Origin of the sequence: Streptomyces sp. NPDC002896 (genome assembly GCF_040295225.1) — a bacterium.
In the GTDB taxonomy this organism is placed as follows: Bacteria; Actinomycetota; Actinomycetes; order Streptomycetales; family Streptomycetaceae; genus Streptomyces.
Map to the genome: position 1 here is coordinate 1 of NZ_JBEOVA010000004.1, position 57,671 is coordinate 57,671.

The window sequence follows — 57,671 nt, forward strand, 5'->3', positions numbered from 1 at the left end:
TGCAGTGGAGTTGGGAACAGATCTCCTTCGGAACGGCCATACCCTGACAACGAGCCCGCACCTGTAAAGCAGCACCTTGATTCTTTACGGCTTCACTACGCCCGCAACCTGCTCTCCCAGGTGCCGAAATCGGCCCAGCCCTGGGTGGCCACCCTGCTGCGGACCGTCTTCGAGCAGCCCGACGCCGACGCCGTCCAGGCCCAGATGCGGCACGTGCTGGACGCGTTGGAGGCGAAGTTCCCGAAGGCCGCCGAGCACCTCGATACCGCCCAGCACGAGCTGCTGGCGTTCACCTCGTTCCCGCGTGAGATCTGGCGGCAGATCTGGTCGAATAACCCGCAAGAACGCCTCAACAAGGAGATCCGCCGCCGCACCGACGTGGTCGGCATCTTCCCCGACCGCACCGCCCTGATCCGCCTGGTCGGCGCGGTCCTAGCTGAGCAAAACGACGAATGGACCGAGGCCCGCCGCTACATGGGCCGCGAACTCCTCGCCAAGGCCCGCCTCCACCCAATCGAGTCAGAAACCGAGGAGACCGTCCTGCCCACCGAACTCACCGCATAGCCTCAAAACGAGATCACCGAGTGGCCGTCGATACACCACTCCCGTGGACGTGACCGTACGGGTCGCTGCGTGGAGTGAGCACAGCGCCCACACCCGGCTGCGGGGTATACCCTTACCGCACTGCGAGCGGATCCCTCTCCGGCCCGTGCATCACACCTGGCGCCCAACGAACCGGTGCATCCGCTGGAAACAGCGTCACTCGCACCCCGAAATCCAACAAGATTTCCTTACGGGCCTGTACGTCTGGGGCCTTGTGCCAGCGGTCCGCGACGGTCTCTCCGGTCGGCCGTTGAACCATCCCCGCAGGCCGATGCGGCTCAAGCTCGAGGGCAGCCAGCTCCTGCCCCATCGCCGCGTACTGCTTGCGAAACCACTCAGCATCGTCCGAGGAATCGTAGAGACCAGCCTGTCGATCCGCGCGGAGTCGCTCTCGGCTCGCCTGCAGCTCGGCGATGCGTTCGGGCACTCCGTTCCCCGGGTCATAGACCGTCTCGACGATCAGGCCGTCCCCGAATGTCTCCAGGAACCATGCCTCCACCATCGCGTCCCAGAGGTGAGCGCGGATGAGCGGTGCGGGTCGGCAGCCTCGCGCACTCGGCCATCCCTTGTTGCGGGCGGTGCACACATACCGGGGCGGCTCAAGCGCCGAGGTCTGCGTGAACAGGCGATTGTGACAGTTCCCGCACAGGGCCACCTCTGTGAGCAAATACGGCCGGTTCGACCTGCGGGTGGGCATCTGGCGAGACAAAGTCGCTCGCTTCAGGGCCTCGTGGGTTCGCCGGTCCCACAGCCCCTCGCACAAGCGCACAGGGTTTCCCCGCTGGTCGATCACTGGTTTGCCGTTGTGCATCAGGTATCCCAAGGCCGCTTCGGACAAGAGGATGTCGCGGAGGCTGGCTGGGTACCACGGACGACCACGCGCCGGCTTGCCGTACATCACAGCGAGGTGGTCGGCCGGCGACAGCTCGCCTTCCCGGTTCAGGCGGGCGGCCTCGCTGCTCGGAGTGACGTTCTCGGGGTCGGCCAGTATCCGGCGCGCAACGTTCCGAATCACGGTTGAGGCATGCGGGTGCAGCTCAACATGGTCGACCTTGCCACCCATGACGACGCGGACGTGCTGGAACCCGTACGAGGGTTTCCCCTTCGGCCGGCCCGCAGCCCGCATCTTGACGGTGGCGTTGCGGTTCCGGCGCTGGATCGCCCGCAGCCCCATCTGCGCACCCCAGGCCTCCATCGTGAAGCGGTTCTCATCGGCTTGATCATCCAGATCCCACGGGCCTTCATGACCATACGTGACGAGGAGCTTCTTCTCGTCCCGCATCTTGTAGCCGGTGTTCAGGCAGTCGACGACGTTGCGGCCGAGCCGGTCGACGGCGGCCGCGACAAGTCCGTCGTACGGGCCACGCTCGTCGCGGAGCCACGGACCGAGCTTCGGTCGGGTCATAGGATCCGTGGCGCCCGAGACCTCCCAGTCGTCGGCCCAGCCGATGATGTGACCGCCAACTGACGCGGCAGCGGTGAGGACGTCCTCCCGCTGGCGCTCCGGGGAGGACGTAGCCGCCTTCATCCGGGACAGCCTTCGCACTCCCAGTAGACACTGTCCACATCCGTCGTAGGGTCGCTCGATCTCGTCCAAGGTGGTACCGCGCAATGCCTTCTCCTGTTCCGCGCGCAGCGTAAGGAGAATTGGCGGCCACCCCCAGGACGATCTTGATCAACCCAGGAAGCTCAACCGTACGTGACGGTTGGTATTAGAGATGTTGGTGTCGACCAGGCACACGGACTGCCACGTGCCGAGTTCCAGGCTCCCGCCGATCACGGGAAACGTGGCGTGGGGCGGGACGAGGGCGGGCAACACATGATCCCGGCCGTGACCGGCGCTGCCGTGCCGGTGCTGCCAGCGGTCGTCCGCGGGCAGCAGGGTGTGCAGCGCGGCAAGCAGGTCGTCGTCGCTCCCGGCGCCGGTCTCGATCACCGCGATGCCGGCGGTTGCATGCGGTACGAACACGTTGAGCAGGCCGTCGCGGCCACCCGCGGCCTCCCTCAGGAAGGCCTCGCAGTCGCGGGTGAGGTCGATGACGGTCTCCTGGGAACCGGTGGCGACGTTCAGGACACGCGTGGTGAAGGCATCGGACATGTCTCCATCCTCGCTCAATGACCCGGCGTCGGCGCACGCCGAGGGGTGTGTGCGTGCAGGACACGACTCGCCAACTCGCGGCCATCAAGGCTGAGTTCTCGGCGCCGAGCCCTCGGGAAGATCCCGGACTCCCCCGGAGTTGGTAGAAACGTGAACGACAGCGAGGCGCGTGGCGCGGCACAGCAGGTGGACGTGGTCGTCATAGGCGCTGGGCAGGCGGGTCTGTCCAGCGCCTATCACCTGCGCCGAACCGGGTTCGACCCGGACCGGGACTTCGTCGTCCTCGATCAATCACCGCGTCCGGGCGGCGCCTGGCAGTTCCGTTGGCCGACCCTCACGTACGGCAAGGTGCACGGAATGCACGCGCTGCCGGGCATGGAACTGACCAGCGCCGATTCCTCGCGCCCCTCGTCGGAGGTCATCGGCGCTTACTTCGACAGCTATGAGCGGACCTTTGATCTCCGGGTGCGGCGCCCCGTGGACGTACGCGCGGTCCGCGAAGGGGAAGGCGGGCGGCTGCTTGTCGAGACATCGGCGGGGAACTGGTCGACGCGGGCGCTGATCAACGCGACCGGCACCTGGGACCGGCCGTTCTGGCCTCGCTACCCCGGGCAGGAGACCTTCCGCGGGCGACAGCTGCACACCGCGCAGTACCGCGGTCCGCAGGAGTTCACCGGGCTGCGGGTGATCGTGGTCGGCGGTGGGGCGTCGGGCACTCAGCACCTGATGGAGATCGCGCCTCATGCGGCGGCCACCAGCTGGGTCACTCGCCGTCCCCCGGTCTTCCGCGAGGAACCCTTCGACGAGAACGTCGGGAGGGCGGCCGTCGCCCTTGTCGAGGAACGGGTACGGCAGGGGCTTCCGCCCCGGAGTGTCGTCTCGGTGACCGGCCTGCCTCTGAACGATGCGATCCGGCAGGCACGCGCGGACGGCGTCCTGGACCGGCTGCCGATGTTCGACCGGATCACCCCGGACGGCGTGGAGTGGGACGACGGACGCCGCGTCGACGCCGACGTCATTCTGTGGGCGACCGGATTCCGTGCCGCGATCGACCATCTGGCACCCCTGCGGCTCCGCGGGCCCGGTGGCGGTATCCGTATGGAGGGCACCCGCGTGGCCGCCGACCCGCGCCTCCACCTCGTGGGATACGGACCTTCGGCCAGCACCGTCGGCGCCAACAGGGCCGGTCGAGCCGCGGTACGGGACATCAGACAGCTGCTGGTACGGGAACCGGTCGACGTCGCGGCCTGAAGCCTGACGCTGGGACGCTCGCGGGCGGAGTCATGGCCATGGGAGCCGGTCATGGCCCGGGCAGTCGGTCCCAGTCCCGTCGGTCCCGGTCCGGCCCGGATCGCGGGCCAGGGACCGGGATCCCGGGGGCCCTCGCTCAGCTGTTCTGCTCCGAGCCCCGGCGCTGGTGGAGTCGGTTGAACTCCTCGACGTTCTTCTGCTGTTCCTCGAAGTTCGCGGTGAAGCGGGTGTCGCCCGGCTTGACCGTCACGAAGTACAGCCAGTCCCCCGCCGGCGGGCTGATCGCCGCCAGCATCGCTTCCTCACCGGGGTTGGCGATCGGCGTGGGAGGAAGCCCCATACGCATATAGGTGTTGTAGGGGCTGTCGATCTGGGTGTCGTTCTCGCTGGTCCGCAGCGTGCTGCGGTTCATCGCGTAGTTGATGGTGGAGTCCATCTGCAGCGGCATGCCGCTGTTCAGGCGATTGTAGATGACCCGGGCCACTTTGCCCATGTCGTCCTTGGTCCCGGCCTCTGCCTGGACGATGCTGGCGATGGTGATGGTCTGGTAGAGGCTCATCGGGTTGCGCTGCGGCCCGGCGGTCAGCTGGTCACCGTTGTACTTCTCGTTGGCCGTCTTGACCATGTACGACAGCACGGACTCCGGAGTCGACTTGCTGTTCAGGGGATACGTGGCGGGGAAGAGGTACCCCTCCGGGTTTCCCCTTGCGTCGGGGGGAAGCTTCAGTTTGGCCTTGGGAATCGACTTCTTGGTGGTCCCTGCGGGCACGCCGAGGGCTTTGTCGATGGCGGCGTACACCTGGCTGGTGCGCCACCCCTCGGGGATCGTCAGAGACGCGGCCCGGTTTTTGCCGATGTCCGCGCGCAGGAGCGGAACCGCCACGGCGGCGGCCACCACGCAGGCTCCGGTCGCAATGAGGACGATCCGGCCCCGGCGCGTCAGTCGGGTCCTTCTCCGTCGCGGAGTGTTGATCTGCATGCGGGCACGCTAACCCGCAATTTGCAACAAACCCGGCATATCTTCATCTCGTCGGCTCCAGTTGGGCGTCTCGGCGGACGAGGGCGGCGTAACGGCCGTCCCGCGCGAGCAGCTCGTCATGTGTGCCGCTCTCCGCCACCCGCCCCGAGTCGAGCACGACGATCTGGTCGGCGAACCGGATCGTGGAAAGCCGGTGCGCGATGGTGATGGTGGTCCGGTCGGCGGACAGAGCGTCGATGGCCTCCTGCACGGCATGCTCGGTCCGGGTGTCCAGCGCGCTGGTGGCCTCGTCGAGGATCAGCACGGGTGGGTCTCGCAGGATGGTACGGGCGATGGCCAGTCGCTGCTTCTCCCCGCCGGAGAAGCGGTGGCCGCGTTCGCCGACGACTGTGTCGTACCCGTCGGGCAGCGAGGCGATGTGGTCGTGGATCTGGGCGGCCTTGGCTGCCGCGTACAGCTCCTCGTCCGTGGCGTCGGGCTTGGCGAACCGCAGGTTCTCGGCGACCGACGCATGGAAGAGATACGTCTCCTGCGAGACGACGCCGACGGCGCGCGCGAGCGTGTCGAAGTCCAGGTCGCGCACGTCGACGCCGTCGAGGGTCACGCGGCCGCCCGTGACGTCGTACAGCCGGGGCACCAGATAGCTGAGGGTGCTCTTGCCCGCACCGGTCTGGCCCACGACGGCCAGGCTGCCACCAGCGGGGACCGTCACGTCGATCCCGTCGAGGACCGGCCCGCTCTTGTCGTCGTAGCGGAACTCGACGTTCTCGAAGCGGATTTCACCGACGGCCTTGTCGAGGTGGACCGGGCACTCGGGCTCGGTGATGTCGACCGGCAGGTCGAGGTACTCGAAGATGCGCTGGAAGAGCGCGAGCGAGGTCTGTATCTGGACGCCGGTGGACAGCAGGCTCACCGTGGGGCGGAACATGCCCTGCTGGAGCGAGACGAAGGCGACGAGAGTGCCGATCGAGACGGACGGGCCGCCGAACTGGGAGGCGATGCCCGCGGCCCAGTAGATGACGGCCGGCATGGCGGCCATGACGATCGTGATGACGGCCATGCGCCACCGCCCCGCCATGTTGGACTTCACCTCGAGGCCGACCAGTTGCTCGGACTCGTCGGCGAAGGACCTGGTGAGGGAGTCAGCGCGGCCCATGGTGCGGCCGAGGAGGATGCCGCTGACGGAGAGCGACTCGGTCACGGTGGCGGCCATCGCGGCCATCTGCTTCTGTCGTTTGGTGGCGATCTTCTTGCGCTCGCGGCCGACTCGCCGGCTGATCCACACGAAGACCGGCAGCAGGAGCAGCGACACGACGGTGAGCCGCCAGTCGAGGGCGAGCATCGCGACGATGCTCGCGACGACGCTGGTGAGATTGGAGACGAGCGAGGTCGCGGTGGAGGTGACCGTCGCCTGCATGCCGCCGATGTCGTTGGCGATGCGCGACTGGACCTCGCCGGTCCGGGTTCTGGTGAAGAAGGCGAGGGACATGCGCTGCAGCCGGCCGTAGACAGCCGTGCGCAGGTCGTGCATGACGCGCTGGCCGACCGTGGTCGAGATGAGGGTCTGCAGCACGCCGAAGACGCTGGTGACGACGGCGCTGAGGATCATGCCGAGCGCGAGCAGGCTCAGCAGGCCCGTCCGGCCCTGCGGGATCGCGGTGTCGAGGATCTCCTTCAGCAGGAAGGGCGTGGCGACCGTGACCAGCGATGATGCGCAGACGAGCAGCCCGACGACGGCGAGGCGGCCGCGGTAGGGCCGGAAGAGCCGGAGGATGCGGCGCACCTCGCGCGGCTGGTCCGGATCGGGCGTCGGGGGTGTCCAGGTGGGTTCGTCGGGATGCATGGGCTCCTACGAGTGTGCGGCGACGGCGCCGGCCGGGCAGGCCGACGGCAACGAACGAAGGGAGCATAGCTCATTGTTACCTATACTCACAATGAACGAGGTCCTGATATCGTTCCTGGTATGAGCACCCCCGACGCCGACGGCCTGCTCGCCGAGCAGCTTCTGCGGCTGACCCGCCGTGTGCACCGCATCCAGAAGCGCCATCTGGAGCAGTGCGGGCTGGGTATCACGCCTGCCCAGTCCCGGTTGCTGCGCACCCTTGTGCACTACAGTTCCCCGCCCCGCATGGCCGACCTGGCCGAGCGCCTGGAGGTGGTGCCGCGCGCCGTGACGACGCTGGTGGACGGTCTGGAGGCGAGTGGACAGGTGCGCCGCGTCCCGGATCCCACCAACCGGCGGGTGATACGGATCGAGCTCACGGACGCGGGCCGCCGGGCGCTGCGGGAGCTGCGCAACGCGCGGCGGGCCGCCGCCGAGGACATCCTGGCTCCGCTGACGGGTGAACAGCGGGAGATGCTCGCCGGTCTGCTGTCCGCGCTGGTCGACGGGGTGCCTCGCGCGGAGGCGCGCGGCTGCTGATCCGGGCTGTTCCCGGCACCGCCGTCATCCGGCGGTGACGACGACGGCGGTGCCGACGATGTGCTCGCTGTGCGCGAGGAGGCACCCGTGTGCGGCGGGGCACGACGAAGGGCCCGGCACGCGGCCGGGCCCTCGACTGGTTCACGGATCGCCTCGACCCGACTAAAGCTTCTCGGCTTGCCTCAGCGGGTCCTCAACCCGCCTTCGGCGCAGCCTCCTTGGCTGTGGCCTCGACGGACGGCGGACCATCCTGCCCGGGAACGGCGGTTGCCGCGTCACCCTCCACGACGGTCACCGCTTCCGTAGCCGCGTCCTCCGCCACGACCGGCGAGGCGACCTTGCCTGCCCTGTCCGCGTCGTCCGCCGCCTCCGGCGCGGAACCGAGCTCACCGTCCAGTACCTTCTTGGCCCGCTCCTGGTCGAGAGCCCCTTCCCACCGGGATACCGCGAAGACAGCCACGCAGTTGCCGAGCAGGTTGGTCACGACGCGCATCGAGTCCATGATGCGGTCCACGCCCAGCAGCAGGGCGACGGCGCCGGCGGGGATGGCCCCCAGCGAGGAGGCGGTCGCGGACAGGGCGAGGAAGGCCGACCCAGGGATGCCCGCCATGCCCTTGCTGGTCAGCATCAGCACGAGGATCACGGTGATCTGCTGGCTGAGGCTGAGGTCCACACCCACGGCCTGGGCGATGAACAGCGTGCCGATGGACAGATAGAGCGAGGCACCGTCGAGGTTGAAGGAGTACCCCGTGGGCAGCACCAGGCCCACGGCGTCGTCGCGGGCGCCGGCCTTGCGGAGCTTCTGCATCACGCGCGGCATGACGGACTCGGTGGAGGCGGTGCCGAGCGCGAGGAGCATCTCCTCACGGATGTAGCGCAGGAACTTCCAGAGGCTGAGCCCGGTGACCATTCGGAGGGCGACGGAGAGGAGCGCGATGAAGAGCGCCGCGGCCGCGTAGCACAGAATGATCAGCTTGGCGTACGTCTTCATCACGCCGAGCCCGTACTGGCCGACCAGGACTGCCATCGCCCCGAACACGGCGAGCGGGGCCAGCCGCATGATGAAGCCGACGACCGCGAAGATGATCTCCTGGGCCTGCTCGATGGCGGGCAGGACCTGCGGCACCTTGGTGTGCCCGAGGTGCAGCAGCGCCGCACCCACCAGGCAGGCCAGCAAGAGGACTTGGAGCAGGGCGTTCTCCGCGAAGGCGCCGATGAAACTCGTGGGAAGCGCGTTCAGGACGAACTCGGTCGTCGAGGGCAGTGAACCGCCGCCGGTCTTCGCGTCGACCGCCGAGGTGTCGAGCGTGGACGGGTCGACGTTCATCCCGGAGCCGGGCTGGACGACGTTGGCGGCGAGGAGCCCGATGAGCAGGGCGAGCGTGCTCGCGACCTCGAACCAGATCAGGGCCTTGAGCCCGATCCGGCCGAACGCCTTCAGGTCACCGGCCTTGGCGATGCCGACGACGACCACGCAGAACACGAGCGGCGAGATCACCGTCTTGATGAGCCGGGTGAAACCGTCGCCGAGCGGCTGGAGATCCGTGGCCACGTCGGGCCACAGCTTTCCGACGACGATTCCGAGCACGAGTGCGCAGGCGACCTGCGCAAACAGTGAGGTTCGCAAGATGCGTGCGACGCGTCGCGGCGGGGACGGTACGGACGGCGACACGGGAGCTCCTATCGATTTCTGGGATGCGGAAACTTGCTTCCGCGGCGCGTCACTATTCCGGAGCGCGCGCCTCCGTAAGGAACCTCCGTGTCACATCGGTGTAAATCCTGGCAGCACCTCCGATTTGATGCTGTGTCAGCAAAGTTGCGGCACTACAACTGAGCCCCGGGCTTCTGGACGAAGCCCGGGGCGTAGTAAGAGAGAGAGAACGGTTCGGCAGACGCCGGAGTTATACCTTCAGGTCCGCCTTGTCGCCCATCACGATGACCGGGTGCTGATCCGGGTCCAGCGTGCGCAGCAGGTACCTCATGCCCGACTTGGACAGGCTGACGCAGGCCGACGTACCGCTGCCGTGGTCCATGTGCAGCCAGATGCTGCCGCCCTTCGACTGGCCCTCGGGCCGCGTCGGGTCGTTGGGCGAGGTGCCTTTGACGCGGTTGTAGTCGATGGCTATCACGTAGTCGAAGTCGTGCCAGTGCGACTTGGCCCAGTAGTGCGGGGCCTGGAAGGACGCCGACTCGGTGTAGGGGAGCTTCGCGCCGGGGTCGGGCAGGACGCCGCCCGCGTCGGTCAGCGAGAAGACCCCGACCGGGCTGCGCTTGTCGCCCTCGTGGTGGTCGGTGGTCCAGCCCTTCTTGCCGTTGTGCGCGTCCCAGCTCCGGGTCCTGTCCCAGGTGGTGCCGTGCTTCGTGTAGAGAACGACGGTCGAGTCCGCCGAGTCCTTGCCCTCCCCGTAAACGGCGACGACCTGGCGGGTCTTCGCGGGTATCTGCGACTGCAGCGTGTCACCCACATCGGGGATGCGCTTCAGGTCCACGGCGCGCGCGTCGGCGTGCTGCGCTGGTCCAGGGGTCGCGCTCTCCTTCTGCGCGCTCCCTGCGTCCCCTGAGCCGCCGCATGCCGTGAGGGACATGAGAAGGACACCGCAGGCCGCTCCCGCAACCGCCGCTCGTACCGCACCAGCTCCACGCATGGGCTCCATGGTCGCATCACGTATCGCACGGTCGTGCCCCGCCCCAGTGTCCCGGCTCGTATGCAGGCCGATTCTTTGCCCTGCGGCGAAAAACCGTTTGCCTCGTGGCACGGCCGGGCGCGAACCTTTCACGGTTTGCTCCCGCCCTCTACGGCACCCCCCATCCGTTTTTCCGAACCCTTCACCCCCCTTGCGAGCCCTGGGACGTCATGCAGATTCAAGACCTTCCGTTTTCCGACCCGGGTGTACCTGACGCGCGTTCGGGCCCCCGGTTCCTGCTGTGGCTCGGCCGGAACCAGATCGGCGGGCAGCTGAAGTCGCTGGCATGGGGCCTGCTGCACTTCCTGGCCATCGCCGGACTGCCGTACACCGTCGGCTACGCCGTGCAGGCCGTGGTCGACCGCTCCGGAACCCGGCTGGCGCTGGCGGGAGCGGTGATCGGGGCCTGCGGCATCGGCATCGCGCTGGGCGACACCATGCTGCACAGGACCGCTGTCACCAACTGGATCACCGCGGCCGCACGCGTCCAGCAACTGTTGGCCCGTAAGGCCGCACAGCTGGGATCCGCGCTCACCCGCCGGGTCGCCGCCGGCGAGGTCGTCGCCGTCTCCACGGGCGACGTCGAGAAGATCGGCTGGTTCGTCGAGGCGCTGTCGCGGTTCGCAGCGGCCGCCCTGACTGTCGTCGCCGTCTGCGTCGGACTCGTCGTGTACCAGCCGGCGCTCGGCGTCGTCGTCGCGGTCGGCATGCCCGTACTGGCGCTCGCCGTACTGCCGCTGCTGCCGCGTGCCACGCGACGCGCCGACTTCCAGCGCGAGAAGGCCGGCCGCGCCACCGAGCTGGCTTCGGACACCGTCGCGGGTCTGCGGGTGCTGCGCGGCATCGGTGGCGAGGAGCTCTTCCTGGACCGCTACCGCAGCGCCTCGCAGGAGGTGCGTCACGCAGCCGTCCGCAACGCCCGCATGTGGTCGCTCATCTCGGCCATTCAGGTGCTTCTACCGGGGCTGCTGCTCATCGTGGTCGTCTGGCACGGCGTCGGGCTGGCCCGCGAGGGCCGTATCACCGTCGGGGAGCTCGTCACCGTGTACAGCGCGGTCGGCCTACTGACCTACCCCCTGCGACACTTCGAGGAGATCGCGATGGCGTACTCCTTCTCGCGTCCGTCCGCCAAGCGTGCGGCGCGCGTGCTGTCCCTGGAGCGCGTGACGCCGGAGAGCGGGTCGCGTGAGGCCGAGGTCCCGTCCGGCGACCTGTACGACCCGGCGACCGGGCTGCTCGCGTCCGCCGGCCGGCTCACCGCCGTGGTGTGCGGCGACCCGGACGCGGCGGGCCGCCTCGCGCAGCGGCTCGGCGGGCACGCTCCGGTCGACACCGAGCTGCCGCCGGTGCTGCTCGGCGGGGTGCCCCTGGACGAGCTGCCGCTGGACGCAGCCCGTACGGCGGTGCTCGTGCAGGACAAGGATCCGGTGCTGCTGTCCGGCACTCTGCGCGAGCTGCTCGACGTACCGGCGTCCGGGGCCGTCAGCGCCGAGGCCGCGCTGGCCGCCGCACAGTGCACGGACGTTCTGGACGCGCTCATCCAGGGCGCACTGGACGCGGCCGACCCGATGGACGCCCGGATCACCGAGCGCGGACGCTCCCTCTCGGGCGGACAGCGCCAGCGGCTCGCCCTGGCCCGGTCCCTGATCACCGACCCCGAGGCCCTGGTCCTGGACGAACCGACCTCCGCGGTGGACTCGCACACCGAGGCGCGCGTCGCGGACGGCATCCGGAAGCTGCGCGAGGGCCGCACCACGGTCGTCTTCACCTCGTCCCCGCTGCTCCTGGACCGTGCCGACCGGGTCGTGCTGGTCCATGAGGGCGAGGTCGCCGCCGTCGGGGTGCATCGGGAGCTGCTCGTCAGCGAGCCCCGGTACCGGGCGGTGGTGACCCGGGAGACCGATGCCGACGCCGATGAGCGGGAGTGGGCGGACGGACGGGACGCTGCCGGGCAGGCGCAGGGACACCCGCAGGTGGAACAGGAGCCGGCGCGGCTGGACGCGCTGCACGAAATGGACGAGCTGCAAGAGATCGAGGAGACCGCATGATCGGCTTGGCGCCACCGGCGTACGATCCGGCGGCCCCGACGACGGCGAACACCCTGCCGGTCGGTGCCCCCGCGACCGTACGCACCTATGTGGGCGAGCTGCTGCGACGGCACCGCCGGGCCTTCGTGCTGCTCGTCACCGTCAACGCGGTCGCCGTGATCGCGTCGATGGCGGGCCCGTATCTGCTCGGCTCGCTCGTCGAGGACGTGACCGAAGGAGCGCGCGAGCTTCACCTGGAGCGCACCGCCGTGCTCTTCGCCCTCGCACTGGCCGTGAACGCGGTGTTCGTGCGGGAAGTGCGGCTGCGCGGGGCGATGCTCGGCGAACGGATGCTGGCCGGTCTGCGTGAGGACTTCCTCGTGCGGTCCGTGGGCCTGCCGCCGGGGGTGCTCGAGCGCGCCGGCACCGGCGATCTGCTCTCGCGCATCACGACGGACATCGACCGGCTCGCGAACGCGATGCGCGAGGCCGTGCCCCAGCTGGCGATCGGCGTGGTCTGGGCCGCTCTGCTGCTCGGCGGTCTCGCCGTGACCGCGCCGCCGCTCGCCCCCGCCGTGCTGCTCGCGGTGCCGCTGCTGGTGGTCGGCTGCCGCTGGTACTTCAAGCGGGCGCCGTCGGCGTACCGCTCGGAGGCCGCCGGATACGCCGCCGTGGCCGCGGCGCTCACCGAGACCGTCGACGCGGGGAACACCGTGGAGGCGCACCGGCTGGGCGCGCGCCGCATCGCGCTGTCGGACCAGCGGGTCAAGGAGTGGACGGCCTGGGAGCGGTACACGCTGTACCTGCGGTCGGTCCTCTTCCCCGTCGTCAGCATCACCCACGTGACGGTGCTCGCCTCGGTGCTCATGGTCGGCGGTGTCTTCGTCCTCCAGGGGTGGATCAGCGTGGGGCAGCTGACGACGGGCGCACTCATCGCGCAGATGCTGGTCGACCCGGTGGGCCTGATCCTGCGCTGGTACGACGAGCTGCAGGTGGCCCAGGTGTCGCTTGCCCGGCTCGTCGGCGTGCGCGACATCGAACCGGAGGCGGGCGACCCGTCCGTGGCGCCGGAGGGCCGCGACGTGCGCGCCGACCAGGTGCACTTCGGTTACCGCGAGGGCGTCGACGTGCTGCGCGAGGTGTCGCTCGCGGTCGAACCAGGCACACGCATCGCGCTGGTCGGGCCGTCCGGCGCCGGCAAGTCGACACTCGGCCGACTGCTCGCCGGGATCTACGGACCGCGCAGGGGCCGGGTCACACTGGGTGGCGCGGAACTGTCGCGGATGCCGGCCGAGGAGGTGCGCTCGCATGTGGCCCTGGTCAACCAGGAGCACCATGTGTTCGTCGGGTCGCTGCGGGACAACCTGCTGCTGGCCCGCACGGACGCGCAGGACGCGGAGCTGTGGGCAGCGCTGGGCGCGGTCGACGCGGACGGCTGGGCGCGTGCGCTCGACGACGGCCTGGACACCGAGGTCGGCTCGGGCGGTGTCGCGCTCACGCCGGCGCAGGCGCAGCAGATCGCGCTCGCCCGGCTGGTCCTGGCCGATCCCCACACGCTGGTCCTTGACGAGGCCACGTCGCTCCTCGACCCGCGGGCGGCCCGCCACCTGGAGCGGTCGCTGGCCCGCGTCCTCGACGGCCGCACTGTGGTGGCCATCGCGCACCGGCTGCACACCGCGCATGACGCGGATGTGATCGCGGTGGTCGAGAGCGGACAGATCAGCGAGCTCGGCAGCCACGACGAGCTGGTAGCGGCGGACGGGGCGTACGCGGCGCTGTGGCGGTCCTGGCACGGGTAACCGTCAGACGAACGAGACCGCGGCCCGGCCGGTCGGGCTGCGGTCTCGTTCGGATGACTGAGGTTTACGTCGAGCTGACTCAGATGACGTTCAGCGCGGCCGCGCAGCCCACTCCGCCGAGCACCATGAACGCCGGCATGAGCACCCTCAGCTCGACCCAGCTGCCCGCGCGGAACCGCATCGGTCCGGGCGGGCCCACCGGGTACCAGCGCTTGCGGCCTATGGGTATCGGCCACAGGATCGGGCAGCCGGAAACCGTCAGGGCGTCCCCGATGTCGTGCACCAGCGCGCCCAGCACGATCGGCAGGCCCAGCCACAGGTACTCCTGGCCCGGCGCGGTGAACAGCCAGTCCGCGCCGTTGCCCGGCTTGTCCAGGACTCCGGCGAGGATCCAGGCGCTGGTCGCCGCGAGCAGCCATACCAGCACATCGGCGCTCGAACCCCGGGTGGCCCGCCACAGCAGGCCCTCGATGGCCAGCACCAGGTGCACGAAGAGGATCACGAGGACCGCCCAGCGGCCTCCCGTGATCGCCAGGGCCGAGGTGCCTCCGCCTATCAGCACCGCCCACAGCCAGGTGTGCGTCAGCGTGCGGTGCCCGCCGGAGCGACGGGGGTCGCCCGGCTTCCGCGTCCCCTTGTAGACGGCGTACGACAGCTTGTCGACGATCTCGCACAACCACCGCGAGAGGGGGCCGAAGGCCCGCGAAATGGTGGCCGCCTTGTGATCCAGATCGGGCGCGAGCGCGGCGCCCGCGCAGATCAGCGCTCCGGCGAGCAGGACCGGCCAGGGCATCGTGTGCCCCGCGGCGGCCGCCGCGGCGCCCACCCCCAGCCAGGCCGCAGCCCCTGACAGTGAATGTGCCGGTCCCATCATGGCTGCATCCCGCCCCGTTCCTCTTGCCCGCGCGGTGAGTTGTCCGCGCACGCTGACGCATTGTTGGCGCCACAGCGTAGCGTTTGCGATCTTCGTACGAGCGACCGATTCCCGCATCGAGCGGGAAGGCAGGCAAGATGGGGGCGTGACCCTCATCGATCAGCTGCCGCAGACCGCCGACCCCGACGCCCTCTACGAAGCCTTCGAGTCGTGGGCCGGGGAACGCGGCCTCACGCTCTATCCGCACCAGGAAGAGGCGCTGATCGAGGTCGTCTCGGGTGCGAACGTGATCGTGTCCACGCCGACCGGATCCGGCAAGAGCATGATCGCCGCGGGCGCCCACTTCGCGGCTCTCGCGCGCGACGAGGTCACCTTCTACACGGCCCCGATCAAGGCCCTGGTCTCGGAGAAGTTCTTCGAGCTCTGCAAGCTCTTCGGCACGGAGAACGTGGGCATGCTGACCGGCGACGCCTCCGTCAACGCCGACGCGCCTGTGATCTGCTGCACGGCCGAGGTGCTCGCGTCCATAGCGCTGCGCGACGGCAAGGACGCGGACGTCGGCCAGGTCGTGATGGACGAGTTCCACTTCTACGCGGAGGGCGATCGCGGCTGGGCCTGGCAGATCCCCATCCTCGAACTCCCCCAGGCGCAGTTCATCCTGATGTCGGCGACGCTCGGCGACGTCTCGATGTTCGAGAAGGACCTCACGCGCCGCACCGGCCGCCCGACGTCGGTCGTCCGCTCGGCGACCCGTCCCGTCCCGCTCTCGTACGAGTACCGGCTGACGCCCCTCACGGAGACGCTGACCGAGCTGCTCGAGACCAAGCAGGCTCCCGTCTACATCGTGCACTTCACGCAGGCCCAGGCCGTGGAGCGGGCGCAGGCGCTGATGAGCATCAACATGTGCACGCGTGAGGAGAAGGACCAGATCGCCGAGTTGATCGGCAACTTCCGCTTCACCACCAAGTTCGGCCGGAACCTGTCCCGTTATGTACGGCACGGGATCGGCGTGCACCACGCGGGCATGCTGCCGAAATACCGGCGCCTTGTGGAGAAGCTGGCGCAGGCAGGTCTGCTGAAGGTCATCTGCGGTACGGACACGCTCGGCGTCGGCGTCAACGTCCCCATTCGCACCGTGCTGTTCACCGCCCTCACCAAGTACGACGGCAGTCGCGTGCGGGTGCTGCGTGCCCGGGAGTTCCACCAGATCGCCGGGCGTGCCGGGCGGGCCGGCTTCGACACCGCGGGCTTCGTCGTGGCCCAGGCGCCCGAGCACGTCATCGACAACGAGAAGGCCCTGGCCAAGGCGGGCGACGACGCGAAGAAGCGCCGCAAGGTCGTCCGCAAGAAGGCCCCCGAGGGGTTCGTCGGCTGGGCGGAGAGCACGTTCGAGAAGCTGATCGCCTCCGAGCCGGAGCCACTGACCTCGCGCTTCCGGGTCACGCACACGATGCTGCTGTCCGTGATCGCCCGGCCGGGCAACGCCTTCAAGGCGATGCGCAGTCTCCTCGAGGACAATCACGAGCCGCGCAAGCAGCAGCTCAGGCACATCCGCCGCGCCATCGCGATCTACCGTTCGCTGCTGGACGGCGGCATCGTCGAGAAGCTCGACCAGCCGGACGCCGAAGGCCGCATCGTGCGCCTGACGGTGGATCTGCAGCAGGACTTCGCGCTCAACCAGCCCCTGTCGACCTTCGCGCTCGCGGCGTTCGAACTCCTCGACCCCGAATCCCCCTCCTACGCCCTCGACATGGTGTCCGTCGTCGAGTCCACGCTCGACGACCCACGACAGATCCTCGCGGCCCAGCAGAACAAGGCGCGTGGCGAGGCCGTGGCCGCGATGAAGGCGGACGGCGTCGAGTACGAGGAGCGCATGGAGCGACTCCAGGACGTCTCGTATCCGAAGCCGCTGGAGGAACTGCTCTTCCAGGCCTACAACACATACCGCAAGAGCCATCCGTGGGTCGGTGACCATCCGCTGTCGCCGAAGTCCGTGATCCGTGACATGTACGAACGGGCACTGTCGTTCACGGAGTTCGTGTCCCTCTACGAGCTCGCGCGGACCGAGGGCATCGTGCTGCGCTATCTCGCAAGCGCCTACAAGACCCTCGACCACACGATCCCGGACGACCTGAAGTCGGAGGACCTCCAGGACCTGGTCGCCTGGCTGGGCGAGATGGTCCGCCAGGTCGACTCCAGCCTCCTCGACGAGTGGGAGCAGCTCGCCAACCCCGAGGAGGTCACGGCCGAGGAGGCCCAGGAGAAGGCCGACCAGGTCAAGCCGGTCACCGCCAACGCGCGAGCGTTCCGCGTGCTCGTGCGCAACGCCATGTTCCGCCGGGTCGAGCTCGCCGCCCTCGACGACGTCGAGGAACTGGGCGAGCTGGACGGGGAGTCCGGCTGGGACGCGGACGCGTGGGGCGAGGCCATGGACAAGTACTGGGACGAGTACGACGACCTCGGCACCGGTCCCGACGCACGCGGGCCCAAACTGCTGATGATCGAGGAGGAACCGGAGAACGGGCTCTGGCGCGTGCGCCAGACCTTCGCCGACCCGAACGGCGATCACGACTGGGGCATCAGCGCCGAGATCGACCTTGCGGCCTCCGACGCGGAGGGCCGCGCCGTCGTCCGCGTCACCGACGTCGGCCAGCTGTAGTCCCGGGCCGCACCGCAGACAGACCCCGGCCGGAGTGCGAGCGCACCTCCGCTGTCAAGCACAGGAGACAACACCCCATGACGAACCCAGCGGAGCGGCTCGTCGATCTGCTCGACCTGGAACAGATCGAGGTCAACATATTCCGCGGCCTCAGCCCGGAGGAGTCCCTTCAGCGCGTCTTCGGCGGCCAGGTCGCCGGCCAGGCCCTGGTCGCGGCGGGCCGCACCACGGACGGCGACCGCCCGGTGCACTCGCTGCACGCGTACTTCCTGCGCCCGGGCCGCCCCGGCGTGCCGATCGTGTACCAGGTCGAACGGGTCCGTGACGGGCGTTCCTTCACCACCCGCCGGGTCACCGCCGTGCAGCAGGGCCGCACGATCTTCAATCTGACGGCCTCCTTCCACAAGCCCGAGGAAGGCAGCTTCGAACACCAGCTGCCGCCGGCCCGCAAGGTTCCCGACCCCGAGTCGCTGCCGCCGCTCGCCGACGAGATCCGCAGCCATCTGGGTGCACTGCCGGAGTCCCTGGAGCGCATGGCCAGGCGGCAGCCCTTCGACATCCGCTACGTGGACCGGCTGCGCTGGACCCCCGAGGAGGTCGAGCAGGCCGAACCGCGCAGCGCCGTGTGGATGCGCGCCGTCAGCCCGCTGGGCGACGACCCGCTCGTCCACACCTGCGCACTCACGTACGCGAGCGACATGACGCTCCTCGACGCCGTCCGGCTCCCCGTGGAGCCGCTGTGGGGTCAGCGCAGCTTCGACATGGCGTCGCTGGACCACGCCATGTGGTTCCACCGCCCGTTCCGCGCCGACGAGTGGTTCCTGTACGACCAGGAGTCCCCGATCGCGACGGGCGGCCGCGGCCTCGCCCGGGGCCGCATCTACAACCTCGATGGCCAGCTGATCGTGTCCGTCGTGCAGGAGGGGCTGTTCCGGAAGTTGGGCTGACCTGGTGGTGGAGTGACGACGAAGGCCGGGGCCCGGCTCGGGCCGCGGCCACAGTCGATTGCGGCTCAGCTCGCGGGACGGCGGATCCGTCCGGCGTACCGCTTCTCCAGGTCCAGGTTGCTCTCGAAGCCGCCGGGCACGTTGGCCGACACGTAGACAGGCGGGCGTTCGCCGGAGGCGAGGAGGAGGGAGGCCGTCTCGGCGACCGTCATCTGAACCAGCATCACGCCGGTGAGCGTGGACAGGGCGCAGACCGAGCCGCCGCCGGGGAGTTCGAGGAGGGCGTCACCACGTGGTGCCGCGTTGTCCAGGACGACGTCGGCGAGGTCGGCGAGCTTCTTGCCGCTCGGGTGGGCGGCGGGAACGGCCCGGGTGTGGGCCAGCGAGGTGATGGCCAGGACGCTGTGACCGTGTTCCTTGGCGTGCAGGGCCATCTCCACGATCACGTTGTTGACGCCGGAGTTGGAGATGACGACGAACAGGTCCTGTGGGCTCGGTGCGGCAAGGTCGTAGAGCCGGGCGGCCACCCCGGACTCTCGCTCCAGGAGGGGGTCGTCGAGGACGCTCGGCTCGTCGCCGCCGTAGAGGACGAGGTCGGCGATGCTCAGCCGGTTGGTGGGCACCAACCCCCCTGCCCGGCCCGCGAGTTCGAGAACGATGGCCTGGGAGTGGCCGGTACCGAAGGCCTGGATGACGCCGTCCGACCGCACACACTGCGCGATCAGTTCGGCGGCGTGGACGACCTCGTCGCGGGCGGACTCGGTGATGCGGTCGAGGACGGCCAGGCTCTCACGCGCGAAACCCTTGGCGCTCGGGGACTCTGCGGTCACGCGACACTCCCTACTGTGGACCTGGTGGGCTATTGGTGGATTGAACCACCTCATGCGACTCCATCAGTGAATCAATAAATCACACATTCGCTGCGCCGGGCAACGAGCGGGCGTTGCCCTCTCCTTCGGTCCTGGTATTCAGATCGTGGTGCGAACGGTGGCTGATACCTTCTCCCCATGCCCCCGACGGACGTCACCACCCTGGTCCGGACCGAGCTGCCCCGCCTGGCCGGCTCCCTGCGGAAGGTCGGCGAGCTGATCCTGGAGGATCCGGCCGCCGTCACCCACTGCTCGGCCGCCGAGCTGGGCCGCCGCACCGGCACCTCCCAGGCCACGGTGACCCGCTTCTGCCGCGCCATCGGCCTCGACTCCTACCAGCACCTTCTGATCGAACTGGCCCAGGAGCGCGGCCGCGGCGAGGTCTCCGACTGGGGCACCGCCGAGATCGGCCCCGACATCTCCCCCGACGACAGCCTCGAGCGGGTCGTCCAGGTCGTCGGCACCGCCGACCTGCGCGCGGTGCAGCAGACCATCGACCGGATCGACCTCGACGCCGTGGAACGCGCGGCCCAGGCCATAGCCCGCGCCCGGCGCGTCGACGTCTACGGCGTCGGCGGCAGCGGCGCGGTGGCCCAGGAGACGGACACCCGGCTCTTCCGTATCGGCTGCGCGGTCCGCGGGTGGACCGAGGTGCACGCCGCCGCCACCTCCGCGGCCCTGCTCACCCCGGCCGACGTGGCGATCGGCATCTCCCACTCCGGGGCGACCCGGGAGACCCTCGAGCCGGTCGAGCTCGCCAAGGAGCGCGGGGCCACCACCGTGGCGATCACCGCGGACCCGCGCTCGCCGCTCGCCAGGGCCGCGGACATCCGCCTCCTGTCCTCCTCGTCGGAGACCAGCTTCCGCACCGGCAGCATCGGCGCCCGGCACTCCGTGCTGGTGCTCATCGACTGCCTGTACGTCCGGGTCGCCCAGCTGTCCTACCAGCGCGCGAGCGCCTCGCTGGCACTGACCGACCACATCGCGGGGCAGCACGCGGTGAAGTCCCGCCGCAGTCGCTGAGGTCCCGCACCACACGGTTTCCGCGCACGCAAAGCCGCCCCGGCGCCCGGCCAGGGCGGCTTTTCGCATGTCCCTCGCGCATGCCGCAACGAGCACGTCGTGCACAGCGCCAACAAGCCCGGCACAGCCGTAGATGCATGGATGAACCACCGAGGAAACATCCAGATGGTTGTTTGAACCATCCCTGTGGTGCCACGATGGGGCCCCGCCGAGCCCCTCGTAGGAGACCCATGCGCGTCACCTCTGTCGAGTCGACCGAGCTCTTCGTCGGTACCGAGGAGCAGCTGCACCAGGTGGTGGTCGCCGAGATCAGCCACATCCCTGGCCGGACGGCCCGCATCACCGTCGAGGGTCCGGGCGTCCGCTGTGCCGGTGAGACCCTCGCCACCGCCGGCGACGACGGCACCGTACGCGCCGAGATACCCGTGACGAGCGACCTCGCCCCCGGCGAGGGCACTCACGTCACCGTCACCGCCCAGGACGCCAACAACCCGGCCGGAGTGGCCCGGCGGACCGCCGCGTTCACGGCGGCCGAGCCGGGCTGGACGATGTTCATGGTCAGCCACTTCCACTACGACCCCGTGTGGTGGAACACCCAGGCCGCGTACACGGAGACCTGGGACGTCGCCGACGACCCGGCCGCCACCGGGCTGCCGGCCCGCACCTTCGACTCGCGCGGCCAGTCCGGCATGAGCCTCGTGCGCGCCCACTGCGACCTGGCACGCCGCGACCCGGCGTACACCTTCGTGCTCGCGGAGGTCGACTATCTCAAGCCGTACTGGGACGCCTTCCCGGAGGAGCGCGCGTTCCTGCGCGAGCTGATCCGCACCGGCCGCGTCGAGATCATGGGCGGCACCTACAACGAGCCCAACACCAACCTCACCGGCGCCGAGGCCACCGTGCGCAACGCCCTGTACGGCGACGGCTTCCAGCGCCGGATCATGGGGGCCTCGCCGGAAACCGCCTGGCAGCTGGACGCCTTCGGGCACGATCCGCAGTTCCCCGGGCTGATGGCGGACGCGGGGGTCAGCTCCAGTTCGTGGGCGCGCGGGCCGTTCCACCAGTGGGGACCGACGCTGTCCGTGTTCGGCGAGGAGCCCAGGGACCCCACGCGGATGCAGTTCCCGGCCGAGTTCAGCTGGATCGCGCCCTCGGGGCGCGGACTGCTGACCGCGTACATGGTCAACCACTACGGCGCGGGCTGGGCCATCGACAACGCGCCCACGCTGCCCGAGGCGGAGGCGGCGGCGTTCAAGCTGTTCAAGGGGCTCAAGCAGGTGGCGCTCACCCGCAACGTGCTGCTCCCGGTCGGCGGGGACTACGCGCCGCCGTGCCGCTGGGTGATGGACATCCACCGCGACTGGAACGCCCGTTACGTGTGGCCGCGGTTCATCAGCGCGGTCCCGAGGGACTTCTTCGCCGCCGTGCGCGCGCAGTTGGCGGCCGAAGGGCGCAAGGCCTCGCCGCAGACGCGGGACATGAACCCCGTCTACACCGGCAAGGACGTCTCCTACATCGACACCAAGCAGGCCCAGCGGTACGGCGAGACGCTGCTCGCCGACGCCGAGGCCTGGGCGACACTGGCCTCGCTGGTCACGGGACATCCGTATCCGGACGCGGCCCTCGACAAGGCCTGGCGGCAGCTGATCTACGGCGCCCACCACGACGCCATCACCGGCTCCGAGTCGGACCAGGTCTACATCGACCTGCTCACCGGCTGGCGGGAGCTGTACGACCTCGCCGAGGCCGTCCACGCCGACGCGACCCAGGCCCTCGCCGACCGTGTGACCCCGCTGCCCGGCGGCGGCACCGACCTCGTCGTCTTCAACTCCGCCACCTGGGACCGCCGGGACGTGCTCACCGTCGACGATCCGGGGGACCTCGTCCCGCTCGACGACAGCACCGGCCGCCCGCTGCCCGCCGTGCGCGAGGACGGCGAACTCCGCGTCGTCGTACCGGACGTGCCCGGCATGGGGCTCAGGACGCTCCCGGTCGCCGAGGGTTCTGTGCCCGAGTGGTCCAAGGGCGAAGGCACCACCATCCGCAACGAGTTCTACGAGGTGACGGTCGACTCTGCGCGTGGCGGCGCGGTGAGCAGTCTGCGCGGGCTGGCAGAGGGCGGCCGGGAGCTGCTGCGCCACGGCGACATCGGCAATGAGCTGGTCGTACAGGAGGAGTACCCCAGACACCCGCGCTTCGGTGAGGGCCCCTGGCATCTCACCCCGACCGGCACCACCGCCGCCCGCAGCCGGGACGTCCGGGCCGACATCGATGTCGAGAGCTCCCCCGCGGGGTCCCGGATCACTGTCCGCGGCGACCTCGGCCTCTTTCGCTACACGCAGCGGCTGACCCTGTGGAAGGGCGTCGACCGCCTGGACGTGTCCACCAGCATCGACGGCTACGACGGTGCCGACCGGCTCATCCGGGTGCGCTGGCCGTCCGACGTGCAAGGCGGGCTGCCGGTGCACGAGGTTGCCGATGCCGTGATCGGGCGCGGGTTCGGGTTCGTGGAGGTGGACAGCGAGCGGTTCCCGTGGACGCTGGACAACCCGGCGAACACGTGGTTCGGACTGGGGTCCACCGCGCGGGTCGCGGTCCACGACGACTCCGGGGCGTTCCTCGGCCACCGTCCGATCGGTGTCGCCGAGCTCGTGTACGCCTCCTGGGACGACGCCGGGGAACTGGGCACCCCGCTCGCGGCCGCCCTCGTCCGCGCGGGCGTCACCGCGACCTCGACCGTCGCCGGCGGCCCCCGCTACGGCGACCTCGAAGTCGACTCCAACCTCCCCGACATCCGCATCGCCGTCGGCGCCCCCGACCGCAACTCCCTGGTCGCCGAGGCGCTCGGCTGGGACCCTGCCGCCGGGCGCGAGCTGCGCCGGCAGCTGGCCGAGACCGGCGTGGCGGCCGTCTGGGTCGCGCCGCGCGCCGCACTGCGCGAGGAGTGGGTGCCCGGCGCCGACCTGCGCGACCTGGAACGACTGCCGCTGCTCGTGGTGGCGGGCGGCCGCCCCGAGGACGACGCGAAGGCGGTCGACGCGCTGATCGCCGACCTGGACGGGACGGCGACCATGCGGGTCACGGCAGCGGGCGGCGGTGAGGCCCTTCCGCCGGGCGACGCCTGGGACGGGCGCAGCTTCGCCGTGCTCAACCGCGGCACGCCCGGCTGCGTGGTCACCGCCTCCGGCGACCTCTACATGTCCCTGATGCGCTCCTGCACCGGCTGGCCGTCCGGCATCTGGGTCGACCCGCCGCGCCGTACGGCCCCCGACGGCTCGGCCTTCCAACTCCAGCGCTGGTCCCATACGTTCGAGTACGCCGTCGTCGCGGGCACGGGCGACTGGCGGGAGTTGCGGCTGCCTCAGGCCGGGCATGCGTTCAACCACCCGCTCACCGCACGGCTCAGACAGTCGTCGCAGGACCAGGACGCCGTCCTGCCGAGGAGGGCGACCCTGCTGGCACTCGAGCCCGCGGGCGAGGTGCTGCTCGACGCGCTCAAGCCGGCCGGCTCACCGCTCGCCCGGGGAAGCGGGGCACCGGCGGATCCCGGGTGCCAAGTCGCCGTCCGGATGCACGAAGTGAACGGACGGCCGGTGCGGGCGCGCGTGCACGGGCCGCGGAAGTGGACGGAGGGCGCCCGCGCCGACGTACTGGAGACGCCTGGGGAGCCCCTCACCCCCGACGAGGACGGCGGACTCAGCCTTGACCTCACCGGCTTCGAGGTGGCCACCCTCCTCGCCGAACCCGACGACGGCCCAAGCGCGCCGGGCCCCGGCATCGCCGCCCACGAGCCCGCGCAGCCGGTCCACACCCGCTATTGGCTCCACAACTCCGGCCCTGCCCCGCGTGGCAACATGCCCGTCGCGGTGTACGTCTCCCCCACCGCGCTCACTGCCTCCGGCCCCGTCACCGCGACCGTCCGGGTCGGCTCGGAGCTCACCGACGCCCCCGTGTCGGGCACCGTGACCGTCCAGGTGCCGTCCGGCTGGTCCGCCGAGCCCGCCCGGCTCCCGTACGCACTGGGCCCCGGCGGGTTCATGCTCGCCGAGGTCACGGTAACGCCGCCGCCCGACCCGACACCCGGCCGCCACTGGCTCTCGGCCCGCCTGTCGTACGGCGGTCAGGTATACGAGGACGTCGTCGCCCTCGACGTGCCGGGTTCCGTGCCGGACGGCGAGCCGGACGGACGTACCGGACCGACGCTTGTGTCCCGGCTGAGAGTCGAGAAGGTCACCGTGCGCAGGGGCGATCGGGTGCGGGTTCCGGTGACCGTGTGCAACACCACCCGCGGTCCGGTGGCCGGCACGCTGTGGGCCGTGTCGTCCTGGGGCACCTGGCCGGGGGTCTCGCCGGGCTGCCAGGGCTTCACGGTGGGCGCCGGGGAGCGGCTGGAGTGCGGGATCGAGGTGGACGGCGCGGTGGTGCCGCCAGGGTCGTACTGGCTGATGGCGAAGGTCGCCTGGCACGGCTGTGTCGCCTACACGGAGGCGGTCGCGCTGGAGGTGACGCCGTGACGGAGCATGCGGCGTTGGTGCACGGCGAAGCAGTGGCCAGGGAACGGGTCGACGCGCTGCTGGCGGCGGTCCCGGTTCGCGACCGCGAAACCAGACCCGAATCCCTCGCACGCGCCGCACGGCAGCGGAGGCGATGGGCGACCCAGGTGGTCGTCACGGACGAACTCGCCCGCCGCGCCTGCGCCGAACGGGGGCTGGCGCCCCCGGACGAGGTGTCGCCGTCCCGCGTGCTCGCCGTGGCCGCGACCGATGTCGCCGACCTCGGCAGCATCGTCGCGGCGGCGCTCGCCCACTCCCCGGCCGCACGGGCGCTGCTCGCCGACCTGGAGGGCGAGCAGGACGTGCCCGAGGAGGCGGTGCGGGACTACTACGACCGCAACCGCGACTGCTTCCTGACGCGCGAGGCGCTGCGACGCGGTGTCGATCCCTACGGCGGGGCGACAGCGGGGGACTTCCTGCCGTACGAGCACGTCCGCGCGGGCATCGCGAGCGAACTGCGGCGGGCGGCGGCCCAGCGGGCGTTCTTCGACTGGCTCGACCGGGCCCGGACCGGGGTCGTGTACGCCGCCGGGCACGAGCACCCCGGCGATCCGTCACACCCTGACCACGAGCACCGGCACTGATCGGCACGGGAACCGGCAGGTCGGCCGGAACCTAAACGCAACACGGCAACCCATTGACCTCCGATGAATTCTGGTCCACCTTTTCATCAATCGGAGTCCAAGTTGGTGATTTGAACCAGCAGCGACTGGTCGCAGGAGGCAGCTATGCGCTCGAGAAGACTCACCGGATCCCTGACCTGTCTCGTCGTCCTGTCGTTGACGGCCGCGGGCTGCGGCCTGTCGGGCGGTTCCGACGGTTCCGGCGACGGGGACGCCAAGGTGGGCAACTGCAAGGTGGACAAGGGCAACGTCGGCTCCGGCAAGCTCTCCGGCGACGTCAAGGGCAAGATCACCTTCCAGACCACCAACCTGAAGAAAGACTTCGGAGGTTTCTTCAACGGAGTGATCAAGGCCTTCGAGAAGGCCCATCCCGGCACCTCGGTCAAGTGGATCGACGACCCAGGCGACAACACGTTCACCCAGCGCGTCGTCGCCGACGCCCAGGCCTGCACGCTGCCCGACGTCATCAACCTCAACGTCGTCACCGCCAAGTCCCTCACCAAGGCCGGTTACCTGCTGAACCTCGACGAGAAGGACCCCGACGCCGGCAAGCCCTTCGTCCCGGCGTTCTGGAAGTCCAGCACCATGACGGACTCCTCGGGTGCCTCGGTGCACTCCGTGCTGCCCTGGTACACCGGCGGCATCATGCTGAGCTACAACACCGACCTGCTGAAGAAGGCCGGGGTCGACCCGGCCAAGCCGCCGACGACCATCTTCGGTCTGTTCGCCGACTACGAGAAGGTCGCCAAGGCAGGGAAGGGCAAGTTCTACGCGACGGTGGCCAACCCGATCTGGCGGATACCGGCCGACTGGCAGCAGATGGACATCAAGGTGTACTCCTCCGACGGCAAGTCCTTCACCTTCGCCGACGACCCGAAGACCACCGAGTGGGTCGCCTGGATGAAGAAGCTCTACCAGGCGGGAGCGATGCCGAAGGACTCGCTGTCCTCGAACAACGACGCGTCGACGCCGTACTCCCAGGGCAAGATCGCCTATGGCTCGACGAACCCGAGCTATGTGCGCTTCGTGAAGCAGAACAGCCCGTCGATCTACGCCAAGACCGGTGTCGGCCAGTATCCCTTCGACGCCCTCGGCCACACCACCGGCGCCCCGCAGTACATCGCGGCCGCCTCGACCAGCAAGAACGCCCCCACCGCGCTGGCGTTCGCGAAGTTCCTCACCAACGCGCAGAACCAGCTCGCCTGGTGCAAGGACCCCAACGTGGTGATCTTCCCGACGACCTCGGCCTCGCTGGACGACCCGTTCTTCCAGAACGCGACCGGTGACGACCCGTTCGGGCAGGCCCGCAAGTTGGTCGCCGAGCAGCTCAAGACGGCCACCGCCTACGAGATCACCCTCTCGCCGGCCGCGCAGAACGCCATCGTGGCCCAGGTGCAGCTGGCCATGCAGGGCAAGAAGAGCCCCGAACAGGCGGTGAAGGACGCCCAGGCCAAGGCGAACGAGCTGCTGAAGCAGGGCAGCTGATCGTGGCGACACAGACCGCAAAGCCGGTGCCCGTGTCCGGAACGGCGAAGACCACCGCCGCGCCGGGCACGGGCCCTGGCCCGTTCGGGCGGCTGGGCCGGATGCTGCGGCTCGGTCCCTCTCCTGGCGCCAACGGCGCGGCGATATACCGCCGTTGGTGGCTGCCTTGGCTGTGGACCGCACCCGCGATCGGCTGCGCGGTGGTCTTCGGCGTGTACCCCTTCCTCAACACGGTCCTGCTGTCGTTCACCGACGCCAAGCCGCTCGGCGGCGCGGCCGGCTTCGTCGGGTTGTCCAACTACACCCGGATGCTGGACGACTCCGATTTCTGGCTTGCGACCCGCAACAGCCTGCTGTACGCGCTGATCGTGGTGCCGCTGATGGTGCTGCTGCCGCTGCTGCTCGCCGTACTGGTGGAGAAGAAGCTGCCCGGCATCGGGTTCTTCCGGTCCGCCTTCTACACACCGGTGCTCGCCTCCAGCGTGGTCGTGGGCCTGAGCTGGCAGTGGCTGCTGACCGACGACGGCCTCGTCAACACCTGGCTGCAGAAGGCCCATCTGATCAGACAGGCCATCCCGTTCCTGTCCGACTCATGGCTCATCCTGCTGTCCGCGATGGGCCTGACACTGTGGAAGGGGCTCGGCTGGTACATGGTCTTCTACCTCGCCGCGCTCGGGAACGTCCCCCAGGAGCTCCACGAGGCTGCGGCCATGGACGGCGCGGGCGCCGTCCGGCGCTTCTGGCACATCACCGTGCCAGGGGTACGGCAAGCCATGATGCTGGTCGGCACGCTCACCGGCATCGGCTCGCTGCGGGTGTTCACCGAGATCTACATGCTCGGTGGCCCGACCGGTGGCCCCGGCGGCGCCGACCGCACCCTGCCCTTCTACATCCGGGACGTGGGCCTGGACCCGCTGAGCGGCAACGCCGGATACGGATCGGCTGTCAGCGTGGCGCTGTTCGCGATGACTCTGGGCCTGACCCTGCTGGCACAGCGCCTGACGAAGGAGGACGACGAGTCGTGACGACTCTCAACACCGCCGCGGGCCGGGCGCGCCCGCGCTGGCGGGACTACGGCCGCCCCCGGGAACTGGTGGTCCGGTACCTGCTGCTGCTGTTCGTGCTGGCGATCACCGTCGGGCCACTGGTGTGGCAGTTCCTCGCCTCGCTGAAGGGCACCGGCGAGGACGTCTTCGGCGCAGGCGCCTCGCTGCTGCCGCACCATCCGACCCTGCGGGCGTACCGCGAGGTCTTCTCGCAGGTACCGGTGGCCACGTACATCAGGAACAGCCTGATCGTGGTGGTGCTGTCCCTCGTCAGCCAGCTGCTGTTCTCCACCACGGCGGGCTACATGCTCTCCAAGCCGGGCTGGAAGGGCCGCCGGCTGGTGTGGGTGCTGCTGGCCGCCTCGATGATGTTCCCGTTCGAGTCGATCATGGTGTCGCTGTTCCTGGGCATCCGTGACATGGGCCTGGTCGACAACCTGGTCGGCGTGTGGCTGCCCGGGTTCGTCGGTGCGATCAACGTGCTGCTGATGCGCGGTGCGTTCCTCGCGGTGCCGCGCGAGATCGAGGACTCGGCGATGATCGACGGTGCCAACGAGTGGCAGCGCTTCCGGCACCTGTACCTGCCGTCGGCGTACGGGGCCATCTCCGTGGTCGCCATCAACACCTTCATCAGCGCCTGGGACGACTTCCTGTGGCCCCTGATCGTGCTGCGCTCGGAGAACCACTTCACGCTGACTCTGGGCCTGTCGCGGCTGCAGAGCTCCTCGTTCGGCTACGACCAGCGGATGGTCATGGCGGGTGCGGTGATCTCCGTCGTCCCGGTGCTGGTGCTGTTCGTCATCACGCAGCGGTGGTTCTACAAGGGCGTCTCGGCGGGGGCTGTGAAGTTCTGACGGGCGGGCTGCAGGGCGGCCGTCAACCGTCAACCGCCGTCCACCGCCCCTCAACCGCCGCTCAGCCGTCGATCCGCAGCACGACGGGTACGGCGGTGAGGGCAGCCCGCGCCGACTCGGCGATACGGATCTCCAGCGTGCCGGGCAGCACGGCCGTCTCCAGGTCGGCGCCGACCTGTGCGAGTTGGTCGGCGCCGAGGTGGAAGGTGACCACCCGGCGCTCTCCCGGCGCCAGCTCGACGCCCTGGAAGGCACGCAGTTCGAGGGTGCGCGGCCACACGGGGGTCAGCAGGCGGCGGATGTAGAGCTGGGCGACGGTGCGGCCGTGGCGATGCCCCGTGTTGGTGATGTCGACCTCGACGGTGCGCTGAGCCAGGCGCGGCCGGCCGTAGGCGAAACTCGTGTACGACAGCCCGTGCCCGAAGGAGTAGAGCGGCTCGGCGCTGGCGTCCACGTAGGCGCCGTACTCGATGTCCTTGTGGTTGTAGTAGACGGGGAGCTGGGTCGCCGAGCGCGGGACGGAGACGGGGAGGCGGCCGGTCGGTTCCGCGCGGCCGAGGAGGATCTGGGCGATCGCCTCGCCGCCCCAGGGGCCCGGGTACCAGGCCGTGAGCAGCGCGGCGGCGCGGTCCGCCGCCTCGGGCACGGCGTGCGGGCGGCCCTGAATCAGCACGACCACGGTGGGCGTACCGGTGGCGGTGACGCCGTCGAGCAGGGCGTGTTGGGCCGCGCCCAGCCGTAGTCCGGCGAGGTCGGCGCCCTCACCGCAGGTCATCTCGGAGACGGCGGTCAGCGCGGCGCCGTTGGCGGCGAAGTCCGTACCGGGCGTACGGGCGCTGCTGCCGCCCAGCACCAGGACCGCCAGGTCGGAGGCTGCAGCCACGGCGACCGCCTCGGGGATGCCCGAGCGGTCGTCCCCGGTGAGGGCGCAGCCGCGGGCGTGGCGGATGTCGACGTTCTCCGGGGCCAGTCGCCGCAGTCCGTCGAGCACGCTGGAGCCCGTGCCTGGCCTTTGCGGGGCCGTGTAGTCGCCGAGTTGGTGGGCGGTGGTGGCGGCGTGCGGGCCGAGGACAGCGATGCGCGAGACGCCCGGTCGTATGGGCAGGACTCCGCTGTCGTTGTGGAGGAGGGTGACGGCGGCGCGGGCGAGGGCGGTGCTCAGGTCACGTCCGCGGCCCGGGTCCGGCACCGGCCGGCCCACGGTGTACGGCCGGTCCGCGGTGTACGGCCCGTTCGCGGTATACGGCCTGTCCGCGGCGTACGACCGGTCCGCTGCATACGGCTCTTCGAACAGGCCGAGACGGAACTTCAGGCGCAGCACGCGAGCCACGGCGGCGTCGAGGGTCTCCTCGCTCACCAGGCCCCGCTCGACCGCCTCCTGAAGGTGGGTGAAGCCCTCGTCCCACAGGCTCAGGTCGACTCCGGCGTTGAGCGCGAGGACCCCGGCGGAGACCTTGTCGCCGGTGATGCGGGCCAGCCGGTCCACAGCCAGGCCGTCCGCCATCACCAGGCCGGCAAAGCCCCAGCGGCGGCGGAGCAGTTCGTGGAGCAGGGCGCAGTTGCCGGAGCAGGGCAGGCCGTCGACCTCGTTGTACGCGGCCATGACGGCGGCGGCTCCGGCGCGGATCCCGGCGCGGGCGGCGGGCAGGTGGATCTCGTGGAGCTCGCGCTGCCCGAGTTCGGACTCGGCGGAGTTGCGGCCTCCGACGGTGGCGCCCTGGCCCGCGAAGTGCTTGAGGACCACGGGAGCCTTGTCGGCGGCGAAGAGTCCGTCCCCGTCCCTGCTCTGCTCCCCCTGCATACCGCGTACCAGCGCCTCGGTGAGCCGGGCGGCCAGGTGCGGGTCCTCGCCGAAGCACTCCTCGGTGCGGCCCCAGCGCGGGTCGCGGGCGATGTCCAGTGCGGAGACGAGAGCGACATGGCCGCCGCGGGCGCGCAGCTCGGCGGCGGCGTGGGCGGCGGCTCGCTCGTACAGCTCGGGGTCCCAGGTGGCGCCGACGGCCAGATTGACGGGCAGGACGGTGGCGTCGAGTGCCATGTGCCCGTGTGGCACCTCCTCGACGAACAGCGCCGGGATGCCGAGCCGGCTGCGCTCGACGACATGGCGTTGGACGAGGTCGGCGAGGGCCGCGCCGTCCCCCGAGCACGGTCCGGTGGAATGGTCGACGCCCGACCAGGCATCGGCCCGCATCAGCCCGTAGAGGGCACCGAGTCCGGCGAAGCGCTCGGTCTCGGCATACAGGGCCTCGGTGAGTTCGAAGCCGCCGTCGGGGGTGCGGCGGTAGGCGTCCCAGCCGTACATCCGCTGGTTGAGCTGTCCGGCCTTCTCCCGCAGGGTCATCCGGGAGAGCAGGTCGCGGACACGGGCGTCCACCGGTGCGTCGGGGTCCCGGTAGAGGGGGCGCTCGTGGTCTGCGCTGCGGCCGGGGTTCTGCTCTCCGCTGCGGTCGGGGGTCTGCTGCTCGGCCTGGGCGGCCGCGTGTTGCGGAGTCGGCATGCGGCCGGTCCCTTTCGTACGTGCACGTCGTTTCGTACGCGCGGGTCGTTCAGATGCTCAGGCGGGCGAGCGCCACAGCACCCTGCGAGCCGTCGGCAACCCAGTCCAGGGTCAGGCCGAGGAGGTGCAGACGGGCGGTGAGGGGTGCGGTCAGCGGGCCGTCCGGGCCGAGCAGGCCTCCGGTGGCGACGACCCGCTCGCCCGGACGTGGCTCCAACGCGCTTACGGTGAGGGCAAGTTGGTCGGCCGCCTCCTCGAGGATCGCCTCGGCGACGGTGTCCTTGTCGTCCCGGGCGGCCTCGGCCACCAGCGGGGCCAGGCTGGCGAGGTGGACCGGGGGCTGCGCCATGACGGCGGGCAGCAAGTGCATGCGGTAGGCCTCGCGCTGCGCGCGGGACCACTCGGGGGCGGCACCTTCAGCGTCGTACGGCAGGGCGTCGCCCGGCAGGCCCAGCGCCCGCCCGACCGAGACGGCCAGCGCTGTCGGCCCGCCGCGCCCGTCCGCCATGCGCAGGGCCGCCCGGACCGCGGCGCGTCCGATCCAGAAGCCGCTGCCGTCGTCGCCGAGTAGCCAGCCGTCGCCGCCCGCGGTCGCCGTGCACACACGCCCGGTGATCCGGGCCGCGACCGCACCGGTTCCGGCCACCAACGCAAGGCCGTCGGTGGGGTGGCCGGGCGCGGAGGCGAACGCCGCCTCGATGTCGCTGCAGATCTCCACCGACGCGGCGGGAATGCCGAGCCGTCGCAGCGCGGCGGAGAGGGCGGAGTGCGCCCTGAGCCGGCCCGGCTCGTCCGCGGCGGTCCGCGAGGCGCCGGCGAATCCGCCCGCCACGGCCACCACTCGGCCGCGCAGCCGTTCCGGCACGGCTTGGGCGACGGCCTCGGCGAGGTGGTCGGTGAGCTGGGGCACCGGGACGGTCAGGGCGTTGCCCGGTCCCGCCGTGCCCTCGCCCCGCGGACGGCCGTCGCGCGCGGACGCCAGGACGGCGCGCGTGCGGGTGCCGCCTGCGTCCAGGCCGACTACGAAGTCCCCGACATCGAGGTCCCCGATGTTGCGATCCTGGTTCAATTCATTGTTCATCAGCGACCATGGTGGTTGATACATTCGCCGGAGACAAGGCCCGACCGGTCACGGCCGTCGCGTGCCGCCGCGCCGTCGCGCACGCGGCTGCGTCCTGGGCGCGAGATCGCGCAGGTTCCGAGGAGGACCCCATCAGCACTCCCCAAGCGTCCACCGCATCCACTGCATCCGCTGCGTCCACTGCGGTTCCGCCCCCGCCGCCGCTCCGCTTCGGCGTCAACTACACACCGCGCCGTGGCTGGTTCCACTCCTGGCACGACTTCGACCCGGCGCACGCCCGTGAGGACCTCGCACAGATAGCCGGACTCGGCCTCGACCACGTCCGGGTCTTCCACCTCTGGCCGCTCCTCCAGCCCAACCGCACCCTCATCCGCACCACCGCAGTCGACCAGCTGGTGCACCTGGTCGACCTGGCGGCCGAGGCCGGTCTCGACGTCCTCGTGGACGGCGTGCAGGGCCACCTGTCCAGCTTCGACTTCTACCCGGAGTGGACCCGCAGCTGGCACCACCGCAACGTGTTCACCGACCCCGAGGCCATCGAGGCGCAGGCGGATCTGCTGCGCACGCTCGGCCGCGCCCTCGCCGGCCGCCCCAACCTCATCGGACTCCAGCTGGGCAACGAGCTCAACAATCTGGTCGAGCACAACCCGGTGACAGTGCAGGAAGTGGACCACTACCTCGACACGCTGCTCGCCGCCGCCCGGGAGGGCCTCGACGGAGGCCGCCTGGTCACGCACTCCGCCTATGACGCCGCGTGGTACGGCGACGACCACCCGTTCACTCCCGAGGCCTCGGCCCGCAAGGGCGACCTGACCACCGTCCACCCGTGGGTGTTCTCGGGCGACTGCGCCCGCCGTTACGGCCCCCGCTCCCCGCAAGTGCTGCATCTCGCGGAGTACGGCGTGGAGCTCGCCAAGGCGTACGCCCACGACCCGGGACGGCCGGTCTGGGTCCAGGAGACCGGAGCGCCCGAGCCGCACATCCCCGCGGCCGACGCCCCGGAGTTCGCCCGCGCGACCCTGCTGAACGCCGCGGGGTGCGTGGGGCTGTGGGGCGTGACCTGGTGGTGCTCCCACGACGTGGACCGCTCCCTGGCCGACTACCCCGAACTCGAGTACACGCTGGGCCTGTTCGACTCCGCCGGCCGCGCCAAGCCGATCGCGGGCGCCCTCGCCGACACCGTCGCGGAACTGCGCGCCAAGCCTTGCTCCGCGCCTCCCCGAAGCACCGCTCTGGTGCTGGAGTGCACGCCGGCCACGCGGTCCGTGTCCGGACCGGGAGGCGGCTTCTTCGAGGCCTGGATGCGGCAGCGCGCGGAGGGCATCCGCCCGGCTGTCGTTCTGGCCGAAAAGGCTGAGGACACCGCCTACCTGACGGCACGCGGTATCGCGGACGTCGTACGAGTGTCCTGACCGCGCGTATGGCGGGGTGCCGGCGCGGCGTTCACGCTCCGGCCAGCACCTCCGCCACGGCCCGCAGGTTCACGCGGCCGCGTCCGTACGAGCAGAGGACGTCCCCCTCCTCCGGCATCCCGGTGGACACGCGTACCGCGTCCGGCCGTGCGGCCAGCAGGGCGTCCCGCACCGCCGCCTGCCAGGGGTGCAGCCCCGCGTCGTACGTGGCCACGACCAGGGGCACGCCCTCGGCACGGCGCAGGACGGCGGCGACGAGGCCCGCGGGGTCGGCCGGGTGCCCTTTGATCGCCGTACCGGTGGCTGTGGGGTCCACGGAACGCAGCTCGGTCAGCAGGTCCTCGCCGCCCCAGTTGAGCGCGGGGTGCGGCGGCGGGAACAGGTCGACGACATGGGCACCCCTCGCGGGCGCCGGCACGAGGCGGCTCCGTACGGCCCGGCGCGCCGCCTCCAGCCCGGCTCCGCCATCCCACCCGGGGACGTGGGCCGCCGGAGCCGCGTACCGCTCGGCCAGCCGCCGCACCCGCCCGGCGGCCTCGCGTACGCGCTCCTCCGACAACTCACCGCTGCCCAGCGCGTCGAGCACCGCGTCGCGGCAGGCGAGGGTGGTCCGAAGATCCGGCACGGCGACGATGACCTGGTCGGCGCCCGCGGCCAGTGCGAGCCGCGCGCCCGCGGCCTCGCCATAGCGGTCGGCGATCGCCTTCATCTCCAGGGCGTCGCTGACCAGGACGCCGTCGAAACCGAGTTCGTCACGGAGCAGGCCGCTCAGAATGCGGGGGCTCAGGGTGGCGGGGCGGTCGGGGTCCAGCGCCGGGAAGACGACGTGGGCGCTCATCAGCATGGGCACGCCCGCGGCGACAGCTGCCCGGAAGGGGGCGAGGTCGAGTTCGTCGTACGGCCGTGGGTCGACGGCCGTCTCGTGGTGGCTGTCGGTGGTGGTGCCGCCGTGGCCGGGGAAGTGCTTGGCGCAGGAGGCGATGCCGCGCGCCTCGGTGGCGGCGATCCAGGCGCGCAGGTGGCGAGAGACCAACTCTGGATCGGCGCCGAAGGAGCGGGTGCGCACGATCGGGTTGTCCGGATGATTCTGGAGGTCGGCGACAGGGGCGTAGGAGGCGGTGATGCCGAGCGAGGCCAGGTGTCCGGCCAGCGCGTCGGCGCAGCGGGCGGTGAGCCGGGGATCGTCGGCGACGCCGAGCGCCCAGGAGCCGGGGACGTCGGGCGCGCCCGCGCTCACCAGGTGGCCGATGCCGCCGCCCTCGTTGTCTATGCCCACCAGCAGATCGGGGCGGACCGCCCGCAGCGCATCGGTGAGTTGGCGAACCTGTTCCGCGTCGCGCACGTTGCGCGTGAACAGGATGACCCCACCCAGCCCGCGGTCGACGAGCCGCTTCAGGGTGTCGGGGACGGTCGTGGTGCCCTCGAAACCCGCGACCAGACAGCGGTGGGCGGCCTCGTCCAGGTCGGCGGGGAGACCGGGGCCGGCGGGCGCGTGGACGGAGTGGGTCACCCCGGAAATCCTCTGGCTCATTCATCCGAAAGTCAAGAACGAGATGGATTATTGATTCACCACACCGATGCGCGCGCAAGTGACCCTGCCCCGCGTCGCTGGCCGCCGCACAGTCCGCACGAAACACCCCAGAACACGAAACACCCAGAACACTCAGAGCAACCGTTCCGAGCCCTCACGGAGGTACGCCCTCGATTCGCGGCGAAGCGGGGCGATCGAACATAGGATGGACGTCACTCGTACGGACGCACACGGGCGCCGCGGCTGTCAGGCCGCGACGACGATCACCTCCGGGTGGGAGACGCATGGCACAGGCCTCCGACGCAAGCCGGACCATCATCCTGACCGTGGACGACGACCCTGGCGTGTCGCGCTCCGTGGCCCGTGACCTGCGGCGACGCTACGGCGAGACGTACCGCATCGTGCGCGCCGAGTCCGGGCAGTCGGCGCTCGACGCCCTTCGTGAGCTCAAGCTGCGGGGCGACCTCGTGGCCGTGATCCTGGCCGACTACCGCATGCCGCAGATGAACGGCATCGAGTTCCTGGAGCAGGCACTCGACGTGTACCCGGAAGCCCGCCGCGTGCTCCTGACCGCCTACGCGGACACCAACGCGGCCATCGACGCGATCAACGTCGTCGACCTCGATCACTACCTCCTCAAGCCCTGGGATCCGCCCGAGGAGAAGCTCTACCCCGTCCTGGACGATCTGCTGGAGACCTGGCGGCACACCGAACACCGGGCGGTACCCGTCACCAAGGTCGTCGGCCACCGCTGGTCGGCGCGTTCGTCGGAGCTGCGGGAGTTCCTGGCCCGCAACCAGGTGCCGTACCGCTGGTACTCGTCCGACGAGCCGGAGGGCCGACGGCTGCTCTCCGCCGCCGGCGCCGACGACCTGCAGCTTCCGCTCGTGATCACTCCGGACGGCACGCCGCTCACCACGCCCGATGAGCAGGACCTCGCCACGCGCGTGGGTCTCGCGACGACGCCGGCGGCCGACTTCTACGACCTCGTCATCATCGGCGGCGGGCCCGCCGGCCTGGGATCAGCCGTGTACGGCGCTTCGGAGGGCCTTCGCACCGTCCTCGTGGAGCGCTCGGCGACCGGCGGCCAGGCGGGCCAGAGCTCCCGGATCGAGAACTACCTCGGCTTCCCGGACGGAGTGTCCGGGGCGCAGCTCACGGACCGGGCCCGGCGCCAGGCGGCGAAGTTCGGCGCGGAGATCCTGACGGCGCGCCAGGTCACCGGGCTGGAGATCAACGGCGCGGCGCGCACCGTACGGTTCTCGGACGGCTCCGCGATCGCCGCGCACTCCGTGATCCTCGCGACGGGTGTGACGTACCGGCAGCTGGACGCGCCCGGCGTGGCCGACCTGACCGGCTGCGGTGTCTTCTACGGCTCGTCGCTGACCGAGGCGCCCGCATGCCAGGGCCACGACGTGTACATCGTCGGCGGCGCGAACTCCGCCGGGCAGGCCGCGATGTATCTGGCCCGCGGCGCCAAATCGGTCACCATCCTGGTACGCGGGTCCTCCCTGTCCGCTTCGATGTCGCACTACCTGATCCAGCAGGTCGTGGACGCGCCCACGATCTCGGTGCGCACCACCACGGTCGTCGAGGCCGCCCACGGCTCGGACCATCTGGAGCAGCTCACCCTGCGCGACACTACGACCGGGCACACCGAACTCGTCGACGCCCAGTGGCTGTTCGTGTTCATCGGTGCGGCCCCGCTGACGGACTGGCTGGGCGGCACGGTGCTCAGGGACTCCCGCGGCTTCATTCTGACCGGCCCCGATCTGACCCCCGACGGGCATCCCCCGGCGGACTGGGAGCTGGACCGGCCGCCGTACCACCTGGAGACGAACGTCCCCGGCGTGTTCGTGGCGGGCGACGCACGCGCCGAGTCCGCCAAGCGCGTCGCTTCCGCCGTCGGAGAGGGAGCCATGGCCGTCATGCTGGTGCACCGGTATCTGGAGCAGTCGTGAACGGGCAGCCGCTGTCGTGCAGCCCGGAGGAACTCGGCTCCCTGTTCCTGTTCGAGAAACTGGCTCCCGATCAGCTCGCGCGGCTGTGCCGGGAAGGCCGCGTGGAGCGGTTCGAACCCGGGCCCGTATACACCGAAGGCGACCCGGCCACCTGCTTCTACGTACTGCTCCAAGGCACGGTCGTCCTCTCGCGCCGTGTCCAGTCCTACGACGTGGAGACCGGCCGAACCTCCACCCGCGGCGTGTACTCCGGAGCCTTCCAGGCATACCTCGGCGACCGGGTGCCGCAGCTCTACAACAGCTCCATGCGCGTCACCGAGCCCTCGAGGTTCTTCGTGCTGCCCGCGGACACGTTCGCCGCCATCATGCGCGAATGGTTCCCGATGGCCGTACACCTGCTGGAAGGGCTCTTCTTCGGCACCAAGAACTCCCAGGAGGCCATCGGCCAGCGAGAACGGCTCCTCGCTCTCGGCTCGCTCTCCGCCGGCCTGACCCATGAGCTGAACAACCCCGCCGCCGCGGCGGTGCGGGCCACGTCGGCGCTGCGGGAGCGGGTCGCCCACATGCGTCAGAAGCTCCGCGCCATCACCGCGGGTCCGTATCAGCGCGCCAGCCTGGAAACGCTCATCGAGGTCCAGGAACGCACCGCCGAGCGGGTCGCCAAGACCAGCACCCTCAGCCCGCTTGAAGCCTCCGACCGGGAGGACGCCATCGCCGACTGGCTGGACGACCAAGGCATCGCGGGCGGATGGGAGCTCGCCCCGACGTTCGTCCAGGGCGGCCTCGACACCGACTGGCTGGACCAGGTCGCGGCAGCCGTGGACGAGGGCACTCTCGAAGGCGCCGTACGGTGGCTGAACTACACCGTCGAGACCGAACTCCTCATGAACGAGATCGAGGACTCGACCACCCGCGTCTCCAATCTCGTCAACGCGGCCAAGCAGTACTCGCAGCTCGACCGGGCGCCCTACCAGGTCGCCAACGTGCACGAACTCCTCGACAGCACCCTGCTGATGCTCTCCGGGAAGATCGGCCCCCACATCACCGTCATCAAGAACTACGACTGCAGCCTGCCGAAGATTCCGGCCTACCCCGGCGAGCTCAACCAGGTGTGGACGAACCTCATCGACAACGCGGTCTCTGCGATGAACAGCACAGGCATCGACGCCCAAGGGACCCTGACGGTCCGCACCGCACTCGAAGGGGACCATGTCCTGGTCGAGTTCGGCGACACGGGCCCCGGCGTGCCCGAGGAGATCCGCGCCCGCATCTTCGACCCGTTCTTCACCACCAAGCCGGTGGGCGAGGGCACCGGGCTCGGCCTGGATATCTCCTGGCGCATCGTCGTCAACAAGCACAACGGAGACCTCCGGGTCCACTCTGTCCCTGGAGACACCCGCTTCCAGGTCCGCCTGCCCCTGACCGCCGCAGGCGCCGACGCCCCACAGGAGCCGTCATGAGCACCACATACGGAATCGACCCCTTCGCCCCGCCGAGCGGCACCGGATGCGTCGAGTGCGACGCCGCCGGTGGATGGTGGTTCCATCTGCGACGCTGCGCGCAGTGCGGCCACATCGGCTGCTGCGACTCCTCTCCGTCGAAGCATGCGACCGCCCATGCGCGGGCCACCGGGCACCCGGTGATCCGCAGCTTCGAACCGGGCGAAGGCTGGTTCTGGAACTACGAGACCTCCGAGATGTACGAGTCGGGACCGGAGTTGGCTCCGCCCGAGAATCATCCTGCCGATCAGCCCGCACCCGGCCCCGCGGGGCGGGTACCGGCGAACTGGGCCGAGAGTCTGGACTAGCAGCCGACGCCTGCCGACCGTGCCGCGGGTGCCAACGGTGCCGAGGGTGCCCGACGAGCACGGTCGGACGGCGCCTACGAGCACGGGGCCGCAGATCAGGTGCCTGCGGCGTGTTTCCGGCGCATCCACCTGAGCAGGCCTCTCGACTGCTTGGCATCGGGCAGGCCGCCGAGCGCTTCGCATGCCGGGCTCGCCCCGTGCTGCGGCGACCGCGGAACGGGGATGCCTCCTCCTGATGTCGGGCGTGGTGCAGGCCGGTCCTCCCGGGCTTCGGCGAGGGCGAGTGACAGGTTCGCACGCACCCACAGGATCTCGTCCGGGTCGTCCGCCGTCATGGTCCGCTCGGTCAGCTGCGCCGCCGGCGAATCGGGCGCGCCGTGACCCGGCGCCCGGGGCCGCAGTCGGTTCAGATAGGAGCATTCATAGGGATCCGGGACGAGCTCGGCGACCTGGACCGGGTCGAGCAGCGAGGCCACGATCGCGGCGCGCTCCCATGTGTCCTCCGTGCCGCGCAGGTGGAATCCGGTGTGGCGGCCGCGCCAGTTCCGGGCGCGCAAGTCCACGCCTTCCGCGAGCTGGTCCCGCAGCGCGGTGGCGACCCGGCCGCTGAGCAACGGCGCGTTGGCGGGGTCCTCGGCGAACTGCTGTAAATCCTGCGCGAGATACAGCCACACCACCGCCCTGTACCGGTTCAGATAAAACTTCACGGGCACGACCAGCCCGAGGCGGGCCAGCTTCGTGAACCTGGTCGAGCTGATGCCCATCAGCTCGGCGCCCTCGGTCGTGCCCACGACTCTGATCTGCTGCCGCACCGAGTCGGGGAACCCTTCGGCGGCGCGCACGCGCTCGATCTCCTCGACGGCGACGCGGCGCCGCCCACCGGCTTCGTCCGGCACGGTGCGGATGCGTCCCAGCAGCACCGCCAGCTCGAACTCGCTCCGCCTCAGTCCGAGTTCGCGGGCCGCGCGACTCTGCGTCAGCGACGGGCGGTCACTGTGCGCCCGGGCACTGTGCGGATGGGCCGGTGCGGACGCGGCCGTCGTCAGCATGTTGCCTGCCATGTCGGTTCTCCCCCGTGAGAAGTGACGTGAGTAGTACCTGGTGACCACTCCCGGGAAAAACCGTAGCCCGACCCCAGCCCTCTCCGCCGAGCCTGTGGATAACTCCGACGGCAAGCGCGTATGCCCAGGTCAGAGAGCGTGTGCCCAGGTCAGAGTTCGTCGACTTCGTTGACTGGGGAGCTTGCCCGGTGCCGGGTGTCCACGGCGAGGTGCTCTCCGACGCGGTTGACGAGCAGCGCCATCTCGTAGGCGACCTGGCCGATGTCGGCCTCCGCGGATGTCAGCACGCACAGGCAGCTGCCGTCGCCGGCCGCCGTGACGAAGAGCACCGCCTCATCGAACTCGATCATCGTCTGGCGTACGCCTCCAGCGCCGAAGTGGCGGCCCGATCCCTTGGCCAGACTGTGCAACCCCGATGAGACGGCCGCCAGATGCTCGGCGTCCTCGCGCCTGAGCCCGGTGCTCGCACCCGTGACGAGCCCGTCGGTGGAGAGCACAAGCACATGGTGTACCGAGTCGACCCGATTCGTCAGGTCGTCCAGTAGCCAACCGAGTTCCCCGTTCCGCGCCATGATTCCGTTCTCCCCGTTTCCGATGCGGTCGCCTCCGGTCCGGAGGATCCGAGCCGCCAGCCTTCCCCACCGCCGGCATCCGGGCAAGCAGGATGGGGGCATGGCACAGAGGATGACCGACGATGAATGGCGGGCCTTCGTCTCGCACGGCACCCGCACCGGCAAGCTTTCGACCGTCCGCGCCGACGGCGGTCCGCACGTGACACCGGTCTGGTTCGTGCTGGACGGAGGCGATCTCGTGTTCAACACGGGACGGGAGACGGTGAAGGGACGCAACCTGGCACGCGACGGAAGGGTGGCGCTGTGCGTGGACGACGACCGTCCGCCGTACGCCTTCGTCGTACTGCGCGGGCACGCGGAGCTGTCCGAGGACCTCGACGAGGTGCGCCGCTGGGCGACGCGGATCGGCGCACGCTACATGGGTGAGGACAAGGCCGAGGAGTTCGGGGCCCGCAACGGCGTGCCGGGCGAGCTCCTGGTGCGGGTGAGGATCGATCAGGTCGTCGCCGAGTCCGGGGTCGCGGACTGACCCGTCCCGACGGCCGGATCAATCCCTCACATCACGGTCAGCCACAGCATGGTCAGCCGTCGTCACCCGACCGAGTCGAGCAGCCGGGCGGTATGCATCCGCCCGGCGTACTCGACGAGCCGGATCAGCACCTCCTTTCCGGAGTCGCGGTCACGGGCGTCGCACAGCACAACCGGCGTGCCCCGGTCGAGGTCGAGGGCACGTGACACGTCCTTGGCACCGTAGGTGCGCGCGCCCGGGAAGCAGTTCACGGCCACCACGAACGGGATGCGCCGGTGCTCGAAGTAGTCCACGGCGGGGAAGCAGTCCTCGAGCCGCCGGGTGTCCGCCAGTACGACGGCGCCGAGCGAGCCCTGCGACAACTCGTCCCACAGGAACCAGAAGCGGTCCTGGCCCGGTGTGCCGAATAGGTAGAGCGACAGGCCCGACCTGATGGTGATGCGGCCGAAGTCCATGGCGACGGTCGTCGTGGTCTTCTGATCCACGCCATCGGTGTCGTCGACCGACTGGCCGGCCTCGCTCAGCTGTTCCTCCGTACGCAGCGGCCGGATCTCGCTGACCGCGCCGACCAGGGTGGTCTTGCCCACTCCGAAGCCGCCCGCGACCAGGATCTTCAACGCCATCGGGGCCGTCGTCCCGCCCGCGGTCTCAGAGCGCTCGGAGCCCATTGATTACCTCCCTGAGGATCTTTTCGTCGGGGAGCTGGGCAGGCGGCACCGGTCGGCTGACCGTGATGCAGCCCAGCTCCAGGAGGTCGCCGAGCAGCACCCTGACCACGCCCACGGGCAGATCGGCACCGGCGGCCAGTTCCGCGACCGACTGGGTGTCGATGCGGCACAGTTCGATCAGCGCACGGTGCTCCGGCCCGAGAGCCGTTTCGTCGTAGCGCGGCGCGTTCTCGTCGAGCGTGATGAGCGCGATGAGGTCGAAGTACGCCCCGGCCGGGCCCGGCCGGGTCCGGCCGCCCGTCATCGCGTAGGGGCGGACGAGGGGGCCCGCGTCGTTGTCGTACCACCGGTTGCCGGGCTGCTGGGGGGCGCCCGGCCTGTCTTGGTTCATGTGCGTCGCCGCTCTCGGTCATCCGCCGGCCGGCGGGCGCGCGTGCACGCGCGCGGGGGTGTGCAGATGTTCGCCGACCCGCTTCACCAGCCGCGCCATCTCGTACGCCACGAGGCCGATGTCGGCCGTTGCGGCGGTGAGGACGGCGAGGCAGGAGCCGCTGCCCGCGGCGGCGACGAACAGGAATCCCTCGTCTAGCTCGACCATGGTCTGGCGTACTCCGCCGATGCCGAACTGGCGGCCCGCGCCCTTGGCGAGGCTGTGGAAGCCCGAGGCCACGGCGGCCAGATGCTCGGCGTCCTCACGGGTGAGGGCGGTCGACGCGCCGACGGCGAGACCGTCGTTCGACAGCACCACGGCGTGCCGGACTTCGGTGACGCGGAGGACCATGTCGTCCAGCAGCCAGTCCAGTTCGCCGGAACGCTGGGTGGTCCCGGTGCTCGGGTCCTGGATCATGCGTGGTCTCCTTCGCTGCTGTCTGCGCCCGGCCCGGAGGCGGGTCTGCGGGGAGCGGAGCCGGTGCCGGGCGGCCGGCCGCCGCCGCGCGCCCAGCCGTCGCGGTACGCCGCCATGCGCTGACGGACCTGCTCCGGAGTGCGCTCGTGGTTGTCCTGGGGGCTCGTGTTCGGTGCCGGTTCCGCTGCCCGGTCCTCGCGCAGCTGGGGCGCGAGGCTCGCCTGGCGGATACGGCGAGGCAGCCCCTCCGACCCGTCCGTGTCGGAGTCGTCCCCGGAGGGCTGCCGGTGAAGACGGAGGGTGGCGACGCCCGGTGGCGGCGCCGGCTCCGAGGAGGTGTCGGACGTCTCGCGGACGGCCTGCACGGGTGCGACGAGGGCGGGGCGGGGTACCGCCTCGGCCGGGACGGAGGCGTGTTCGCCGTGCTGGCGGCCCGGTTCCTGCACGCGCGCGTAGTGCCGCTCCTCGCCCGCCCCTGTGTCCATCGTGCGGGTTGTGGGCTGTTCGGCGGCGCCGGTGTGCAGCAGGGCGGTGGGCAGCAGGACGACCGCGGTGGTGCCTCCGTACGGGGAGGTCCTCAGGTGCACTTTGATGCTGTGGCGGGCGGAGAGCCTGCTGACCACGAAGAGTCCGAGGCGGTCGCTGTCGAACAGGTCGAGTGCCTCGGACTGCGCGATGCGCCGGTTGGCCTCGCCGAGGGTGTCCTTGCCCATGCCGAGTCCGCGGTCCTCGATCTCCAGGGCGTAGCCGTTGCCGACGGGCTCGCCGTTGATCCGCACCTTGGTGTGGGGTGGCGAGAACTGGGCGGCGTTCTCCACGAGTTCGGCCAGGAGGTGGGTCACGTCGGCGACCGCGGAACCCATCACGGAGGCCTCGGGGAGGTGTCGTACCTCCACGCGCGCGTAGTCCTCGATTTCGGAGACCGCCGCGCGCACGACGTTCGTCAGGGAGACGGGCATGCGCCAGGCGCGGCCCGGCGCTGATCCCGACAGGATGATCAGGCTCTCCGCATGCCGCCGCATACGGGTGGTCAGGTGGTCCAGGCGGAACAGGTCGCCCAGCTCGTTCGGGTCCTCGGCCCTGCGCTCCATGCTGTCGAGGAGGTTGAGCTGGCGATGGACGAGGACCTGGCTTCGGCGGGCGAGGTTGACGAAGACTCCGGAGATGCCGCTCGCAAGCTCTGCGCGCTCGATGGCGGCGCGCAGAGCGGCCCGGTGGACGGTGCCGAGGGCTTCGGAGACCTGGCCGACCTCGTCCTCTGCGGGCGGCCCCGGCGGCGCCTCGGCGCGGATGTCGATCTCCTCGCCGGAGCGCAACCGCCGCATGGCGTTCGGGAGTTTGCGGCGGGCAATCTCCAGGGCGCTGTTGCGCAGGCTCACGAGCTCGACGACGAGGCCGCGGCCGATGCGTACGGAGATCACGAGGGAGGCGGCGACCGCGGCGAGGCCCAGAAGGACGGCGGCGCCTGCCGACGTCAGGACGCCTCGGGTGAACGGGTCGGCCCGGTCCGCGGCCCTGCGTGCCGCATCCGACTGGATGGTGCGGAGCTCGTCCAGCACGGTGGCGTGCGCCGAGTCCCACGAACCCGCAGGGGCGGCCGCCATCGCCTTGCGGCCGGCGGGCGCGAGAAGCACCTTGTCCTCGACGGCGGTCATCGCGGCGTAGGCGTTGCCGTCCGCGAGGTCGCGCCAGGCGGCGCGGTCGGGTCCGCGCAGGTCGGCGGCCGCCGAGTCGGTCAGGGTCCGCCGCGTGTCGACGGCCCCGGTCAACAGGCGCAGCCGTTCACCGTCGAGGGAACCAGTGAGACGCGCGCTGGACAGCAGCGCGTCCTCGCGTGCCAGCATCTCGCCGGCCTGTGAGAACTCGAGCAGCACGCGCGCGTCGGAGCCAAGTTCGGCGTCCTGGATCCCGGTCAGGGAGCCGCCGACGCCGAAGGCGTTGGAGATGGTCTTGGTGTACTGCTCGTACGCCGAGTCCCAGCCCGTCCGGCGCTCCAGCACCGCGGTGCGCAGGGTGCGCAGGCTCGCGACGCCGTCGACGAAGGTGCCGAGACGTTCCGCCACACCGGTGGGGAGGTCGGCGCCGTCGGCGACGGTGTGGTCGTCGTCGAGCCGCAGCCCGGCCACCGCGCGGTCGGTCAGGTCGGCCAGTTTCCTGAGCTCGTCCTCGCGTCCGGTGGCGGGCCGGGTCGCGTACCGCACGGCAGCGGATCGTTCCGCCTGGAGGGCGGCGACCGCGTCGGCGACCGGGGCACGGACCTCGCTGTCGACGCGCTGCAACTGACGCAGTCGCGCGACGTCCTGGGCAGTGCTGACAGTGGCGAACGCCCACAGGGCCAGCAGGGACACGACCGGCACCATGAGCAGGCAGACGATCTTCGCCCGTACGGTGCGCGGGCGCATCCGCCATCGTCCCGCGCGCGCGGGAGACCAGGGGGCATTCGATGATGCCGTGTCGTCCGCGTCCCGGCCGGGATGCTCGACGGCGGGTGGTCCGGCGTGGGCGCGGCGGCCGCGCGCAGGGGGCGCGGAACGGGGTGGTGCGCCGGTCGTCTGGTTCCTTCGGGGTGTGCGCATGGCCTCCTCGCTCGGATGGGTTCGGGGGCGTGCCTGCCGGGCCGTCGGGGGCCGGGCGTGCCTGCCGGGCCGTTGTCGGCCCGGACCGCCGCTATCGGGCGACGCTCTCGACCGGCCGCTGGGCCGATGCGGAGGCCTCGCGCTCCCCCGCGGTGGGGGACAGCGCGACGAACGCCGAGGTCAGGAACAGATAGGAACCGAGGCCCACGGCGAGGGGGAAGACGAACTGCATGACCGTGGCCCCGGGCAGCGCCGCGGTGGAGGGGGCGACCTGCACGCTCACGGCCATCATTCCGGTGTAGTGCATGCTGCTCACCGCCCCGCCCATGACGAGGGAGGCGACGGCGACCGCGATGGGCGACTTGATGTTGAGCCCCGCCCAGAGGGCCGCGGTCGCCGCGACCACGGCGATCACGACGGAGAGCCCGACGAGCAGCGGGTCGTAGTCCACATCGCCGTGCAGCCGCAGGGCCGCCATGCCGAGGTAGTGCATGCTCGCGACGCCGAGTCCCGTCGTCAGGCCGCCCAGTGCGAGCGCCCGGCCGCGGTCGCGGCTGTAGCCGACGGCGAAGACGCCGGCGCCGACGACGGCCATCGCGACGATCAGACTGAGGATGGTAAGCGGCACGTTGTAGCGGATCTCCGTGCCGCTGACGCTGAAGCCGAGCATCGCCACGAAGTGCATCGTCCAGATTCCTGTGCCGATGGCGGAAGCCGCGGTGATGAGCCAGTTGCGGCGGGAGCGTCCGGTGGCGGCGAGCGCGCGGACGGTGCAGCGCAGGCCGAGCGCGGCGCCGATGCACGCCATCACGTATGACAGCACGGGGGTAAGCCAGCCGAAGGCGGCGTGGTCCAGGTGTCCCATGGCCCAGGGACGCTAGTCCCGGGCGGGTCGCACAAAAGGCGCACATTTCGAAAGGTGCTGGAATATGACAGAGAGATGCACCTGAACGATCGCGTCACGCTCGAACATGTTGCATGGTCTGCGTGTGCACGACGTGGAGGATCATGGGTGCATGACCGACGACCACACACGCGTTCAGGAATTCTTCGCGGCCCGCGCAGCCGACTGGGACGCGCGCTTCCCCGACGACGGTCCGGCCTTTCGAGCCGCTGTCGGCGAACTCGGACTGCGCCCGGGCGACCGTGTCCTCGACGCGGGATGCGGCACGGGGCGCGCGCTGCCCGCGCTCCGGGACGCCGTGGGGCCCTCCGGGCTGGTGCTCGGCGCCGACCTGACCCCGGCGATGCTGGAGGCCGCCGCGCGGGCCAGCCGGGACCGTGCCGGGCTTCTTCTGCTCGCCGACGTCGCACGACTGCCCGTGAGGACGGAGTCGCTCGACGCGGTTTTCGCGGCCGGTCTGATCGCTCATCTACCGGAACCGGCCGAGAATCTGCGGGAGTTGGCACGGGTGGTGCGCCCGGGCGGCCTGCTCGCGCTGTTCCACCCCATAGGCCGGGCGGCGCTGGCCGCGCGGCAGGGCCGCCGGATCACGCCGGACGACCTGCGGGCCGAGGACAATCTCGGCCCGCTGCTGGAGAGTTCGGGCTGGCGCATGACGTCGTACGTCGACGAGGACGCCCGGTTCCTGGCGCTGGCCGTGCGCGGGGCGTGAGTTCACGAGGAAAGACTCCGCAGCTCACCCACTCTGCAGTGGGTGGCCGCCCGGATCGCCGCCCCGGCCCTCTTCTGCCGCCCGCGTTCGGACTCTACGTTGAGGGGCACAGGTGAGCGGTTTGGTGTGGCGGTCAGACACGGGGAAGTGACCACATGATTGACAAGCTCCGCAAGCTCTTTCACGCTCCGGCGGCGGAATCCGGGCGGAAACGAACACACAACGTCTTCGAGGCGGCGGCCGCCTACGTCTCGGCGTGCGCCGAGGACGACCAGGACCAGATGGACGAGGCGGCTTCCTGGGTGTCACCGGAGGCGCTGTCCTTCGGTGTCAGAGAGCTCGCGTGCCGCGCGGTCATCGCGCTCGCCCGGGAGCGCGACGAGTCCCCTCAGGCCGTCGCTCGTACGCTCCTCGGCCTGCCCGTCGCCTGACGTCGGTGTGCGTGGGGTCCGCGCACACCAGAGCGGCGCGCACGGAGATGCCCGTATCGGCCGCGTGGGCCAGCCGTTCGCGGACCTCGCGCACGGTGCGCGGACGGTAGCCGGGGCCGCAGCCGCAGCAGGACTGGTGGAAGCGGACACCTGCCATGAGGGCCACGGTCAGGGCTCGCCATGCGGCGGTGTCCCGGCGCTTGGGCACAGCGAGTGCCGTGCCCGCGTTCAGCAACTGATCACCGCACCGCGGGCAGATGTCGACTCGCACGCGCGCGTGGTCGGGCGCCTTCTTGTGGGAAACGCGGCACGGCAGGCAGACGAAGTGCGTACGGGATCCGGACATGTCGCTGATCGTAAGGGCCGACCTGCGAGGACCACGATCGAATTCCTGTCCATAGGCCCTCGACGAGCTCGTCGGCGAATGGTTAGGGTGCGCCGACGAAGGAAGCTTATGGGGAGGCTGGGATGGCCGGGACGGAAGAGGCCGTCGCCACTGCCGGAGACGACGCGCTCTATGTACTGACCGCGGTGCTGCTCACGCCCGCTCAGTTCCCGAGCGTGCTGGGCGACGACTATCCGGAGGCGTGTGAGGCGCTGGGCCTCGCACCGCTCGCCGACGGCTACGGCCTGGTGCTCGGTCAGGACAGCGCGGGCGCGCGCTGGACGGTGGTCGTCGACGACGTGTCACTGGTGGCCGTCGCGATCGCGTCCTGGGACTGCGGCATGGAGTACGACCTGTCGCCCGACGAGCGCACGGTGGTGGCCGCGCTGCCGGGCTGGCCCCTCGCGGTGGCCGTCGCCGCGCCCGGCGTGCCCGCTCCGCACGATCCCGAGCCGGACCCCGAACTGACCGACCGGCCGCCGCTGTCGCCGCCCGACACCAGCACCTGGGGCCCGGCCCAACGGCGGCTGGGAGCCGACGAGATCGCGCTCCAGTGGGCGGCGTGGCGGGAGCAGATCGACGACGCCGACTTCGCCGCCTCCAGCGCGCCGGACAGCGACGGCGAGGAGGAGCCGGCCGCGGCAACCGGCCAGGAGGACGGCGGACACAAGCCGCACAGCGGCATCCGGCGGGTCCTTGCGGAGGCGCGTTCCTACTTGGACGCTCCCCCGCCCCTGGGACGCGTGCGTTCCTCCTTCGCGTCCGGCGAGGCGCGCACGCTGCGTGCCGACGGCCCGGGCTGGTCGATGGTCGCCCGGACCGACGACATCGCGTTCGTACTGCTCGACGACGAGCCCGGCGAGGTGCTTCCGGTCGGCCGCGGACCTGAGCTTCCCGGACTCCTCGAGGCGCTCGACAAGATGGCGGTACGTCCCTCCTGAGGCACACCGGGCGTACGACAGAAAGACGCGTCCACACCGGGGATGCGTGTCCCACACATAACGCCGCTCGCCCATATGGCCCCAACCCATAGCTGCCCTCCGGCGACGACAGCACGATGAGGCCGCCCACCCGCCGCTTCGTTCCGCCGTGTCACGGAGGCTCTCATGCGTGTGTCCAGAGGTGTTCCGCTGCTCGCCGCAGCTCTGCTGGCGGTCGTCGCCACAGGCCCGGCCGCGGCGGAGTCCGCGTCCGGCGACCTGGCCGACGCCGACGGTGCTCACTGCGCCCGGCAGGAACACGTCCGGGTCCCCGGCGCCGCGCACCAGCGGCTCGCCTGTCTGCCGGACCTGACGACGGCGGCCCTCGCCGGAACGCCGTATACGGACACGGCAGACCAGGCCGGGCTCACCGCGGCGGGCACCCGCAGTCCGTCGGGGGTGCCGGGTGTGCAGATCGACGGGTACTTCCCGGACACCTCGCACTTCAACGCCACGCACGGCTGGCAGCACGACGCGCAGTTCGTGATCCGCCTTCCCGACCACTGGAACGGAGGTCTCGTGGTGACGGGGGCTCCCGGCACCCGCAAGCAGTACGCGACCGACAAGGCCATCTCCGACCATGTGCTGGCCCTGGGTTACGCATACGCGGCCACCGACAAGGGCAACAGCGGTCCCGACTTCTACCGTGACGGCAGGCGCCCCGGCGACGCGGTCGCCGAATGGAACACGCGCACCACCCAGCTCACGCGCGCCGCTCAGGAGGCGGTGGCGAAGCGCTACGGTCAGACGCCACGGCGCACCTACATGACCGGCATCTCCAACGGCGGCTATCTGACGCGCTGGCAGCTCGAGAACCATCCGGAGCTGTACGACGGCGGTGTCGACTGGGAGGGCGCGCTCTGGACAGCTGGAGGCCCGAATCTGCTGACTTCTCTGCCCTCGGCGGTGGCCCGAAGCCTGGGGAAGGCCCGGGACGAGGATCTGTACGCCGTGGGCTTCGCGCGCGGTTCCGAGTTCCTGTGGCCGTACCACGAGAAGGCGTACTGGGGGGTGACGCAGAAGATCTACCGCGCCGAGTTCGATCCGGCGTACGACCATGCATGCCCGGGCGCCTCGGCGGGTTCGACACCGGAGCAGATCCTGGCTCCGTGTGCCTCGGACGCGGCGTACGACTACGCGTCGCGCCCCGCGTCCGTCCACCGTGCCGTCGCACGCGTCGCGCTGACCGGCCACATCGGCAAGCCGCTGATCACGCTGCACGGCGATCTCGACGCGCTGCTGCCGAAGGCCGCCGACTCAGATGTGTACGACCGGATGATCGGCGGCAGGGGCCGTGACGGTCTGCACCGCTACTACACCGTCGAAGGCGGCACGCACATCGACGGCCTGTACGACACGTATCCGGACCGGCTGCGGCCCATCCTGCCGTGCTACCGGGCAGCCTTCGGCGCGCTCACCGCGTGGGTCGAGGACGGGGCCGTGCCGCCCGCGGACCGTACCATCGGCCGGCCTGCGAGCGGCGACGTCGTCAGCTCCTGCGAGATCTAGGGGCGTCGGCCGCTGGGTGCCCGCCCCAAGGGGCATCGGCCGCTGGGCGCCTGTCTCAGCGGCCGAGCTCCTTGCGCGTGACACGGCGCAGCCTGCGCCGCTGGGAGGGGTCGAGGGCCAGATACGCCGCCGCCGGCACCCCGAGCACGATCAGGAGGGCGGCCCACCAGGGCAGCCAGATCCACAGGATGAGCCCGGCCGCCACACCTCCTGCGGCGATCTTCGCGTTCTTGGACATGCGTCGCCTCCTTCGCGGCTGCTGCCGCTCTCTGCCTTGAAAACGGCCTGGTGGCCCCGGCGGTTCCAGTTCACCACCCTGAAACGACCCTGACGTGCACCCTTACTCGACCCTGAGGTGCACACTCCTACTCGACCCTGAGGGGCTCCCCCACCTCGTACATGTGGCGCATGGCCTGGCGGTAGGAGTCGACCAGCCCGGTCTCGGTATAGGGGATGCCGAGGTCACGGCAGTGGGCTCGCACCAGGGGCTGGGCGAGCCGCAGGTGGGGGCGGGGCATGCTGGGGAAGAGGTGGTGCTCGATCTGGTAGTTGAGCCCGCCCAGGAACCAGTCGGTCACCGGGCCTCCGCGGATGTTGCGCGAGGTGAGCACCTGCCGGCGCAGGTGCCCCCAGCGCTCTTCCGCGTCCGGGTCCGGCATGTCCATGCCTTTGTGGTTGGGTGCGAAGGCCAGGCCGAGGTGCAGCCCGAACAGGGCCTGGTGCAGTGCCGCGAAGGCGACGGCCTTGCCCGGGGACATGGTGGTGAGTAGCAGAGTCGCGTAGCCGACGACATGCGCCAGGAGGAAGAGTGCCTCAACGGCTCGCTCGCGCGGCGGTTGCCGGCGCAGGTCCCGGAAGCCGTAGACCTTCAGGGCCACGCCTTCCAGAAGCGTCAGCGGAAAGAACAGCCAGGCCTGGTTGCGCGTCAGCCAGCGGCGGAAACCGGTCCGCAGCCTGGCCTGCCCGCTGGTGAAGACCAGGACGTCGGCGGCCACGTCCGGATCCTTGTCGATGTGGTTGGGGTTGGCGTGGTGCCGGTTGTGCTTGTCGTTCCACCAGGCGTAGCTCATCCCCAGGAGCAGATTGCCGTGGACGAGGCCGATGGCGCGGCTCAGGGAGCGGTTGGCGGTGATCTGGGCATGGCCGGCGTCGTGACCGATGAACGCCGTGCGTGCCGACAGTACGGCGAGCAGCGGCGCCAGGAGCAGAGTCCACCAGGAGTTGCCCAGCAGGACGACGCCGGTGACCGCGGCACCCAGTGCGAGCGTGTTGACGGCGATGCCCAGCATGTACCAGCCGGTGCGGCGGTCGAGCAGCCCCTGACCCCTGACCGTGCGCAGAAGGGGCGCAAACTCACTTCCGGTGGGCGATTTCCCGGCAGCGCCCGGGAAGCGCTCCGCAGTGGCTGCGGCAGCCTGGATCATGGCAGGTCTCCGGTCTCTCGCTGGTCATCTGACCTCAAGAAACGTACGGATCCGTGACCTGCCGCGACCATGGAGCCACCACCCGAGCGGAACCTGGGGCAGGCCCCGCACGGCACGGGGTGCTGACCACACCCCTGGGGTGGGGCGGTCCGGATCGGCGCGAGGAACGCCCTTCTTGGGGTCGCGGAGTGAGGTACCCTCGACGACTCCGGTCTCAGTAGTCAAATTTGAGGAATGTGGCATCGCTGTGCAGAACCTGCCCGCAGCAACACCCTCCGAGATCTCAGAACTGTCCCGCTGCTCAGTCGTCTTCCTGCCCGCCGACCCGGCGCGCGGCGGCAGCGTCGCCTTCTGGCACGCCGACGGGACCGCGCCTCCCACGGTGGCCGCGGGGGCGGTCGAGGAACTGACCGTCGCCCTCCCCCACGACCACGGCGTCGAGCTCGTGGGCGTACCCGCCCTCGTGCTGCCCGTGCGGCAGGCTCTCCCCGTGCTCACACGCGCGCGTGCCCGTGCGCAGGCGCATCCGGCGGCCGCCTTCTGGGGAGCGGCCACGGTGCTGGCGCTGCAACTCGTCGCGCGCGGACTGCTGTTGCCTGGGCTGACGCCGGCCGACCACGACGCCTGGCGTGCGGGCCCGCTGCGCCCGGAGGACCTTCAGCGGGTACGTGAGCTCGCCGCCGCGATGCCCCCGGCCGCGCACGCGGTCCCGCTCGACGGCGCCGGACCGCCGAGGTTGCCGGACTCCGAGCGGTTGCTGCGCGCCTTCCTCGACGCCGTGGCCGACACGCTGCCGCGCTCCCCCGCCGCCGCGCTCGCCGCAGGCGGTCCGGCCTTCGCGGCACACCGGCCGCAGCACGTCCCCGAGCACCGCGCGTGGGCCGCCGATGTGGCCGAGGGGCATGACGCGGGCGTACGGATCTCGCTGCGTGTCGAGGTGCCGGGACTCGCCTCGGCGACCTCGGACGACGACACCGCGATCGCGTTCCGGGCCGTGCCGCAGATGCACAGCGTCAGCGATCCTACGGTGGTCGCGGACGCGGCCGAGGTGTGGGCCGCGACCAGCTCTTCGACGCGGTCGTTCGGGTCCCGCGCGCGGATGGACGCCCTGCTCGCGCTGCGGCGCGCGGCCCGCGTCTGGCCCCCGCTCGCTCCTCTGCTGTCGGCCACCGTGCCCGACGCCGTCGAGCTCGCCGACGAAGAGGTCACCGATCTGCTCGGCGAGGGGGCCCGGCGACTCGCGGCGGCGGGCGTGGGGGTCCACTGGCCCAAGGAACTGGCGCGGAAGCTGACCGCCCGCGCGGTCATCGGCCCTCCGGACGACGGCGCCCCGGACGACCGCAACCGGGACGGCGCTCGAGGCGAGGAGCAGAAGACCCGAAGCGGCTCCTTTTCCGACGCACCGTCGTTCCTGTCCGCGGACGCCCTGCTCGCCTTCGACTGGTGGTTCGCACTGGGCGATCAGCAGCTGTCCCGCCAGGAGTTGGACCACCTCGCCGAAGCGAGCCGACCCGTCGTGCGCCTGCGCGACCAATGGGTGCTCATCGACCCGGTGGAGGTCCGGCGTGCCCGGGAGCAGCAGGACCGCAAGGTCACCCCGATCGACGCGCTGAGCGCCGTCCTGACGGGTTCCACCGAGGTGGACGGGCGGCGCGTCGAGGTACGGCCGACAGGCTGGCTGGCGACCCTGCGCGAGCGGCTGGCCGACCCGGAGGCCATGGAGCCGGTCGGGCAGCCGGCCGGGCTCGACGCGACCCTGCGCGACTACCAGCTGCGCGGCCTGAACTGGCTGGCCCGTATGACCTCGCTCGGTCTGGGCGGCTGCCTGGCCGACGACATGGGCCTGGGTAAGACGATCACGCTGATCGCCCTGCATCTGCACCGGCAGACGAACGAGGCGTCGGAGGGACCCACGCTCGTCGTCTGTCCGACGTCCCTGATGGGCAACTGGCAGCGCGAGATCGAGAAGTTCGCGCCCGGCTGCCCCGTGCGCCGCTTCCACGGCGGGCGCCGCAGTCTGGAGAGCCTGACCGACGGCGAATTCGTGCTCACCACGTACGGCACGATGCGGCTCGACGCCGAGCAGCTCGCGGGTACGCAGTGGGGGCTGGTCGTCGCCGACGAGGCGCAGCACGTCAAGAACCCCTACTCGGCGACCGCCAGGCAGCTGCGGACGATCGGCGGGCACGCGCGCGTGGCGCTCACCGGCACCCCCGTGGAGAACAACCTCTCCGAGCTGTGGGCCGTTCTCGACTGGACCACACCGGGGCTGCTCGGCCGGCTGGGCACGTTCCGCACCCGCTATGCGCAGCCCGTCGAGGGCGGCCAGGACCCGGCCGCCGCCGAACGGCTCGCGAGGCTCGTCCGCCCGTTCCTGCTGCGCCGCCGCAAGTCGGATCCGGGCATCGCCCCCGAACTGCCGCCCAAGACCGAGACCGACCGGGCTGTGTCCCTGACCCCGGAGCAAGCGGGCCTGTACGAGGCCGTGGTGCGCGAGACGCTCGCGGAGATCTCGGGTGCCGAGGGCTTCGCCCGCCGCGGGCTGATCGTCAAGCTGCTCACCGGGCTCAAGCAGATCTGCAACCACCCCGCGCAATACCTCAAGGAGGAGCACCCGATGCTCGCGGGACGTTCCGGAAAACTGGACCTGCTCGACGAGCTGCTCGACACCATCCTCGCCGAGGACGCAAGCGTGCTGGTGTTCACCCAGTACGTCCGGATGGCCCGGCTCATCGAGCAGCATCTGACGTCGCGCGGTGTGCCCTCGCAGTTGCTGCACGGCGGCACGCCCGTGGCCGAGCGCGAGGCCATGGTCGACCGCTTCCAGGAAGGTGAAGTCCCGGTCTTCCTGTTGTCGTTGAAGGCTGCCGGCACGGGGCTGAACCTGACCCGCGCCGGCCATGTCGTGCACTACGACCGCTGGTGGAACCCCGCCGTCGAGGCCCAGGCGACCGACCGCGCGTACCGCATCGGGCAGACCCAGCCCGTGCAGGTGCACCGGATCGTCGCCGAAGGCACGATCGAGGACCGCATCGCCGACATGCTCCTGCGCAAACGCGCACTGGCGGACGCCGTGCTCGGCTCAGGCGAGGCCGCCCTGACGGAACTGACCGATGCCGAACTGGCCGATCTGGTGGAGCTGCGAGGGGGCGACGGCCGATGAGCCGCAGATATGAGGACATCGAGGGTGACGAGTACGGCCACGCCGACGAAACCCTGAACGAGCCCAGTCACGAACGCACCTTCGCCGCATTGCCGCCCGCGCGCGGACGCGGCTTCGCAGCGACCTGGTGGGGCCAGGCCTGGCTCAGGGCGCTGGAGGACACGGCTCTGGACTCCGAGCAGGTCAAGACGGGCCGCAGTCTCGCGCGCGCCGGGGCGGTGGGCGCGGTGTCGGTACGCCCCGGCCGGATCACCGCGGTCGTCCAGGACCGGGACCACACCCGGCACCGCTCCGACGTACTCCTGCAGCAGTTGAGCGACGAGGAGTGGGACCGCTTCCTGGACATGGCCGTCGAGCGTGCAGGGCACATCGCGGCACTCCTCGACCGCGACATGCCGCCGCATCTGGTCGAGGACGCGGCGGCCACAGGCGTCGAGCTGCTGCCGGGCATCGGTGATCTGGAGCCGGAGTGCGGCTGCGGGGCGTGGGACCACTGCGCGCACACCGCGGCACTCTGCTACCAGGTGGCGCGGCTGTTGGACCAGGATCCGTTCGTGCTTCTGCTGATGCGCGGCCGCGGCGAGCGCGAACTGCTGGACGAGTTGCAGGTCCGCAGTGTCGCGCAGGCTTCCGCGCAGGCCCGGCCGGAGGAGGTGCAGACGGACACTCCCGAGGGCGTCGACGCCCAGCAGGCGTACGCCGTTGCAGGGCAGATCCCGCCGCCGCTGCCCGCACCGCCGCCCGCCCCTCAAGAGCCCGGGGTGCCACCATCGCTGGACGCGGAGGCGGAGCCAGGACCCGGTCTTGATGTGCTGGCGCTGGAGTTCCTGGCGGCGCAGGCGGCTGCGGAGGCGCGCCGGTTGTTGACCGAGGCCCTCGCCCCGGGCCATGAACGGCAGCCTCTCGAACTCGACCTGACGGTGGATCAGGATGCTATTCGCCTGGCTACTGCCGATGCCCCCGGGACAGAGATCACGGCCCGGCTCGCATCCGCATCGGGCCGGGACCGGGACGGGCTCGCCCTCGCCGTGCGCGCCTGGACGTACGGCGGTGCGGCAGCCCTCTCGGTACTCGACGAGGAGTGGACGCCAGAGCCGGAAGAACTGGCACGCGCGCGTGCCGCGCTGGAATCGGCGTGGGACGAGGACGAACGGCCCGAGCTGCGTGGTGCGCGCAACCGCTGGACGGTGGTCGGCGCCCAAGCGGTCGAGTCCCCGGCGTCCGGCGCCCAGCCGGTCGACGCTCGCCCGGCGGTTGTCGAGGCGCAGCTGCGTCTGGGGCGCGACGGCCGCTGGTGGCCGTACCGCAAAGAGCGCGGCCGCTGGGCCCCGGCAGGCCCTTCCACACCCGATCCGGCGACGGCCCTGGCGGTGGCGGCCGGCGGCGAGTGAACGGACCTTTTCCGGCGACGGCGCGCCTGGCACCAGCGGATAGGTCAGTTTCCGGCCGCCCCTCCCGTCGTCGGCCCCAACGCTGCAGGTGACTCTGCCGGCAGCAGCGACGCGATGTCGCTGGGGATGGGGAAGTCCGAGGGCAGGGAAGGCACCTCGGTGGGGATCTCGGTGGGCAGCAGGGTGCGGATGTCCGACGGGATGCTCAGCGAAGGGGTGGGTGTGGGGGCCGTGCTGCTCTCCGCCGGTGACTTCCTGCCCGGCGCGTCATCTCCGCGGCCTGCCCACAGGACCACCGCCGCGACGATGCCCACGGCCACGATCACCGTGAGCACGATGAATAGGGCGCGGTTTCCCCGGCCGGGCCCCCCTCCGGGCGGACCGGGAGGCGGTTGTGGCGGCCGGCCGCCCCCGGACGGCGGCTGCCCACCGCCACCGGACGGTGGGCCGTAGCCGGCGCCGGACGGATGACCGTACCCACCAGAAAGCGGGCCGTACCCACCGGGCGGCGGCTCGAAGCCGCCGCCCCCGGGAGGCGGCGTGTCACCAGGCGGAGTGGGGGGCTGAGGCGGTACCGGCGGTATGGCCATACCGTCAAGCGTCTCCTCGTCCCGGTCAAGACGCGACCGCTGGACGGAAGTTGGCAGGTATCGAACGCATACCAGCCATGGAGCGCCCGATTCCGGGCCCTTCCGCCCGGACCTCGGGCCGCCCCTCCCCCGGCCAGACCAACCCGGGCCCACCTCCGCCCGGGCACACGTGGGGCAGGATCAGCCCCGCGCCCCCAGCAGGTGGTCCATCGCCAGCTGGTCGAGGTGCTCGAAGGCCATGGAGCGGGCCGCGGCCGCCTCCACGTCGAACTCCTCGAACGAGGCGCGGTCGGCGAGCAGCGCGGACAGGCCGTCCTCGGCGGTGGGCTTGGCCAGCTCGTCGAGGCGCGACGCGCGCAGGGCCTCCTGGACCTCCGGGTCGGCGCGGAAGGCGGCCGCGCGCTCCTTGAGGATCAGGTAGTTGCGCATGCAGCCCGCGGCCGACGCCCACACGCCGTCGAAGCCCTCGGTGCGCGGCGGCTTGAAGTCGAAGTGCTTCGGGCCCGCGTAGCCGGCGGACTCGAGCAGGTCGACCAGCCAGAACGCCTGCCGCAGATCGCCCGCGCCGAAGCGGAAGTCCTGGTCGTACTTGATGCCGGACTGGCCGTTGAGGTCGATGTGGTACAGCTTGCCCGCCCACAGGGCCTGGGCGATGCCGTGCGGGAAGTTCAGGCCCGCCATCTGCTCGTGGCCCACCTCGGGGTTGACGCCGACCAGCTCGGGCCGCTCCAGGCGCTCGATGAAGGCGAGAGCGTGGCCGATCGTGGGCAGGAGGATGTCGCCGCGCGGCTCGTTCGGCTTGGGCTCGATGGCGAAGCGCAGGTCGTAGCCCTGAGTGGTCACG

Annotated in this window: 45 protein-coding genes and 1 pseudogene (1 of these 46 running past the window's edge); 24 read left to right on the plus strand and 22 right to left on the minus strand. The window is 70.7% G+C overall.

Annotated elements, in window-relative coordinates:
* Window positions 1-87 precede the first annotated feature (87 nt).
* Window positions 88-564, plus strand: a pseudogene (locus tag ABT009_RS07085) (transposase); the annotation flags it as partial.
* A gap of 112 nt (window positions 565-676) precedes the next feature.
* Here ABT009_RS07085 and ABT009_RS07090 read toward each other — a convergent pair.
* Window positions 677-2,131 (minus strand): recombinase family protein, encoded by a 1,455-nt coding sequence (locus tag ABT009_RS07090; RefSeq protein ID WP_351290476.1) that lies wholly within the window; start codon window positions 2,129-2,131, stop codon window positions 677-679.
* Between the two features lie 147 nt (window positions 2,132-2,278).
* Window positions 2,279-2,701, minus strand: coding sequence for a secondary thiamine-phosphate synthase enzyme YjbQ (locus ABT009_RS07095; RefSeq protein ID WP_351290478.1), 423 nt, complete (start codon window positions 2,699-2,701; stop codon window positions 2,279-2,281).
* Between the two features lie 150 nt (window positions 2,702-2,851).
* Between ABT009_RS07095 and ABT009_RS07100 the strand changes: the two genes are divergently transcribed.
* Window positions 2,852-3,952, plus strand: coding sequence for an FAD-dependent oxidoreductase (locus ABT009_RS07100; RefSeq protein ID WP_351290480.1), 1,101 nt, complete (start codon window positions 2,852-2,854; stop codon window positions 3,950-3,952).
* A 136-nt stretch (window positions 3,953-4,088) separates the two neighbouring features.
* Here ABT009_RS07100 and mltG read toward each other — a convergent pair whose 3' ends face one another.
* Both mltG and ABT009_RS07110 read right to left on the minus strand, forming a co-directional pair.
* Window positions 4,089-4,931, minus strand: coding sequence for an endolytic transglycosylase MltG (gene mltG, locus ABT009_RS07105; protein WP_351290482.1), 843 nt, complete (start codon window positions 4,929-4,931; stop codon window positions 4,089-4,091).
* A 43-nt stretch (window positions 4,932-4,974) separates the two neighbouring features.
* A complete protein-coding gene (locus ABT009_RS07110) occupies window positions 4,975-6,774 on the minus strand; it encodes an ABC transporter ATP-binding protein (protein ID WP_351290484.1) in 1,800 nt (599 codons plus the stop codon).
* Window positions 6,775-6,894: 120 nt separating this feature from the next.
* Between ABT009_RS07110 and ABT009_RS07115 the strand changes: the two genes are divergently transcribed.
* The gene (locus ABT009_RS07115; protein ID WP_351290486.1) at window positions 6,895-7,353 is read left to right on the plus strand and encodes a MarR family winged helix-turn-helix transcriptional regulator; all 459 of its coding nucleotides are present in this window, start codon (window positions 6,895-6,897) and stop codon (window positions 7,351-7,353) included.
* Between the two features lie 193 nt (window positions 7,354-7,546).
* Here the strand turns inward: ABT009_RS07115 and ABT009_RS07120 are convergent, their stop codons facing one another.
* Both ABT009_RS07120 and ABT009_RS07125 read right to left on the minus strand, forming a co-directional pair.
* On the minus strand, window positions 7,547-9,025 hold the full coding sequence (locus ABT009_RS07120) for a cation:dicarboxylate symporter family transporter (RefSeq protein ID WP_351290488.1): 1,479 nt from the start codon (window positions 9,023-9,025) through the stop codon (window positions 7,547-7,549).
* Between the two features lie 229 nt (window positions 9,026-9,254).
* Window positions 9,255-9,998 carry a hypothetical protein gene (locus ABT009_RS07125; RefSeq protein ID WP_351290490.1) on the minus strand — a complete coding sequence of 248 codons (744 nt, stop codon included), beginning with the start codon at window positions 9,996-9,998 and terminating at the stop codon, window positions 9,255-9,257.
* A 209-nt stretch (window positions 9,999-10,207) separates the two neighbouring features.
* Between ABT009_RS07125 and ABT009_RS07130 the strand changes: the two genes are divergently transcribed.
* Entirely contained in the window at window positions 10,208-12,085 is a 1,878-nt protein-coding gene (locus ABT009_RS07130) for an ABC transporter transmembrane domain-containing protein (RefSeq protein ID WP_351290492.1), read from the plus strand.
* The gene (locus tag ABT009_RS07135) at window positions 12,082-13,863 is read left to right on the plus strand and encodes an ABC transporter ATP-binding protein (protein WP_351290494.1); all 1,782 of its coding nucleotides are present in this window, start codon (window positions 12,082-12,084) and stop codon (window positions 13,861-13,863) included. Before ABT009_RS07130 ends, ABT009_RS07135 begins: the two co-directional genes overlap by 4 nt.
* A 79-nt stretch (window positions 13,864-13,942) precedes the next feature.
* Here the strand turns inward: ABT009_RS07135 and ABT009_RS07140 are convergent, their stop codons facing one another.
* On the minus strand, window positions 13,943-14,737 hold the full coding sequence (locus ABT009_RS07140) for a metal-dependent hydrolase (RefSeq protein ID WP_351290496.1): 795 nt from the start codon (window positions 14,735-14,737) through the stop codon (window positions 13,943-13,945).
* 145 nt (window positions 14,738-14,882) lie between these two features.
* Here ABT009_RS07140 and ABT009_RS07145 point away from each other — a divergent pair, with 145 nt between their 5' ends.
* On the plus strand, window positions 14,883-17,396 hold the full coding sequence (locus ABT009_RS07145; protein ID WP_351290498.1) for a DEAD/DEAH box helicase: 2,514 nt from the start codon (window positions 14,883-14,885) through the stop codon (window positions 17,394-17,396).
* A gap of 77 nt (window positions 17,397-17,473) precedes the next feature.
* Window positions 17,474-18,343 carry an acyl-CoA thioesterase gene (locus ABT009_RS07150; protein WP_351290500.1) on the plus strand — a complete coding sequence of 290 codons (870 nt, stop codon included), beginning with the start codon at window positions 17,474-17,476 and terminating at the stop codon, window positions 18,341-18,343.
* 65 nt (window positions 18,344-18,408) lie between these two features.
* On the opposite strand, the gene ABT009_RS07155 is transcribed toward ABT009_RS07150, so the two are convergent.
* Window positions 18,409-19,173 carry a sugar isomerase domain-containing protein gene (locus ABT009_RS07155; RefSeq protein ID WP_351290502.1) on the minus strand — a complete coding sequence of 255 codons (765 nt, stop codon included), beginning with the start codon at window positions 19,171-19,173 and terminating at the stop codon, window positions 18,409-18,411.
* Between the two features lie 177 nt (window positions 19,174-19,350).
* Here ABT009_RS07155 and ABT009_RS07160 point away from each other — a divergent pair, with 177 nt between their 5' ends.
* From ABT009_RS07160 to ABT009_RS07185, 6 genes are all read left to right on the plus strand, one after another.
* Window positions 19,351-20,235 carry a MurR/RpiR family transcriptional regulator gene (locus tag ABT009_RS07160; protein WP_351290504.1) on the plus strand — a complete coding sequence of 295 codons (885 nt, stop codon included), beginning with the start codon at window positions 19,351-19,353 and terminating at the stop codon, window positions 20,233-20,235.
* A 230-nt stretch (window positions 20,236-20,465) separates the two neighbouring features.
* Entirely contained in the window at window positions 20,466-24,749 is a 4,284-nt protein-coding gene (locus ABT009_RS07165) for a glycoside hydrolase family 38 N-terminal domain-containing protein (RefSeq protein WP_351290506.1), read from the plus strand.
* The gene (locus tag ABT009_RS07170) at window positions 24,746-25,372 is read left to right on the plus strand and encodes a peptidyl-prolyl cis-trans isomerase (RefSeq protein ID WP_351290508.1); all 627 of its coding nucleotides are present in this window, start codon (window positions 24,746-24,748) and stop codon (window positions 25,370-25,372) included. The genes ABT009_RS07165 and ABT009_RS07170 overlap by 4 nt, the downstream gene beginning before the upstream one ends.
* 144 nt (window positions 25,373-25,516) lie before the next feature.
* A complete protein-coding gene (locus ABT009_RS07175) occupies window positions 25,517-26,896 on the plus strand; it encodes an extracellular solute-binding protein (protein WP_351290510.1) in 1,380 nt (459 codons plus the stop codon).
* Window positions 26,896-27,921, plus strand: a complete 1,026-nt coding sequence (locus ABT009_RS07180) for a carbohydrate ABC transporter permease (RefSeq protein WP_351291296.1) — start codon at window positions 26,896-26,898, stop codon at window positions 27,919-27,921. The genes ABT009_RS07175 and ABT009_RS07180 overlap by 1 nt, the downstream gene beginning before the upstream one ends.
* Window positions 27,918-28,796, plus strand: a complete 879-nt coding sequence (locus ABT009_RS07185) for a carbohydrate ABC transporter permease (protein ID WP_351290512.1) — start codon at window positions 27,918-27,920, stop codon at window positions 28,794-28,796. The genes ABT009_RS07180 and ABT009_RS07185 overlap by 4 nt, the downstream gene beginning before the upstream one ends.
* 61 nt (window positions 28,797-28,857) lie before the next feature.
* On the opposite strand, the gene ABT009_RS07190 is transcribed toward ABT009_RS07185, so the two are convergent.
* Together ABT009_RS07190 and ABT009_RS07195 are read right to left on the minus strand one after the other, a co-directional pair.
* Window positions 28,858-31,137: a glycoside hydrolase family 3 N-terminal domain-containing protein gene (locus tag ABT009_RS07190; RefSeq protein WP_351291298.1), complete on the minus strand. Its 2,280-nt coding sequence runs from the start codon at window positions 31,135-31,137 to the stop codon at window positions 28,858-28,860.
* 205 nt (window positions 31,138-31,342) lie between these two features.
* Entirely contained in the window at window positions 31,343-32,374 is a 1,032-nt protein-coding gene (locus tag ABT009_RS07195) for an N-acetylglucosamine kinase (RefSeq protein WP_351290514.1), read from the minus strand.
* A gap of 8 nt (window positions 32,375-32,382) precedes the next feature.
* On the opposite strand from ABT009_RS07195, the gene ABT009_RS07200 reads away from it, so the two are divergent.
* A complete protein-coding gene (locus tag ABT009_RS07200) occupies window positions 32,383-33,786 on the plus strand; it encodes a glycoside hydrolase 5 family protein (RefSeq protein ID WP_351290516.1) in 1,404 nt (467 codons plus the stop codon).
* A gap of 31 nt (window positions 33,787-33,817) precedes the next feature.
* Here the strand turns inward: ABT009_RS07200 and ABT009_RS07205 are convergent, their stop codons facing one another.
* Window positions 33,818-35,296 (minus strand): glycoside hydrolase family 3 N-terminal domain-containing protein, encoded by a 1,479-nt coding sequence (locus ABT009_RS07205; RefSeq protein ID WP_351290518.1) that lies wholly within the window; start codon window positions 35,294-35,296, stop codon window positions 33,818-33,820.
* 305 nt (window positions 35,297-35,601) lie between these two features.
* On the opposite strand from ABT009_RS07205, the gene ABT009_RS07210 reads away from it, so the two are divergent.
* From ABT009_RS07210 to ABT009_RS07220, 3 genes are read left to right on the plus strand one after another with little or no spacing between them, the layout of a single operon-like run.
* Window positions 35,602-37,278, plus strand: a complete 1,677-nt coding sequence (locus tag ABT009_RS07210) for an NAD(P)/FAD-dependent oxidoreductase (RefSeq protein WP_351290520.1) — start codon at window positions 35,602-35,604, stop codon at window positions 37,276-37,278.
* Window positions 37,275-38,738, plus strand: a complete 1,464-nt coding sequence (locus tag ABT009_RS07215) for an ATP-binding protein (RefSeq protein ID WP_351290522.1) — start codon at window positions 37,275-37,277, stop codon at window positions 38,736-38,738. The genes ABT009_RS07210 and ABT009_RS07215 overlap by 4 nt, the downstream gene beginning before the upstream one ends.
* Window positions 38,735-39,085 carry a UBP-type zinc finger domain-containing protein gene (locus ABT009_RS07220; protein WP_351290524.1) on the plus strand — a complete coding sequence of 117 codons (351 nt, stop codon included), beginning with the start codon at window positions 38,735-38,737 and terminating at the stop codon, window positions 39,083-39,085. Before ABT009_RS07215 ends, ABT009_RS07220 begins: the two co-directional genes overlap by 4 nt.
* A gap of 95 nt (window positions 39,086-39,180) precedes the next feature.
* Here the strand turns inward: ABT009_RS07220 and ABT009_RS07225 are convergent, their stop codons facing one another.
* Both ABT009_RS07225 and ABT009_RS07230 read right to left on the minus strand, forming a co-directional pair.
* A complete protein-coding gene (locus ABT009_RS07225) occupies window positions 39,181-40,146 on the minus strand; it encodes a DUF6397 family protein (RefSeq protein WP_351290526.1) in 966 nt (321 codons plus the stop codon).
* A gap of 149 nt (window positions 40,147-40,295) precedes the next feature.
* Window positions 40,296-40,718 carry a roadblock/LC7 domain-containing protein gene (locus ABT009_RS07230; RefSeq protein WP_351290528.1) on the minus strand — a complete coding sequence of 141 codons (423 nt, stop codon included), beginning with the start codon at window positions 40,716-40,718 and terminating at the stop codon, window positions 40,296-40,298.
* 100 nt (window positions 40,719-40,818) lie between these two features.
* Between ABT009_RS07230 and ABT009_RS07235 the strand changes: the two genes are divergently transcribed.
* A complete protein-coding gene (locus ABT009_RS07235; protein WP_351290530.1) occupies window positions 40,819-41,247 on the plus strand; it encodes a PPOX class F420-dependent oxidoreductase in 429 nt (142 codons plus the stop codon).
* A 62-nt stretch (window positions 41,248-41,309) separates the two neighbouring features.
* Here ABT009_RS07235 and ABT009_RS07240 read toward each other — a convergent pair whose 3' ends face one another.
* The 5 genes from ABT009_RS07240 to ABT009_RS07260 form a co-directional block, all read right to left on the minus strand.
* Window positions 41,310-41,915, minus strand: a complete 606-nt coding sequence (locus ABT009_RS07240; RefSeq protein WP_351290532.1) for a GTP-binding protein — start codon at window positions 41,913-41,915, stop codon at window positions 41,310-41,312.
* The gene (locus ABT009_RS07245; RefSeq protein WP_351290534.1) at window positions 41,896-42,306 is read right to left on the minus strand and encodes a DUF742 domain-containing protein; all 411 of its coding nucleotides are present in this window, start codon (window positions 42,304-42,306) and stop codon (window positions 41,896-41,898) included. Before ABT009_RS07245 ends, ABT009_RS07240 begins: the two co-directional genes overlap by 20 nt.
* Before the next feature lie 18 nt (window positions 42,307-42,324).
* Window positions 42,325-42,762 (minus strand): roadblock/LC7 domain-containing protein, encoded by a 438-nt coding sequence (locus ABT009_RS07250; protein ID WP_351290536.1) that lies wholly within the window; start codon window positions 42,760-42,762, stop codon window positions 42,325-42,327.
* Window positions 42,759-45,338: a sensor histidine kinase gene (locus ABT009_RS07255; protein ID WP_351290538.1), complete on the minus strand. Its 2,580-nt coding sequence runs from the start codon at window positions 45,336-45,338 to the stop codon at window positions 42,759-42,761. Before ABT009_RS07255 ends, ABT009_RS07250 begins: the two co-directional genes overlap by 4 nt.
* Window positions 45,339-45,429: 91 nt before the next feature.
* The gene (locus ABT009_RS07260) at window positions 45,430-46,203 is read right to left on the minus strand and encodes an MHYT domain-containing protein (RefSeq protein ID WP_351290540.1); all 774 of its coding nucleotides are present in this window, start codon (window positions 46,201-46,203) and stop codon (window positions 45,430-45,432) included.
* 151 nt (window positions 46,204-46,354) lie between these two features.
* Between ABT009_RS07260 and ABT009_RS07265 the strand changes: the two genes are divergently transcribed.
* The 4 genes from ABT009_RS07265 (at window position 46,355) to ABT009_RS07280 (ending at window position 50,259) form a co-directional block, all read left to right on the plus strand.
* Window positions 46,355-46,954: a class I SAM-dependent methyltransferase gene (locus ABT009_RS07265; protein WP_351290542.1), complete on the plus strand. Its 600-nt coding sequence runs from the start codon at window positions 46,355-46,357 to the stop codon at window positions 46,952-46,954.
* A gap of 155 nt (window positions 46,955-47,109) precedes the next feature.
* Complete coding sequence (locus ABT009_RS07270; protein ID WP_351290544.1) at window positions 47,110-47,385, plus strand: hypothetical protein; 276 nt, start codon at window positions 47,110-47,112, stop codon at window positions 47,383-47,385.
* Between the two features lie 468 nt (window positions 47,386-47,853).
* Window positions 47,854-48,711 carry a hypothetical protein gene (locus ABT009_RS07275; protein WP_351290546.1) on the plus strand — a complete coding sequence of 286 codons (858 nt, stop codon included), beginning with the start codon at window positions 47,854-47,856 and terminating at the stop codon, window positions 48,709-48,711.
* A 165-nt stretch (window positions 48,712-48,876) separates the two neighbouring features.
* Complete coding sequence (locus ABT009_RS07280) at window positions 48,877-50,259, plus strand: tannase/feruloyl esterase family alpha/beta hydrolase (RefSeq protein WP_351290548.1); 1,383 nt, start codon at window positions 48,877-48,879, stop codon at window positions 50,257-50,259.
* A 55-nt stretch (window positions 50,260-50,314) separates the two neighbouring features.
* Here ABT009_RS07280 and ABT009_RS07285 read toward each other — a convergent pair whose 3' ends face one another.
* Window positions 50,315-50,497 (minus strand): tail-anchor membrane protein, encoded by a 183-nt coding sequence (locus ABT009_RS07285; RefSeq protein ID WP_351290550.1) that lies wholly within the window; start codon window positions 50,495-50,497, stop codon window positions 50,315-50,317.
* Window positions 50,498-50,624: 127 nt separating this feature from the next.
* Window positions 50,625-51,683 (minus strand): acyl-CoA desaturase, encoded by a 1,059-nt coding sequence (locus ABT009_RS07290; protein WP_351290552.1) that lies wholly within the window; start codon window positions 51,681-51,683, stop codon window positions 50,625-50,627.
* Between the two features lie 247 nt (window positions 51,684-51,930).
* On the opposite strand from ABT009_RS07290, the gene ABT009_RS07295 reads away from it, so the two are divergent.
* Both ABT009_RS07295 and ABT009_RS07300 read left to right on the plus strand, forming a co-directional pair.
* Entirely contained in the window at window positions 51,931-54,846 is a 2,916-nt protein-coding gene (locus tag ABT009_RS07295; RefSeq protein ID WP_351290554.1) for an SCO1167/SCO6262 family helicase, read from the plus strand.
* Window positions 54,843-56,237 (plus strand): SWIM zinc finger family protein, encoded by a 1,395-nt coding sequence (locus ABT009_RS07300; RefSeq protein WP_351290556.1) that lies wholly within the window; start codon window positions 54,843-54,845, stop codon window positions 56,235-56,237. The genes ABT009_RS07295 and ABT009_RS07300 overlap by 4 nt, the downstream gene beginning before the upstream one ends.
* A gap of 44 nt (window positions 56,238-56,281) precedes the next feature.
* Here ABT009_RS07300 and ABT009_RS07305 read toward each other — a convergent pair whose 3' ends face one another.
* Together ABT009_RS07305 and xylA are read right to left on the minus strand one after the other, a co-directional pair.
* Window positions 56,282-56,572, minus strand: coding sequence for a hypothetical protein (locus ABT009_RS07305; protein ID WP_351290558.1), 291 nt, complete (start codon window positions 56,570-56,572; stop codon window positions 56,282-56,284).
* 435 nt (window positions 56,573-57,007) lie between these two features.
* Window positions 57,008-57,671 carry the 3' portion of a xylose isomerase gene (xylA, locus tag ABT009_RS07310; RefSeq protein ID WP_351290560.1) on the minus strand. The gene runs 503 nt beyond the window's last position, so 664 of the gene's 1,167 nt are visible here — the last part of the coding sequence; its start codon lies beyond the right edge, outside the window; the stop codon is at window positions 57,008-57,010.

Excerpts from the sequence above, each read along its gene's own strand:
- ABT009_RS07090 (WP_351290476.1), bottom strand. The coding sequence starts at position 2,131 with ATGAAGGCGGCTACGTCCTCCCCGGAGCGCCAGCGGGAGGACGTCCTC.
- ABT009_RS07095 (WP_351290478.1), bottom strand. The coding sequence starts at position 2,701 with ATGTCCGATGCCTTCACCACGCGTGTCCTGAACGTCGCCACCGGTTCC.
- mltG (WP_351290482.1), bottom strand. The coding sequence starts at position 4,931 with ATGCAGATCAACACTCCGCGACGGAGAAGGACCCGACTGACGCGCCGG.
- ABT009_RS07110 (WP_351290484.1), bottom strand. The coding sequence starts at position 6,774 with ATGCATCCCGACGAACCCACCTGGACACCCCCGACGCCCGATCCGGAC.
- ABT009_RS07115 (WP_351290486.1), top strand. The coding sequence starts at position 6,895 with ATGAGCACCCCCGACGCCGACGGCCTGCTCGCCGAGCAGCTTCTGCGG.
- ABT009_RS07125 (WP_351290490.1), bottom strand. The coding sequence starts at position 9,998 with ATGCGTGGAGCTGGTGCGGTACGAGCGGCGGTTGCGGGAGCGGCCTGC.
- ABT009_RS07130 (WP_351290492.1), top strand. The coding sequence starts at position 10,208 with ATGCAGATTCAAGACCTTCCGTTTTCCGACCCGGGTGTACCTGACGCG.
- ABT009_RS07135 (WP_351290494.1), top strand. The coding sequence starts at position 12,082 with ATGATCGGCTTGGCGCCACCGGCGTACGATCCGGCGGCCCCGACGACG.
- ABT009_RS07140 (WP_351290496.1), bottom strand. The coding sequence starts at position 14,737 with ATGATGGGACCGGCACATTCACTGTCAGGGGCTGCGGCCTGGCTGGGG.
- ABT009_RS07150 (WP_351290500.1), top strand. The coding sequence starts at position 17,474 with ATGACGAACCCAGCGGAGCGGCTCGTCGATCTGCTCGACCTGGAACAG.
- ABT009_RS07160 (WP_351290504.1), top strand. The coding sequence starts at position 19,351 with ATGCCCCCGACGGACGTCACCACCCTGGTCCGGACCGAGCTGCCCCGC.
- ABT009_RS07165 (WP_351290506.1), top strand. The coding sequence starts at position 20,466 with ATGCGCGTCACCTCTGTCGAGTCGACCGAGCTCTTCGTCGGTACCGAG.
- ABT009_RS07175 (WP_351290510.1), top strand. The coding sequence starts at position 25,517 with ATGCGCTCGAGAAGACTCACCGGATCCCTGACCTGTCTCGTCGTCCTG.
- ABT009_RS07190 (WP_351291298.1), bottom strand. The coding sequence starts at position 31,137 with ATGACCCTGCGGGAGAAGGCCGGACAGCTCAACCAGCGGATGTACGGC.
- ABT009_RS07195 (WP_351290514.1), bottom strand. The coding sequence starts at position 32,374 with ATGAACAATGAATTGAACCAGGATCGCAACATCGGGGACCTCGATGTC.
- ABT009_RS07200 (WP_351290516.1), top strand. The coding sequence starts at position 32,383 with ATGGTGGTTGATACATTCGCCGGAGACAAGGCCCGACCGGTCACGGCC.
- ABT009_RS07210 (WP_351290520.1), top strand. The coding sequence starts at position 35,602 with ATGGCACAGGCCTCCGACGCAAGCCGGACCATCATCCTGACCGTGGAC.
- ABT009_RS07220 (WP_351290524.1), top strand. The coding sequence starts at position 38,735 with ATGAGCACCACATACGGAATCGACCCCTTCGCCCCGCCGAGCGGCACC.
- ABT009_RS07225 (WP_351290526.1), bottom strand. The coding sequence starts at position 40,146 with ATGGCAGGCAACATGCTGACGACGGCCGCGTCCGCACCGGCCCATCCG.
- ABT009_RS07230 (WP_351290528.1), bottom strand. The coding sequence starts at position 40,718 with ATGGCGCGGAACGGGGAACTCGGTTGGCTACTGGACGACCTGACGAAT.
- ABT009_RS07235 (WP_351290530.1), top strand. The coding sequence starts at position 40,819 with ATGGCACAGAGGATGACCGACGATGAATGGCGGGCCTTCGTCTCGCAC.
- ABT009_RS07240 (WP_351290532.1), bottom strand. The coding sequence starts at position 41,915 with ATGGGCTCCGAGCGCTCTGAGACCGCGGGCGGGACGACGGCCCCGATG.
- ABT009_RS07245 (WP_351290534.1), bottom strand. The coding sequence starts at position 42,306 with ATGAACCAAGACAGGCCGGGCGCCCCCCAGCAGCCCGGCAACCGGTGG.
- ABT009_RS07250 (WP_351290536.1), bottom strand. The coding sequence starts at position 42,762 with ATGATCCAGGACCCGAGCACCGGGACCACCCAGCGTTCCGGCGAACTG.
- ABT009_RS07255 (WP_351290538.1), bottom strand. The coding sequence starts at position 45,338 with ATGCGCACACCCCGAAGGAACCAGACGACCGGCGCACCACCCCGTTCC.
- ABT009_RS07260 (WP_351290540.1), bottom strand. The coding sequence starts at position 46,203 with ATGGGACACCTGGACCACGCCGCCTTCGGCTGGCTTACCCCCGTGCTG.
- ABT009_RS07265 (WP_351290542.1), top strand. The coding sequence starts at position 46,355 with ATGACCGACGACCACACACGCGTTCAGGAATTCTTCGCGGCCCGCGCA.
- ABT009_RS07270 (WP_351290544.1), top strand. The coding sequence starts at position 47,110 with ATGATTGACAAGCTCCGCAAGCTCTTTCACGCTCCGGCGGCGGAATCC.
- ABT009_RS07275 (WP_351290546.1), top strand. The coding sequence starts at position 47,854 with ATGGCCGGGACGGAAGAGGCCGTCGCCACTGCCGGAGACGACGCGCTC.
- ABT009_RS07280 (WP_351290548.1), top strand. The coding sequence starts at position 48,877 with ATGCGTGTGTCCAGAGGTGTTCCGCTGCTCGCCGCAGCTCTGCTGGCG.
- ABT009_RS07285 (WP_351290550.1), bottom strand. The coding sequence starts at position 50,497 with ATGTCCAAGAACGCGAAGATCGCCGCAGGAGGTGTGGCGGCCGGGCTC.
- ABT009_RS07290 (WP_351290552.1), bottom strand. The coding sequence starts at position 51,683 with ATGATCCAGGCTGCCGCAGCCACTGCGGAGCGCTTCCCGGGCGCTGCC.
- ABT009_RS07300 (WP_351290556.1), top strand. The coding sequence starts at position 54,843 with ATGAGCCGCAGATATGAGGACATCGAGGGTGACGAGTACGGCCACGCC.